Annotated in this window: 40 protein-coding genes, 1 riboswitch and 1 other annotated feature (1 of these 42 cut by a window edge); of the genes, 28 read left to right on the top strand and 12 right to left on the bottom strand. The window is 40.4% G+C overall.

Annotated elements, in window-relative coordinates; translation table 11 throughout:
* Both LY28_RS01260 and LY28_RS01255 read left to right on the top strand, forming a co-directional pair.
* Positions 1-261 carry the 3' end of a hypothetical protein gene (locus LY28_RS01260; protein WP_110460344.1) on the top strand. It extends 726 nt beyond the left edge of the window, so only the last 261 of its 987 coding nucleotides appear in the window; its start codon lies beyond the left edge, outside the window; the stop codon is at positions 259-261.
* 77 nt (positions 262-338) lie between these two features.
* Complete coding sequence (locus tag LY28_RS01255) at positions 339-4,022, top strand: hypothetical protein (protein ID WP_133250168.1); 3,684 nt, start codon at positions 339-341, stop codon at positions 4,020-4,022.
* Positions 4,023-4,297: 275 nt separating this feature from the next.
* On the opposite strand, the gene LY28_RS01250 is transcribed toward LY28_RS01255, so the two are convergent.
* The gene (locus LY28_RS01250) at positions 4,298-5,245 is read right to left on the bottom strand and encodes an expansin EXLX1 family cellulose-binding protein (RefSeq protein WP_110460342.1); all 948 of its coding nucleotides are present in this window, start codon (positions 5,243-5,245) and stop codon (positions 4,298-4,300) included.
* A 311-nt stretch (positions 5,246-5,556) separates the two neighbouring features.
* Here LY28_RS01250 and LY28_RS01245 point away from each other — a divergent pair, with 311 nt between their 5' ends.
* The 4 genes from LY28_RS01245 (at position 5,557) to LY28_RS01230 (ending at position 14,891) form a co-directional block, all read left to right on the top strand.
* Positions 5,557-6,342: a hypothetical protein gene (locus LY28_RS01245; RefSeq protein WP_110460341.1), complete on the top strand. Its 786-nt coding sequence runs from the start codon at positions 5,557-5,559 to the stop codon at positions 6,340-6,342.
* Positions 6,343-6,448: 106 nt separating this feature from the next.
* A complete protein-coding gene (locus LY28_RS01240) occupies positions 6,449-7,261 on the top strand; it encodes a hypothetical protein (RefSeq protein WP_110460340.1) in 813 nt (270 codons plus the stop codon).
* 356 nt (positions 7,262-7,617) lie between these two features.
* Positions 7,618-8,475 carry a hypothetical protein gene (locus LY28_RS01235; protein ID WP_110460339.1) on the top strand — a complete coding sequence of 286 codons (858 nt, stop codon included), beginning with the start codon at positions 7,618-7,620 and terminating at the stop codon, positions 8,473-8,475.
* A gap of 71 nt (positions 8,476-8,546) precedes the next feature.
* Positions 8,547-14,891 carry a type I polyketide synthase gene (locus LY28_RS01230; RefSeq protein WP_110460338.1) on the top strand — a complete coding sequence of 2,115 codons (6,345 nt, stop codon included), beginning with the start codon at positions 8,547-8,549 and terminating at the stop codon, positions 14,889-14,891.
* 290 nt (positions 14,892-15,181) lie between these two features.
* On the opposite strand, the gene LY28_RS01220 is transcribed toward LY28_RS01230, so the two are convergent.
* A complete protein-coding gene (locus LY28_RS01220) occupies positions 15,182-17,371 on the bottom strand; it encodes a glycoside hydrolase family 3 N-terminal domain-containing protein (RefSeq protein WP_165835458.1) in 2,190 nt (729 codons plus the stop codon).
* A 373-nt stretch (positions 17,372-17,744) separates the two neighbouring features.
* On the opposite strand from LY28_RS01220, the gene LY28_RS01215 reads away from it, so the two are divergent.
* From LY28_RS01215 to glf, 3 genes are all read left to right on the top strand, one after another.
* On the top strand, positions 17,745-18,086 hold the full coding sequence (locus LY28_RS01215; RefSeq protein WP_110460336.1) for a hypothetical protein: 342 nt from the start codon (positions 17,745-17,747) through the stop codon (positions 18,084-18,086).
* Between the two features lie 256 nt (positions 18,087-18,342).
* Positions 18,343-19,080, top strand: coding sequence for a hypothetical protein (locus LY28_RS01210; RefSeq protein WP_110460335.1), 738 nt, complete (start codon positions 18,343-18,345; stop codon positions 19,078-19,080).
* 315 nt (positions 19,081-19,395) lie between these two features.
* Complete coding sequence (gene glf, locus LY28_RS01205; protein ID WP_110460334.1) at positions 19,396-20,526, top strand: UDP-galactopyranose mutase; 1,131 nt, start codon at positions 19,396-19,398, stop codon at positions 20,524-20,526.
* 170 nt (positions 20,527-20,696) lie between these two features.
* Here the strand turns inward: glf and LY28_RS01200 are convergent, their stop codons facing one another.
* From LY28_RS01200 to LY28_RS01190, 3 genes are all read right to left on the bottom strand, one after another.
* Positions 20,697-21,713 (bottom strand): glycosyltransferase family 2 protein, encoded by a 1,017-nt coding sequence (locus LY28_RS01200; protein ID WP_110460333.1) that lies wholly within the window; start codon positions 21,711-21,713, stop codon positions 20,697-20,699.
* The gene (locus LY28_RS01195) at positions 21,710-22,375 is read right to left on the bottom strand and encodes a phosphatase PAP2 family protein (protein WP_110460332.1); all 666 of its coding nucleotides are present in this window, start codon (positions 22,373-22,375) and stop codon (positions 21,710-21,712) included. Before LY28_RS01195 ends, LY28_RS01200 begins: the two co-directional genes overlap by 4 nt.
* A gap of 227 nt (positions 22,376-22,602) precedes the next feature.
* Positions 22,603-23,565, bottom strand: a complete 963-nt coding sequence (locus LY28_RS01190; RefSeq protein ID WP_110460331.1) for a tRNA-dihydrouridine synthase family protein — start codon at positions 23,563-23,565, stop codon at positions 22,603-22,605.
* A gap of 384 nt (positions 23,566-23,949) precedes the next feature.
* Between LY28_RS01190 and LY28_RS01185 the strand changes: the two genes are divergently transcribed.
* The 3 genes from LY28_RS01185 (at position 23,950) to serS (ending at position 27,916) form a co-directional block, all read left to right on the top strand.
* Positions 23,950-25,323, top strand: coding sequence for an aldehyde dehydrogenase (locus LY28_RS01185; protein WP_110460330.1), 1,374 nt, complete (start codon positions 23,950-23,952; stop codon positions 25,321-25,323).
* Between the two features lie 241 nt (positions 25,324-25,564).
* Positions 25,565-26,266, top strand: a complete 702-nt coding sequence (gene mnmC2 / locus LY28_RS01180) for a tRNA (5-methylaminomethyl-2-thiouridine)(34)-methyltransferase MnmC2 (protein WP_110460394.1) — start codon at positions 25,565-25,567, stop codon at positions 26,264-26,266.
* Between the two features lie 64 nt (positions 26,267-26,330).
* Positions 26,331-26,538, top strand: a binding site (T-box leader).
* Between the two features lie 100 nt (positions 26,539-26,638).
* Positions 26,639-27,916 carry a serine--tRNA ligase gene (serS, locus tag LY28_RS01170; protein ID WP_110460328.1) on the top strand — a complete coding sequence of 426 codons (1,278 nt, stop codon included), beginning with the start codon at positions 26,639-26,641 and terminating at the stop codon, positions 27,914-27,916.
* A 245-nt stretch (positions 27,917-28,161) separates the two neighbouring features.
* Here serS and LY28_RS01165 read toward each other — a convergent pair whose 3' ends face one another.
* Positions 28,162-29,160, bottom strand: coding sequence for an Ig-like domain-containing protein (locus LY28_RS01165; protein ID WP_110460327.1), 999 nt, complete (start codon positions 29,158-29,160; stop codon positions 28,162-28,164).
* 192 nt (positions 29,161-29,352) lie between these two features.
* On the opposite strand from LY28_RS01165, the gene LY28_RS01160 reads away from it, so the two are divergent.
* From LY28_RS01160 to clpB, 11 genes are all read left to right on the top strand, one after another.
* Positions 29,353-30,264, top strand: coding sequence for a DMT family transporter (locus LY28_RS01160; RefSeq protein ID WP_110460326.1), 912 nt, complete (start codon positions 29,353-29,355; stop codon positions 30,262-30,264).
* A gap of 84 nt (positions 30,265-30,348) precedes the next feature.
* Positions 30,349-30,463: riboswitch (FMN riboswitch) on the top strand.
* 183 nt (positions 30,464-30,646) lie between these two features.
* Positions 30,647-31,774, top strand: a complete 1,128-nt coding sequence (gene ribD / locus LY28_RS01155) for a bifunctional diaminohydroxyphosphoribosylaminopyrimidine deaminase/5-amino-6-(5-phosphoribosylamino)uracil reductase RibD (protein ID WP_110460325.1) — start codon at positions 30,647-30,649, stop codon at positions 31,772-31,774.
* A complete protein-coding gene (locus LY28_RS01150) occupies positions 31,756-32,418 on the top strand; it encodes a riboflavin synthase (protein WP_110460324.1) in 663 nt (220 codons plus the stop codon). Before ribD ends, LY28_RS01150 begins: the two co-directional genes overlap by 19 nt.
* A gap of 49 nt (positions 32,419-32,467) precedes the next feature.
* A complete protein-coding gene (locus LY28_RS01145) occupies positions 32,468-33,721 on the top strand; it encodes a bifunctional 3,4-dihydroxy-2-butanone-4-phosphate synthase/GTP cyclohydrolase II (RefSeq protein WP_110460323.1) in 1,254 nt (417 codons plus the stop codon).
* Complete coding sequence (gene ribH, locus LY28_RS01140; protein ID WP_110460322.1) at positions 33,711-34,178, top strand: 6,7-dimethyl-8-ribityllumazine synthase; 468 nt, start codon at positions 33,711-33,713, stop codon at positions 34,176-34,178. The genes LY28_RS01145 and ribH overlap by 11 nt, the downstream gene beginning before the upstream one ends.
* A gap of 220 nt (positions 34,179-34,398) precedes the next feature.
* On the top strand, positions 34,399-36,006 hold the full coding sequence (locus LY28_RS01135; protein ID WP_110460321.1) for a non-reducing end alpha-L-arabinofuranosidase family hydrolase: 1,608 nt from the start codon (positions 34,399-34,401) through the stop codon (positions 36,004-36,006).
* Between the two features lie 319 nt (positions 36,007-36,325).
* On the top strand, positions 36,326-37,453 hold the full coding sequence (locus LY28_RS19445; RefSeq protein WP_110460320.1) for a 2-hydroxyacyl-CoA dehydratase family protein: 1,128 nt from the start codon (positions 36,326-36,328) through the stop codon (positions 37,451-37,453).
* Complete coding sequence (locus LY28_RS01125) at positions 37,450-38,208, top strand: acyl-CoA dehydratase activase (RefSeq protein ID WP_110460319.1); 759 nt, start codon at positions 37,450-37,452, stop codon at positions 38,206-38,208. The genes LY28_RS19445 and LY28_RS01125 overlap by 4 nt, the downstream gene beginning before the upstream one ends.
* A gap of 94 nt (positions 38,209-38,302) precedes the next feature.
* Positions 38,303-38,980, top strand: a complete 678-nt coding sequence (gene queC, locus LY28_RS01120) for a 7-cyano-7-deazaguanine synthase QueC (RefSeq protein WP_110460318.1) — start codon at positions 38,303-38,305, stop codon at positions 38,978-38,980.
* Between the two features lie 313 nt (positions 38,981-39,293).
* Complete coding sequence (locus LY28_RS01115; protein WP_110460317.1) at positions 39,294-40,229, top strand: DnaJ C-terminal domain-containing protein; 936 nt, start codon at positions 39,294-39,296, stop codon at positions 40,227-40,229.
* 72 nt (positions 40,230-40,301) lie between these two features.
* Entirely contained in the window at positions 40,302-42,893 is a 2,592-nt protein-coding gene (gene clpB, locus LY28_RS01110; RefSeq protein WP_110460316.1) for an ATP-dependent chaperone ClpB, read from the top strand.
* A 95-nt stretch (positions 42,894-42,988) separates the two neighbouring features.
* On the opposite strand, the gene LY28_RS01105 is transcribed toward clpB, so the two are convergent.
* Positions 42,989-45,148 carry a sensor histidine kinase gene (locus LY28_RS01105; protein ID WP_110460315.1) on the bottom strand — a complete coding sequence of 720 codons (2,160 nt, stop codon included), beginning with the start codon at positions 45,146-45,148 and terminating at the stop codon, positions 42,989-42,991.
* Between the two features lie 664 nt (positions 45,149-45,812).
* Between LY28_RS01105 and LY28_RS01100 the strand changes: the two genes are divergently transcribed.
* Positions 45,813-47,261, top strand: coding sequence for a tryptophanase (locus LY28_RS01100; RefSeq protein ID WP_110460314.1), 1,449 nt, complete (start codon positions 45,813-45,815; stop codon positions 47,259-47,261).
* Between the two features lie 56 nt (positions 47,262-47,317).
* On the opposite strand, the gene LY28_RS01095 is transcribed toward LY28_RS01100, so the two are convergent.
* The 5 genes from LY28_RS01095 to LY28_RS01070 form a co-directional block, all read right to left on the bottom strand.
* Positions 47,318-48,436 carry a GerAB/ArcD/ProY family transporter gene (locus tag LY28_RS01095; protein ID WP_110460313.1) on the bottom strand — a complete coding sequence of 373 codons (1,119 nt, stop codon included), beginning with the start codon at positions 48,434-48,436 and terminating at the stop codon, positions 47,318-47,320.
* Positions 48,437-48,469: 33 nt separating this feature from the next.
* Positions 48,470-49,567 (bottom strand): GerAB/ArcD/ProY family transporter, encoded by a 1,098-nt coding sequence (locus LY28_RS01090; RefSeq protein ID WP_110460312.1) that lies wholly within the window; start codon positions 49,565-49,567, stop codon positions 48,470-48,472.
* A 292-nt stretch (positions 49,568-49,859) separates the two neighbouring features.
* Positions 49,860-51,056 carry a Ger(x)C family spore germination protein gene (locus LY28_RS01080; protein ID WP_165835457.1) on the bottom strand — a complete coding sequence of 399 codons (1,197 nt, stop codon included), beginning with the start codon at positions 51,054-51,056 and terminating at the stop codon, positions 49,860-49,862.
* A 5-nt stretch (positions 51,057-51,061) separates the two neighbouring features.
* Positions 51,062-52,645, bottom strand: a complete 1,584-nt coding sequence (locus tag LY28_RS01075; protein WP_110460309.1) for a spore germination protein — start codon at positions 52,643-52,645, stop codon at positions 51,062-51,064.
* A gap of 299 nt (positions 52,646-52,944) precedes the next feature.
* Positions 52,945-53,754, bottom strand: a complete 810-nt coding sequence (locus tag LY28_RS01070) for an alpha/beta fold hydrolase (RefSeq protein ID WP_110460308.1) — start codon at positions 53,752-53,754, stop codon at positions 52,945-52,947.
* A gap of 260 nt (positions 53,755-54,014) precedes the next feature.
* On the opposite strand from LY28_RS01070, the gene LY28_RS01065 reads away from it, so the two are divergent.
* The 4 genes from LY28_RS01065 to LY28_RS18985 all read left to right on the top strand — a co-directional run.
* On the top strand, positions 54,015-54,257 hold the full coding sequence (locus LY28_RS01065) for a phage tail protein (protein ID WP_110460307.1): 243 nt from the start codon (positions 54,015-54,017) through the stop codon (positions 54,255-54,257).
* A 113-nt stretch (positions 54,258-54,370) separates the two neighbouring features.
* The gene (locus tag LY28_RS01060; protein WP_110460306.1) at positions 54,371-54,613 is read left to right on the top strand and encodes a phage tail protein; all 243 of its coding nucleotides are present in this window, start codon (positions 54,371-54,373) and stop codon (positions 54,611-54,613) included.
* 62 nt (positions 54,614-54,675) lie between these two features.
* Positions 54,676-55,971 (top strand): cadherin-like beta sandwich domain-containing protein, encoded by a 1,296-nt coding sequence (locus LY28_RS01055; RefSeq protein WP_110460305.1) that lies wholly within the window; start codon positions 54,676-54,678, stop codon positions 55,969-55,971.
* A 324-nt stretch (positions 55,972-56,295) separates the two neighbouring features.
* The coding region (locus LY28_RS18985; RefSeq protein WP_165835456.1) for a hypothetical protein at positions 56,296-57,671 on the top strand (1,376 nt) is incomplete at its 3' end.

Genomic DNA, 57,671 nt, shown 5'->3' with positions numbered 1-57,671 from the left:
TGTCCATATACAAATAATAATAAAAGCAATAGTGCTTTTTCTCTTTATACCTTTGCTAATGCTCTTTTTGGGGGAGATCACAGTATACGGGCCGCAATTTTGGAACTAAGCAAAAGACAGGGATGGGATTCCTCGCTGTACGAAGAAATCAGCCGTCCCATTGCGCATAAGCGCGGTTTTATAACTCATCACGGTGTATTTGGAATTGTTATGTCGTCACGAGGAAGGGCTTCGGTGACATTTGGATTAACACTGCCATGACATCAGGAAATTTTCAAGATTCAGTGGGAATACCGGAAATTAAACATTTAGCGCCGAAACTCGGCTTGGAGGTTAAAATGATTAATATAAATAAAATAGAAAATAAAGGCCAGACAGATTCGGAAACGAGTCATCAATTGCAGGTGAGTACACGTTTTATGGAAACATTTGAAATAGTTCGCCCCATAAAACCCGGTTCTGATTTCGGCTTGTTTTTAAACGACGAAGGTAATCTGGATATTTATTCGGTGGGTACTGAAAATTATGTATATAGAATTCGGCAAAACAGCAATAGCAATGCTCCGTGGACTCAAACCGAACTGGGCTTTAAAGCCGGTATGTTAAGCATATATGAAGGTAAATCCGGCAAAAATAACCCTGATGTTATGGGTGTGAATGAAGAGGGAAAGCTTACACTATCTGTGTATGACTCTGAAAATAAGACTTACCGGCAGCAGGTAAGCCAGCCTGTGCAGGCAGTAAAAAAAATTATAAGGTTTCTGGCTGCTAAAAAATATGAAAATGTGTATGCAAATGTTATTCTTGAGGATAATACAGTTTGCAGCAGCTTTATGAAGTCTGACGGAACATGGGCTTCCCGTGATTGGGTTCCTATCAAGGAAAGCTCCGGCAGCAGCGCCGATGCAAAGGCATATCAAATTGCCATGTGCCATAATAATCCTGTGCAGAATGCGCTCTATGCCATTGGCACTGATAAATCTGTTCTGTTTTCCGATTCCAGCTCCAGATTTTCATATTTTACCTGCTTAAGCGGACTAAAGGCTGTTGACATTTCGGTTATTCAGGATGTTGACAAACGTCTGAATATATTTGCTGTGTCGGACAAGGATAGAGGAGTATACGTCAAGCGTGAAAAGAAGTATTCCTCAACAGGTAAAATTGAATGGGAGCCTTGGACCTTGGTCAGCAATGTGACAAAGATAAGGAATATACGTACTGCTATAAATTCAACAGGCATAATCGAAGTGTTCGGGATACAGGACGATTCCCGGGGGACTCTTTATATATCCCGTGAAACTAAAAATGAAAAGGGTGATCGCACAGGCTGGACGGAGCTGTTTCCGCTGTCAAATCCCGTACCGAACTCACAGTTTGAGGTGGCTCAGAATGCTCAAGGATACTCTGAGGCCTACACGGTTTCCCAATATAATACCGCGCAAGGCATAAACAGTATGCATTATCCTCAGAATGCAGGTGAGGGGGAAGCCGCATATATGTACCGGTTCTGCCAGAGCCCTCAGACGACACAATGGTTCTCAATGCCTGTAATGATAGAGGAAGCTGCCAAAATGGTACCTGTTCCTACACACAGTGTTGAGCTTGCTGTGCTTTATCCTAATGGAGCGGCATATCCTTTTGCAGATGTGCGCCTTAATACATCAGTTACCTCAACTATCCGCATTAACGGACTTGCATACATTGCAAGCCCATTGCAGCAGGTTTCCGCAAAGGCTGATGCCGCAGGAATGGTTTCGTTTAATTACAGCACCACCAGCCTTGCTTCTCCCACCTTTTTTATAAATACTGCGGATATGCAGGGGGGGGAGGGTGTTACAATAGAACCAAACCTAATGCTGCAAGCAAAAATGCATAATATAACAACGGATGAAATCCTTAATGCCCGAGGTGCCGAAGGGCAGCTGCTCGTACAGGGCTCAGCTGAAGAACGGGAAAAAAATGCCGAGGCTGTTAAAAGTGTTATGCAGAACGCGGCAAGCATAGGTATGACTCAACTCAACTCATCTGATCCGAGGCTCTGCTACCTGAAAACGAACCGGAATACAAACGGGCTTCGCTACCATACCCGCGGAGCACAGGACAGCTGCTACAAGCTTGATATGAGTGATGTAAGCGAGCAGCACTGGCGTGTTATTTTTGATGATAATGGGGGTCTCCTCTTTGAAGCTTTAGATGCTGAGGGAGCCGGTATGTATATTTCAAACCTCTGCTCCGTTAATGCTTCCGGTTCATTTTTAGGCATAGAATGGGGGGATCTGTGGAATTCGATTAAACAGGGGGCAGGAGTTCTATGGGAAGGGCTTAAGCAAATTATAGTAACAACTATTATTAACCCGGTTACAAAGCTTGTTGAAACTATTAAGGTTGTTGCCGAATTTGTGATAGATGGCATTACCAAAGTGTTTGAGTCTGTGGTTAAGGCCTTCCAGCAGGCATTTGATGTAATTGAAGGGATATGGGCAAAGCTGAAAGTATTTTTTAAGGATTTATATGCATGGCTTGCTTTTTTCTTTAATCTGGAGGATATCAGCCGTACTGCCGATGCAGTAAAGCACACCATTAATGCCGCACTGGATTTCACTGTTATAGGGGTAAGGGCTGTAAAGGAGCAGGTCAGTCAGGCACTGGACGGTATCTCTGACGAACTGAAGAAGGCTGTGGATGAGTTTATAGGGAAAATGCCCGGTGAAGGAAGCATAGGAGAATACTGCGCTGCTTTTGAAGACCCCGCAGGCAAGGAAGTATATAAGGATGGCAGCTCCCATAATGTTATGCTTAATGCCTATAAGGAAAATTATATAAATGCGGAGCCTGCGCAGACAAGCTGTTTGATACAGAAAGAGGTTAATTTTTCTTCAAAGGAAAAAATTGAGGAATTGGTGGATATGCTTGTAAGTCTGGCTGATAATTTTGAATATGGTGACGGAAAACAAGCTTTTGATGAGGCAGTAGCATATTTTACAGCTATAGGACAGCATCCGGACCAAGCTCTGAATCTTGTTGTCAAGGGTGCCATAAAAATGATGGAAGCAAGTATGCTGTTTGTTCTTGATACAGCAAAGGGAATTATTCTTTCAATATTTGATATAGTTGCCGATATTGTTATTCTGGTCAGGGAGCTGCTTAATGAAGAATGGAAAATTCCGTTTGTATCAGATTTGTACGAGTTTTTCAGCGGAAAGAGTCTTACCTTCTCTGCAATGGATTTGTTATCCTATATAATTGCCATCCCGGGAACTCTGATTTTCAAAATTACCGAGAATAAGGCTCCTTTTCCGACCGATGAAGCTTTGCAGGAATTTGAAAAGGTATTTACGGCGGAGTGGCTTGCAGAGCAAAGCGGAATTGCTGCAAAAAGCAAGGTATGTGTGATGGCAAGTAATGCGGATATTACTCCTCAAGCTGTTATAGGCCCTATTTTTAAGGTTTTCGGCGGAACTATCTATTTTGTAAGGATAATTACCGAGACGATGAACATAGCGGCGACAGCTGCGGCCAAGCTCAGTGAGCAGCCGGATTTGCCGTTTTCAAGCCGTACGATTGGTGTCGCAAATCTTATTTGTGCATTCGGTTCTTCCGCATTTTCAACTCCATGGGCATTAAAGGAAAATGCCGGCGGGTTAAGCTGTGGAGATACTAACGGCTTGGGCAATATTATATGGCTGTGTAATCTCATTTGCGGTCCGGGCAGAAGCGGAGTATTGCTTGGTATAAATATTATAAGCAAAAAGGAATTGCCTACTGAGGTAGGAGACTTAACCGCAACCTTGTGGGGATGCGTACATATTGGAATGCAAATCTGGTATATCTGCCGTAAAAAAGATTTGTCAGATTCTCTTAAGGCACGTGCTATAATGTCACCCATGGGCTCCCAGCTTTTCCGGTTTGCACTGGTCGGGCCGTTGGTGGTAAGCACATATGGAATAACAGCACTTGCGCTGGAAATTCTTGTTCTTGCCACAAATACCGCGGATGGTATTATAACTCTGCAAACGGTTTGATTTTTACTGTAACTCCACCATAAGGGCTGCTGAATTTGATAATTCTATGTGTTTTATATTCTGCCTCCTGAAATTACACGTACAAGTATTAAAGCTTCAATATAATGCAGCAGCCCTTATTTTTTTTACATGTGTGCTTAGGATATAGTTAGGAAATACTTGGAGCTGCCAGCCGGATTTCTCATTTACAAGCTAGAGCAGCTAGTTTTCAATAAGAAAGGAGGGGTTGTTCCAGTTAAAAAAGGGAGAGTATGCAGCAAAAGCGGATATGCCGGCTAATGCTTTGGAAATTCGGTGATAATTCCGAGCAGGAAGCTCTTTATTAAAGAGTAGTCAATTGAATTTATTTCATTATCCCCATTGACATCACCTGCCCATAGGTCATCTGAAGCAGGAAAATCTATTATGCTTCCCAACAGATAGCTTTTCATTGCGGCATAGTCAAGTGAATTGACATGGCCGTCAGAGTTGACATCACCGATTATTCCTTTTGAATTTGAATTATAATCCGGAAATTGAACATTTCCGGAAACAATGTAAGCTGAGCTTTCCGCTTCTATAGCTCCGGGAAGGGCCGGCAGGGTATCGGTTACAGACTGGCCAAGAATATCCGTGATTCTTATCTGAAGAGGCTCTGTTCCCATTTGTTCCCCATGAAAATGGTTGTACAGCTGCTTTTCCATATTAATCCACTCTCCGTTTTTATAGTATTCCATTTTCAATACAGGATATTTGTGATTCCTCACTTGAATTTCCGCCCAATACTGGCTGCTTCCTTCCTTAATGCGGTAAGAAAGGTTTCCTGTGACAGGGGCTTTTACAATACGCCATTTTATATCAATTTTTCCAGCCAGCATATCTCCGATCTTGCCAAAGGAGATGGGACAAAGATCCAATGCGCCGTTTGCTCCTTCGGGATACCTGTCTGTTACATAAACAACTGTTTTTCCCGCCGGACCTTCCACCTCCAGATATGCCCCGGCAAGAGAGGAATTAACTCCATAGCTGTTGTAATCCTCTGTATTAAGAGCTGTAATTTCCATGTCCGGATTTATGGGGTCAAGAAGTGCATTTCCTCCCGAATAGCCTGAGCCTGTATATGTAGCATAGCCGTAATGCCAATCATCCCAAGCTGCAAAGGCTTGTACGGAAGAAAATGCCAAAGCAAAAATCAAGGAAATAATCAGAACGCTTGCTTTTTTCTTGAAATTGTATATTTTCATGTAATCACCCATATATAAAATTAGAATAAATTTAATAATATTCTACTATAATATGGAATATATCACAAGCTTTCAACATTTCAAAAGCTCCTATGACTGCTTGTGAAATACAAAAAATATTAATATTTAATATTAATGTAATATTTATATAATAATAAAAAATATTTAATATTTTGTCAAAAATAATAAATAGATGAAAAAAATATTGTAATTTATATTATGTTCTGCTAAAATTGTACATGAAATACCATTTATAAACATTTTTTAAAAATAGCAACATTATTATTGCAAGATGAAAAGGAGACAAGAAAATGACCGATTTTGACTTGAAATTAAATGCATGGCTGCAGGTAAATCATCCGGGCAGCAACATATTACTTGCAACTCCAGAAGTATGCGACGTGAATAAGCTTATGTCAAACGGCAGTAATATTGCGCCATCACAGGCGGCATTAACCGGATCAGGTGCTTCGGGTGCCTTGAGTAACACAGATTGGGCATCAAACCCTGCTTTAGGAGCTGCCAATCTGGCTAACATGGCAAGAGTTTCTGCCGGATATAATCCCACAGATTTGGATAATGCAGGTTCAACAACCACACAGTATCAGGCTTTTGTTCAAAAACTGGTTAATTGCCCTCTTTTTATAATAAAGCTGTCTGATCACCAAAGTATTACAAAGACCAGCAGCGATTGGAATACAATGATTGATTCCATTGCTGATACTTTTGAGGGTATTGCGGATAAGGATAAAAATTCAATTGTAACAGGCTTAAAGAATCTAGCGCAGGCAGCATCCTCAAAGATGAGTACCGAGGAAACGGAGTCTGTTTTTGTACAAAATGTAATTAATGTGGATAATGTTGTATCCTACTATTTATACAGCAGTAAAACATCATTTATAGAGCAAAAGGGAAAAGGCTATGATACAAAGCAGAGTTCCTTTGATATCTTGAAGCTGCGCTTGGAGTTCCAGAGTGATTTATGGCCAATGTACTGGCAGAAGGTTAAGGCAGCATTTGACGGTTCTATTGACGATTGGCTAAATGACAACAAAACTTCGACAGCCGGCACACAACCAATACCGGCATTGCAATAATCAGCAGCTTTTTAAAGGAGTATTCTTTGTTAATATATTAAGACAAGGAATACTTCCTTTTGAATATAGCCGGCGGCAATGCTGTTACTCAAATAGGAGGCATATTGTGGAACAAAAGTTAAATGAATGGTTTTGCTTTTTAAAAGATAATAATAGGTTGTCTTCTGCTAATAAGAATACAGGTACAGGCGGGAATGAATTTTTCGGGGCTGAAATACAGACATTGGGAGATACAGTATTATCTTTGGCTGAACTGGTTGGAGATAATAAAGCTCAACTGCAGCAGGCTGACAAGGAAATAAATGATTTGTTTATTGAATACGGAGCTTCTAATGCCGATTTTATTAATAAATTACAGGCTTCACCGGTCACAGGAATGGCAGCCATACTTTGTGCCTGTCAGAGAAATGCAGGCTTTTCACCTGAAAAAGGGCAAAATACATTGGCTCAATTTAATCAATTTGTTACGACACTGACAAAGTGTCCTCTGGTCAGAATAGAGGAAAATAAAGCATTTAATGCAGCAGGAACATTTACAAATAAAAAAGAGGTTATGCCGGATTCCATTACGCAGAACTTTATTTTTGAGGATAGCTGCATAAATAACGAAAACCTTACCGGGCAAATTCAAAAATGTCTGGATGAAATGGGAAACAATACTTATAAGCTGGTTGTTTATAATATGCAAACAGGCGGAGACCTCGATGCTTATCTGGAAATACACGCGGGAACTATTGAAGTCACCTGTACGGCAGGTATATTGAAAAGCTACAAGTTCTCGGCATTGGCCAAGGGCTTTTCTGCCAGAATTATAATGGAGGGTGCTAACTGGAGGAATAATGCCTCTCATATCATCAATAGTGCAGGCTTTGCTCCTATAAGCCAATGGATTCAGACTGATAATGTTCTCAGCCTGTAAAGGCAGGCAAATAATTTTTAATGTGCAATATTAATATTTTAGTATAAGAGTTGATTATTCTGATTAAAAACAGCCTTAAAAATTAATCTGTTCAGCAGGTCGGCGTTGAGTTCTGCATATATTGATGTGCATGTACGATATACGCCGATTTGTTTGTGAATGAATATATAAATTCAAGCGATTATTTTGGTAATAAGCCGGTTATAAGCTTGCGCACCGTTAACTTTTTATGTTAAAAAGCCGGGTGATAAATTTATATAATAAGTTTCAACAAAATATTTAAGCCCCTATGTAATATTTATATCAGCAGGATTGTTTTTTGACAAAAGTCCTTTTATTTTAACGGAGGTATTCCTATGACTAATAAATTTATTGAATGGGTTGGTAATCTAGGCAAACCTGAATTTAGCAAAATAAATAAGGCAATAGAATTGCAGCCGCAGAATTTTATGACGGCGGCAGATAACAGTACACCTTGTCCTGTAGTATGCAATACCCGTTTGGTTGGTTCAAATGCAGGTGATGCATTAAATGCGGACAGCAGGTATATAAACTACAAGGTAACGGGGCAGACAGCACAGGCACAGGAACTTCTTGCACAGAGCCCGGCAACTGTTTTGGCTATGATTTTAGCGCTAACTCAGCAGAAAACAGGCTTTAATCCCTCTGATCCGGCTCAGGCAGGAAATATGAATGATTATTTAAGATATGTAAAGGAACTGTTTCAATGCCCGGTGCTGGCCAATGAAGTAAATGATCAGATAAACTGTTCATATGGCTCTGACTGGGCTTCTACCATCAATATAATACTTGGATATTACAAGGGAATACAGCCTGCCGATTTAAACACCTTGAGTGACAGCCTTTGGGCTATAGCCAGAGCGGCATCCAGCTGCCCGAATACAAGTGAAACGATGAATCTGTTTGTTCAGAATGCACTGAACGTAGAAGACGGTTGTAAAATATATATGTATAAAACATTTGTGGAAATGGTAGAGGAAAAGCATAAAGGAAGCGGTAAAAATGCACCTGTATACACCTCTGACTGTACAAATTTCCAGCTGTATAGAAGCGTTTTTCATCTGGATTATAAGGAAATGGCCTCTTATTCCGCCTATCTTATGGGGCAGACGGATGCAAATCTGCACAGCTGGTTGAATGACAATTCTGCTCCGATGGGGACACAAGCCGTTAATTGGACATGCAATTTGTAGGAAGCTTTTATACGTACTCACAGGCTTTATAAAGAGTACGCAAAAAATAGGAGAACACAAAGGAAAAGAAAATGAATTCATATAAAAATACATACAACTCAAATAAGCTGAATAACTGCGAGGAAACACGCATTGCTATTATCGGAATGGCATGCCGCTTTCCGGGAGGCGCTTCAAATCCTGAGGCCTACTGGAATCTGTTAAAAAATAAAAGGGATGCTTCCTGTGAAATTCCAGAAAACAGATGGGATATCAAAAAGTTTTATAGTCCGGATTCGGAAGTGCCGGGTAAAGCTTATGTCAAGCGGGGCTCATTTTTACAGGAAGGAATTGACCAGTTTGATTCGGGGTTTTTTGGTATTTCCACCCGTGAGGCTACTCCTCTCGATCCGCAGCAGCGCCTGCTCTTGGAGCTCACATGGGAAGCCTTTGAGGATGCAGGTGTGGTTGCGGGCAATCTGTCAGGCACTAAAAGCGGAGTTTATATAGGAGGCTTTACATTAGATAATCAGATTCATTTGCTGAATGTATATAACAGAGAGGCTATTACAACGCATACAGCTATAAGCTCTACCGTTGGTATGCTGTCCAACAGAATTTCATACACCTTCAATTTGAGAGGCCCCAGTTTGACTGTAGATACAGCCTGCTCTTCTTCTGCGGTTGCCATACATCTGGCTTGCAGGGACTTGCTGAGTGGCGGCTGCAATCTTGCCGTGACAGGGGGAGTAAATGTAATGATACGTCCCGAGTATATGATTTCCATGTGCAAGGGAGGCTTTCTTGCTGCTGACGGACGGTGCAAAACCTTTGACAAAAGCGCAGACGGCTATGGCAGGGGTGAGGGAGCGGGAATTTTGATTTTAAAACGCCTGACCGACGCTATACAGGACGGAGATCCAATCCATGCGGTTATTGTGGACTCTGCCGTTAATCAGGATGGGCACAGCGATGGCATCACCGCACCCAATGCAGATTCGCAAATCAAACTTCTGGAGGAGCTGTATCAGCATGCAGGTGTTTTTCCGGAGGATGTTCAATATATTGAAGCTCATGGAACAGGCACAAAGGCAGGTGATAAGGCTGAAACAACTTCGATCGGCACGGCTGTGGCAACCCAGCGTTCCGGCAGCTCCAGCCTTATTATCGGTTCGTGCAAAACCAATATAGGACATCTTGAAGCGGCAGCGGCTGTGGCGGCTGTGATAAAAACTGTTTTATGCCTGAAGAACAAGGTTATTACACCTAATCTTCATTTCAAGGAGCCTAATCCTGAAATTGATTTTGATAAATTGAGGCTGAAGGTGCCTGTGGAGCTTACTCCATGGCCCAAGCACAAGGGAGCTGCACGGGCAGGTGTTAATTCCTTCGGTTTTGGAGGCACTAATGCACATATAATTCTGGAGGAGGCTCCCAAAATCAAGCATATCCGGACTCAGAGGCAGCAAAGGCCGATGATTTTTCCGGTTACGGCTGCAGCTTCCAATTCACTTTTGCAGAGAATCAGAAGAATTTCTGCCACACTTGAAAAAAGCTTTGATGTTGATATTGAGGATATCGGATACACTCTTGGAGTTCGGCAAAGCCATTTAAAACACAGATATGCGGCTGTTGCTTCCAATATGGAAGAATTGCGTGAAAGTCTGTATATATTTAATTCTAAAGCAAAGACATACGGAAGTGTTATTACCGGTCCAAGAAAAAAGGTAAATGAGGCTAAATGTGCCTTTGTTTTTACCGGTATGGGGCCTCAATATTGGGGAATGGGAATGGAACTGCTTGAAAAGGATGAAAATGCCCGAAGAATTTTGGCTAGGTGCGACGAAGTATGGAAGCCATTAGCAGGATGGTCCTTGCAGGAGTTGTTTTCAGATGGCTCGGGATTGCCGATGAATGAACCGTGGCAGGCACAGCCCGGTAATTTTGTGCTTCAGGTTATGCTGGCTGAAATAGCAAAAACATATGGGTTAACCCCTTCAGGTATTATAGGCCACAGTGTAGGAGAAATTGCTGCCGCATATATTGCCGGAGCTCTTACCTTGAGAGAAGCTTTAACCGTTACTTACAACAGAAGCCGTCTGCAGCAGCAGAAGGCGGGTGCAGGAAGGATGCTGGCAGTGCAGCTGTCCCAAACGGAAATTGTACCTTATTTGGAGGGGATGGATGAATTTGTTTCTATAGCAGCTATAAACAGCTTTAATTCCATTACCTTATCCGGCAGCCCCGAGGCTCTTCAGGCAGTATCTGAAAAACTGTCTGCCGAAGGGCATTTTAATCGTCTGCTTGCGGTGGAGGTTGCATATCACAGCTATCAGATGGAATCCCTAAATGAAGAATTTCTTCAAGACTTGCAAAAGCTGTCTCCGCAGGCACCTGAGATTCCTCTGTATTCAAGTGTGACAGGAGAGCAGGTGCAGGAAGCTGCACATAATGCCGGCTATTGGTGGAAAAATTTAAGGAATACGGTTTGTTTCTCAGCTGCAATTTCACAGATGATAAAAGACGGATATAATACTTTTATAGAAATAGGTCCTCATCCGGTGCTTGCTTCTGCAATAAAAGACGGGTTACAGGGAACGGAGGGAGAAACCTTTGCTTCACAGAATCGTAAAGAACCTCAGTTTAAGACCTTATGTGTTTCAATAGCAGCTCTGTTTGCGCGCGGAGTTCATATTGACTGGGGAAAGCTGTATCCCTCGGGAAATTTGGTCCGATTTGGCTCATATCCCTGGGACAAGGAAACCGTATGGTATGAAACTGAGCTGTCTAAGGCAGACAGATTAGGTATACCGGGGCATCCTCTGCTGAGAGCAAAAAAGGATGAGCCTTTGCCTGTATGGGAAGGCGAGTTGTCGCTTGTCAGACAAGGATATTTGAATGACCACCGTATTCAGCAGGAGGTTATATTTCCCGGTGCAGGCTATGTTGAGATGGCATTGGCTGCAAATTTAAAAAAGGGCAGTCAGATTTTACTGGAGAATTTTAAGTTCCACCAGACCTTGGAGGTGTTGAGCTCTCCTGTCCTGAGGCTGGTGAAGGATTCTGACGGGGAGGCCTTCAGTATTTACAGCCGCTCCCTGAAAGCTGATTCTGCATGGGTTAAAAATGCAAGCGGGAAAATGTTCACCTTGACCCTTCCGGAAGGTCTGCCTTCTTTGGAACGTGAGCAATTATCGGCTAAGAATACTAAACCTCTGATGATTGATGCTTTCTATCAGCTGCTTAAGGAACTGGGTCTTGAATTTGGTTCCGGTTTTAAAACCTTGAAGCAGGGCTTTGCTGATAAGGATGAAATATTGACGGAAGTTGAGGTCAACAAGGATTATAAAGATGAGGTGAAGGAGTATTTTATTCATCCCACTCTTTTAGACGGGGCATTCCAATCACTTCTGGCGTTGGCGGCTGATGAGCTTCGACGGGAAGACAGGCTGTATATTCCTTTTTCTATCGGAAGCATATATTTCTGCAAAAAACCCGGCAGCAGCGCATGGTGTCATGGAAGGATAACTGCAAGGAATTATCAGGAGATTCATGGCGACATAGCCATATATGACAGCGAAAATAATCTTTGTGTCCAGCTGAAGGATGTGGCAGTGAGAGGCCTTGCGGCTGATAAAAAAGCTATAGGCAGCGAGCTGCCCGCTCAATATATCAATAAATGGGTGCAGGTATCAAAGCCGGCTGCAGCCGGAGAAATTTTATATAAGCCTCAGACATGGCTTGTTTTTACAGATCAAAAGGGGATTGGTGCGCAGTTGCTCCGCGAAGCTGTAAGCCGCAGGATTTCATGTGTAGAAGTGTCGGAAGGACGGCAATTTGAACGCTGGGGAGCTGATAAATTTAAGGTAAGGCGCAATTCCTCTGAGGATATTGAACAGCTGTTCAGATATATTTCAGACAGGGACATTGGTGCCGTTGTATATTTATGGGGACTGGATATTCAGGATAAAGGAGATACGGATTACTCCCTGTATGCCGCAGGAACGGTTGATGTGACAGATTTAACTCATATAGTACAGTCTATGGGAAAAGCCATATCAAATCAGAATTGTAAATTCTGTATTGGCCTTTGCCGTGCCCAAGCGGTAGGAAAGGATATTCTTTGCAGGAATCCCGGACAAAATGCTCTGATAGGCTTTGCCAGAGTGCTTGGACTTGAATATGCGGATTATCAGGTCAGGGTTGTTGATTTGAACAGCCTTATTCCGGGTACCGGTGCGGCTGATTTGTTAAGTGAAATTATGGCGGCTGACAAGGAAACAGAAATTGCTTATCGTAATAATATCCGTTATGCAGCCAGATTGGAAAGATATGAATTAAAAGATCAAAAAAGTTTGGCAGAAAAAGCTGCAAGCTTTATGTATCAATCTGATTCGGGGCATTTTGCGGAAACAGCCCGAAGGGCACCGGCAAAGGATGAAATTGAAATAGCAGTACATACGTGCTATCCTGTAAATCTTTCTGCTGTTGTCAGGAATCCGTCAGGAGAAAGAATACTTTCATATTGCTGCGGAGCTGTAACACGTGTAGGAGATGCTGTGTCAGAGCTGTCGGAAAATCAGAGAGTTGTTGTGTTAAGTCCTCAGGAAAATATAAGGTCGTTTGCAACCTTGCCTGCAGGTGCCGTAATCAAGGCACCTGAGGGAATGTCTTTCCATGAAGCGGTTACATTGCCGGAATGGATTATTGCCTATGAGGTGCTTTTCAATAAAGGTAATCTGCATGAAGGAGAAACTGTATTAGTTCATCAGGTGATTGGAAGAATACAGCTTGCAGTTGTCTTACTGGCAAAGTGGAAGGGTGCCGAGGTTTTTGCAACTCATGACGGGCAGCATGGAAGAGAGCAGCTTGCAGAAATAGGAGCGGATTATGTTTTGGACTCAAGCAATTTCGGATTTATAGACAAAGTACGGCAGGTAACCTGTGGGAAGGGAATAAATATTATTGTAAGCTCTGCCGGACTTTTGATGCAAAAGAGTATCGAGCTTTCTTCAAACGGAGGGAAATATATATGCTTTGATGACGGCTCCGATGAATCCGAGAAAATACCTGTGCGTGTATTTGCAAAAGGGATTCAGTTCCATATTATGAATACAAAGGCGTTATGCTTTGACAGCTCTGAAAGGCTAGGGAGCATTTTAGGGCAATTAAAAGAGCTTGGTTCAATTATGAATAAGTTTGAGGTAAAGCCGTTAAGCATAACAAGAATAGAGGAGCTGCTGAAAATCCGTGCAAAAGGTGAAATAACATGGGCTGCGGTGCTGGAGGTATACGGTGAGCCTGTACCGTTGAGCACCCGGCTTTCATACAGCTTTATAAAGGAGGACGCTGCCTACGTAGTCACAGGAGGCTGGGGAGGCATGGGGCTGGAAACTTTGAGATGGCTGGCTGAACATGATGCCCGTAATATTATTGTGCTGAGCAGAAGCGGAGGTAACACTCCGGAAGCCCAGAAGACTGTGTCTGAGCTTCAAATAAAGGGTGTACGTATTTTAGATGAAAGAGTGGATATTTCAGACGGTCTGGCTCTGGCTCAGGCTATTGACAGGTGTAAAGCCGCCTTCCCGGAGATTAGAGGTGTTATTCATACGGCGGGAATAATTGACGATGCCGCACTGGACTCGCTGACTGACGTACAGATTCAGGCTGTTATGAAGGGAAAGGCACTGGGGGCTTGGAATCTTCATCATGCCTTGAGGGATAATGTACTTGACTTCTTTATTTGCTATTCATCTGTGGCCTCAATGACGGGCAATAGCTCTCAGGCAAACTATGCTGCCGCCAATGCTTTTCTTGACGGCTTGATGCAGTACAGAAGAGGCTTGGGACAAAAGGGTCTGAGCATCAATTGGGGAGTCATTGAGGATGTAGGTATGGCTGCCGGAAATGAGAGGCTGAAAGCTCACCTTGAACGGATAGGAATAAAGGGCATTACATCGCGTCAGGGCTTAAGGTGTATTTTACCTGCATTATTCGGGGAATGTACGCAGATAGGTATTTTTAATATGGATTGGAAAAAGTGGGCTTCTGACATTTCAATGCCTGCAGGCCGTATTGCGGAACTTGTGAAGGAAGAAGCTGAAGCTTCCGTTGATGATGAGCTTGATGCATTCAGAAGAAGGATTATAAGGGAAGACTCCTCCCAGCGTATATTTGCGGTAACAGGCCACATTGTCAATATGGCTGCGGCAATCCTTAAAATTGAGAGCAGCCGGATTGAAAGCAATTCAGACCTTGTGGAATTGGGAATCGATTCACTGATGGCGCAGGAACTGGCTGCAGAGATACTTAAAAAGACAGGCGTGCGCTTCAGGGCATTGTATTTATTGCGCGGTGCTACAATTTCTGAAATTTCAGAGGTAGTTCTGAATGAAATATTAGAAGGAAATAAAGATAATTTTGTTGCTGTGAGATAGGAATATTTAACCTTAATACATTATTTTTTATAATAATGAAGAAGCTATTAATTGTAAATGCAAAAATACAGTTAAGAGCTTCTTTTTTTTGTATTATTATTTAATACAGATGCACCAAGGAGACCGGGAGATCCCGGCACACTTGTGGCATCAGCAGAAAAAGCAATTAATCTGTTAGGCTGGAAACCAAAGTACGATGATTTGAGCAAAATAATAGAAACAGCATGGAATTGACATTCTGCACATCCAAACGGGTACAGCAGCCAGCGCTGACAACGGCTCCTTTATTATCAACATACTGTCAGGGTTTTCTTCAACAGGCTTGAAGCTTTTGAGTCAGGACCGACCATAATTTCAAATTCGCCGGGCTCAACCACATATCTTTCATCAGGGGTAACAATTGCCAGGGCCGATATCTGAAGGCTCATAGTTACGGTTTTTGTTTCTCCTGCTTTAAGAGATACTCTTTCAAAGCCTTTTAATTCCTTTTCAGGTGTCATTACAGAGCTGACCTTATCGTTTATATAAAGCTGAACAATTTCGGTACCAGCGTATTCTCCTGTATTTGTAATATCAACCTGCACCGCAACAGTATCTTCTTTGCCGCATACAGCGGAAGACAGCACGAGATTTGAGTATTGATATTTTGTGTAGGACAGCCCGAAGCCAAAGGGATAAAGTGCATTTCTTTCGGCAAGATCCATATATTTCGGACTGTGCCAGCCACTTAGCTGATTATAGTAAACAGGAATTTGACCGCTGTGATAAGGAAAGGAAACAGTAAGCTTTCCGCTGGGGACAAAATCACCGTAAAGAAGCTCTGCAACTGCTTTGCCGCCCAATATACCGGAATTGAAGCTTTCGACAACGGCATCGGCATTTTTTTGAAGCCACGGAACACATAGAGGCTTTCCGTTTACCAATACAGCAATCAGCGGCTTGCCAAGAGCCTTCAAAGCTTTAAGCAGCTTCTGCTGTGCCCCTGATAAATCCAGATTGGCTCTGTCCTTGAATTCCCCGTTTTGCTCCACACAATCCCCTATAACCGCTATAATGGCATCACAAGCTGCTGCTGCTGAAACTGCGTCTTCAATATTCTGATTCTCATCATCAAGGATATCGCAGCCTTTATGATATACCGTTTCAATCCCTTTTAAACGGGAACGCTCAGAAATGCCTCTAAGCATGGTATAATACTCAAAAGCGGGAACCGCCTCGGGATTTGGATCGGGATGAGTAAAAAAGGTCCAGTCCCCCAGCTGTGCTTTTAAGTTATCGGCATTTGGCCCAATTACCGCCAGCTTTTTAATGTTTGTGCTTTTGTTCAGCGGGAGAATATTTTTATCATTTTTAAGTAATACGATTGATTGTCTTGTCAGCTCCATATTAACCTGCAGGTGCTCCTTACAGGAGATAACGCTTCTGCTGGCATAGCCGCTTTTCTTTTTGACATCGAAAAGACCTGAGGAAAATTTGATTGATAATATTCTTCCAGCAGCTTCATCTATCAAGGATTCGGAAAGCAGGCCCGACTTAACAAGCCGGATTGCCGACTCGTAAAAATCATTTGTGGCCATAATCATATCATTACCTGCTTCAACAGTCTTTTTTGAAGCATCATCGAGATCAGGAGAAACCATCTGCAGGGTTACAAGACTTCCAGTGTTATTGTAGTCTGTTACTACAAAGCCTTTAAAGCCAAGCTCCTGCTTCAGTATGTCATACAGCAGCTTTTTATTTATTGCCATCGGAGTGCCGTCAATAGACTGATAACCTGTCATAAAGGTTGCACAGCCTGCCTCGATGGCTTTTTTGAAAGGCGGAAGAAATACCTCCCGGATTTTTCTGCAGGTCACTTCTGTATCATAGGCATCTTTTCCGCCTGTGCTTTCTCCATATCCGAGATAATGCTTTGCACAGGCAAGAATACTGTCGGCGTCAGACAGGCTTTTGCCCTGATAACCCTTTATAATGGCAGAGGCCAGCACACCTATCAGATATGAATCTTCTCCGAAGGTTTCATTTATGCGTCCCCAGCGCAAATCCCTGCCAATGCAAAGAACCGGTGAAAAGGTCCAATGTATGCCGTCTGCCGCAGCTTCCCTGGCGGTTACCCTGCCTGCTTTTTCAAGCAGCTCGGGATTCCAGCTGCAGGACATTCCAAGCTGGGACGGGAAAATAGTTGAGCCGTTCATAAGCCCATGGCCATGTATTGCATCAATTCCGAATATTATAGGAATGCCAAGGCGTGTTGATAATGCCAGTTCCTGAAGGTGTTCCGCCTTCTTGCCCAGAACGTGCAGGAAGGAGCCTGCCTTTTTATTACTTGCCCAATCCTCTGCCTCTTCAGCACTTAATGTATTATAGCTTATTTGCATCATTTGTCCGACTTTTTCTTCTAATGTCATGAGCGAAAGTAAGTTGTTTGTTCGTTCCTGCGGTGAAAGTGCGGGATTCTGATATATAAATTCCATTAACATAGCCATGCCCTGTATTCTGATATAAAAATCCATTTTGTAACGGCATGGACTCTTCACCTCCTGTCCAGATATTTTTACAATTTTATAAATTATGGCATAGGGCTGGTTTGAGCAGTTTAATCAGGCTGAAATACAGGGATAGTCTATTGCCTTTCAGCTAAAGCATGCTTTTAACCAGCTTCTTTATACATATTACATTGAAGATAATATTTTTTCAACCGGAAGCAGTTTGAACGATATAATTGCCAAAGGATAATGACCACAGACAGGTTGTTAATTTCCATTATAAATTACTTAATATATAGTTGAAAATTTAAAAAATCTTATTCCGGAATTTTTATAGGAATGTCCTGAAAGAAGGAGAGGAACAAATATGGCGGAATTTCTGGAAAGCTATTGGAGGGTAATTTTAGTTGTAATAGGAGCTTTGGCTTACATTATTTATTTAATTATAAATAAGAAATGGAATAAGCTCAGAAGGATTGCCAATAAATTAATGCTTCAGGCAGAACAGACTATTGTAGGATCCCAAAAAGGTCAGGAAAGATTTGAACAGGTATTGACACAGGTCTATTTGCTAATTCCTGCTTGGATCAGATTTTTTATTCCTGAAAGTCTGTTTGAGAAAACGCTGCAGAAATGGTTTGAGCTGATAAAGGACGGTCTTGATGACGGAAAGCTAAATAATTCTGCCGGAAAGGATAATAACTTGTAATATCTGCCTTATAGAGCAATTGAGGCTAACACATATCAGTTTTTATACAAAAGTTCTCCCATTAAATTTATGAGAGGACTTTTGTATTAACAAAATAAATAAAAATATTATATAATTTTATTGCATTTATATACATAAATTTATAATAAATACAGTATACCTGCTTGTTTTTGTAAAAAAATCTAAAATTATAAAGGAATTTACCTGTTCGATAATGAATAAAATACAAAACAACCAACTTTAAGGAGGATATCAGATGTTTAAAAAAATTAGCAGTACGGTAAGGGTACATATTCATAAAAGTTATTTCCCAATGCTGTTCCTTTGTATGCTGATAGTACAGTTCTTATTACCTCTTGATAGCTATGCGGATTCACCTGTCCGAACAATTTCAGGAACAATAACATATTCCAATGGCTTTGCACCTGAGGGCGGAATATGGATTACTATGTACGCCATGGGTGAAAACGGGGGCAGTTTTACAACAGATGCTTTAATTCGTGAGGGTGATAATACGGCTTACTATGAAATACCGATCAATTTGAATAATACTAATGGAAGCAGTGCTTTTACAATAAAATGTGAACCACAGAAAATGTCAAGCTATTCTGCAAGTATCTACAGCTTATTAATAGATATAGCGAAAGCTGATGTGCCGGATATAGACTTCACCACAGATTGGTTGTCTGAGCGCACAATTTCAGGAACTATAAAATATGATTGCGGCTTGGCTCCCGAAGGCGGAATAAAAATAATAGTTTCTGCAAGGGGAGAGGCTGATTTCCAGACAGAGGTAACAATTCCGGAGGGAAGCAATGAGGTTGATTACACAATACCGGTTGATTTGTATTATACAGCAGGAAAAACAACCTTTAAAGTTCAATGTATACCCGAAAACGAAGAACAATATTCAGGAATGAGTTATAATAAGGAATTGGATTTGAATGATTCCAATTTATTTAATATAAATCTTAATATTTCAGAGATTCCTTGAATGAAGAAAAACCACAAGACGGATGAACGGCAGTAATTGACTTTTCGAAAGCATGGGAAATCAGCTTTACAGGGTTTTTCTTTAAATGCGGGGACTGGAATAGTTCTAATAATTGAGTATAAAATTAACTGGTATAAAGGGCTGTTTCAAGTTAAGATACCGATAAATTAAAGCTATTGTTGCAGCATGGCTTACGGAGGTGTATAATTCTATAGCAAAATGATTTTTATTTGAACGGGGAATTAAAACAGAGTATCAATGCAATATTATATATGCGTTGAGTTTCTTTTTATTGTATTACAAGGAGGACTGCAAATGTATGATTATCTTATTGTAGGATCTGGTCTTTTTGGATCAATATTCGCATATGAGGCTAATAAGAGAGGTAAAAAATGTCTTGTAATAGACAAACGCGCGCATATAGGCGGGAATATTTATACAGTGCAAATTGAAGGAATTCATGTGCATCAGTATGGTGCTCATATTTTTCATACAAGCAATAAAACGGTCTGGGAATATGTTAATCAATTTGCTGAGTTTAACAGATATACAAATTCCCCTGTTGCAAGATACAAATCTGAGCTGTATAATATGCCCTTTAATATGAATACCTTTAATAAAATGTGGGGTGTTATTACGCCATCTGAGGCAAAACTCAAAATTCAGCAGCAAATTAATGAGGCAGGAATAAAGGAACCCAGGAATCTTGAGGAACAGGCTTTAAGCTTGGTAGGAAGGGATATTTACCAAAAATTAATCAAAGGCTATACAGAAAAGCAATGGGGACGCAGAGCAGCCGAGCTCCCAAGCTTTATTATCAAGAGGCTGCCTGTTCGCTTCACATATGACAATAATTACTTTGATGATAAATATCAAGGAATACCTGTGGGCGGATATACGCAAATTATCGAAAAAATGCTCAGAGGCATTGAAGTACGCTTGAGTACGGATTTTTTTAAGCAGCGGAATGAATTGACAGCCCTTGCCGATAAGATTGTTTTTACTGGAATGCTTGACGAGTACTATGACTATTGCTATGGAGAGCTTGAATATCGTTCACTGCGTTTTGAGACGGAAGTTCTGGCTTGTGAAAATTATCAGGGAAATGCGGTTGTAAATTATACGGAATATGAGGTGCCGTATACTCGAATAATAGAGCATAAGCATTTTGAACTGGGCTGCCAAAAAGGTGACTGCCAGTCCGGCAGTGTAAAGGCTGGTACTACGGTAATCACAAAAGAGTATCCGGCGGCATGGCAGCGTGGTAATGAACCGTATTATCCTATGAATGATGACAGGAATAATGAGCTGTTTGCAAAATATAAGGCTATTGCGGATACCGAGGAAAAGGTTATATTCGGAGGACGGCTTGGCATGTACAAATATTTTGATATGCATAATGTGGTGGCGGAGGCATTAAAACTTGCAGAAAAGGAAATGGGATAAAATATCCGTATTGCTAAATTTAATAGACTTTAGCAGATAGTACTTGATTTTGCTTCTCCCCGGACTAATTGCTCGAAATAATGACGGTCTAGCTTGTAATTTATGCCGTAGAAGTGGCCTTTTGTCACTTCTACGGCATAAATTTATAAGCGTCTGTATTAAGCAAGTCCTTAATTAAATCCGAATATCTTCCTTGAAAGGGAGTAGCACAGCAATATGATTTTCCTGCCCAAATAGCCTTTAAATTGAACTATAGAGCCTAGTAAGGAATTGTCTACCTCGTCATAAAGCGCTTGGTCTTTAAACCTTAAATATTGCCAAAGCTCTTTCTTTTTGTTGAGGCTTTGTTCCGTATTATCCTTCAGTAACAGTACGGTACTTACTGTCATCATCATAACCAGATACTTAATCATATATTTCCGCAGCTTTTTACACTCAATGTGTATAGGATTGTAGCAGTCTATCATTAGTTTTGTAACTCTGATCTGCTGATCAATACGCTGAATCATTATTTTTTCGTTAACTGATTGATCTGTTCTTCCTATAAAATATCTGTAAAGATCTAAATTTGCATAATACATTGTGTTTACATAAGGCAGCGGCATATATACAAAAATATTATCAACGTAAAAGGTATGCTTAGGAAGCTCTAACCCGCAGCTTTTAAGCACCTCTGTGCGATAGATAACAGAATGCATCAGTATATTCTGGCTGCTTTTCAAATAACCCAAATCATTCCATGTGAATATTTTTTCTTCAGGCATAGCATTTTTGTAATTAATGCTTCTTGATTTGCCGATGCTCATATTTTCGTATACATAATTAGTAATAAGCATATCTAAGACAGTAGAATTACCAAGCATGGCCTTTAAAATATCAAGCACCTTTTTCAGGCTGTCTTTATCAAACCAGTCGTCACTGTCCAAAACCTTAAAATATATTCCTTCTGCATATTTCAGACCTGTGTTTATGACATCCCCATGTCCGCCGTTTTTTTTATGAATGGCACGTATTATATTCGGATATTTTTTTTCGTATTCATCAGCAATTACCGCAGTATTGTCACTGGAACCATCATCAATAATTAAAATATCCAATTCATCACTTCCGACAAGCAATGATTCTACCGCCCTTTCCATATAGGCAGCTGAATTGTAACAAGGTATCACTATTGTAAGTACTTTCATTTTGATATCTCCTGATTATTAATTTTTAATGATTTGCTTAGCTGTACGCGTGACGTAATCTGCCACGTCAATTCAGCCAATAAAATTCCTCCAAAAACATCTAATAAAACATGCTGTCTTGTAGTTAATGTTGAAACACATATCAATATTGCCATAAATAATGAAAAATATCGATACCATGAGGGAATATTTTTACAACTTCTTAATCCGGCAAAGCAATACCAGCTGACTAAGCAATGAATTGACGGAAACAGGTTATTTGCCGGATCTATATTATATAAAAATTGAAGCATGTCCCAGAAAACACCTGAAGAAGTAATTTCCGGCCTGATATTGGTTGTCGGGAAAGATACATACGTTATAAAGCATACCAATTTTCCCAATAAATCGGCGCCTATAAACCGATAACAATGTTCCTTGCTTGCTCTGCATATCAGAATGTAATTTGCAATCCAAAAAAAATAGCTTCCGAAATAAATTAAAACAGTAGCAGGAATTACGGGGAAAATATCGTCAAAGCCAGAGGTCAAATCGTAAAAAAATCTGTCCTTATAAAACAAACGAACTCCTGAATATACTGAAAAGTTAAAAATTACACATATAATCAATGGTATAACAGCATACTTTGGTACAAGAGAACGTATTTTTTCAAAAATTTTCATATTCATCTCCCATTTTCTTGTTGAAAAAAATAAATATAATTTAGATAATTTTCTATGTATAAACAATCATTTTATCAATTGGGAAATTGTTTTACTGTTGTTTTTATATCTTAAATAGAATTAATACCTTAGTAAAGTATAATATTTATTCTGATATTAAGTCAATACACTATTGGTTATTTACAAAAATATATACATAGAGGCATCTGTTTCCAGAAGGCTTGCTTTTATCTGACAGGTGAATCACTCCACATGGAAGAGGAACAAAGTATCTGGTTTGCCGCCGCCAGATAATCCGCGGAGCTATAGCACTTTTTAATTTTCTTCAGCAGCTTGCCCTCCTTGTCTGTGTGAAAGGACAGCTGTCTCCAGAACTCCTTCATCTTATCGCACAGATGCTTTTCCCCTGAAAGCACACTCCTGTAATAACTGAAAAGCTCATCGTGAAATTCTTTAAGCAGGCTCATTTTACTGCCCTCAGGTACAATATGCCCCTTTATTAAGGAGGGAAGGAATGGATCGCCTAGAGCTCCTCTGCCAAGCATAAAGTTACTTATATGCGGAAAGCGGGAGCTGATGCGGATTAAGTCATTGTGTGTGAATATGTCTCCGTTATAGGTGGTTTCGTGCTTGCAGGCAGAAGACAGAGCTTCGAAGGAATCCAAGTCAACATTGCCGGCATACATCTGCTTGCCGGTACGGGCGTGTATAATTACGCCGCCCAGAGGGTATTCATTTAATATTTCAATTACGCGCAAGCCCTCTTCCGGACTGTCGAGGCCAAGCCTCATTTTTACGGTGACAGTATATGAGCCGGAACAGGCGGTATCAAGAACATTTTTTATCATTTCCGGATAGGGCAGTATACCGGACCCTCTTTTCTTTCTGGTTACCATAGGAAAGGGGCAGCCTATATTCCAGTTGATTTCATTGTATCCCATATCAGCTATTGCATCTGAAAAGAGCTTGAATTCAGTTCCGCTGCTGCTGAGAATTTGAGGAATAACCTTAACCTCAGGCTTGTTATTTTCAGCTGCAATATCCTTTAATAATACAGGATTTACTTTATCCATATCGGCGGTTGATATAAACGGCGCATAGTATACATCAATTCCGCCAAAAAATTTTGAAAATAAGTTTCTGTAGCAAGCGACAGTCATTCCCTGTATTGGAGCTAAAAAAAGGTTCATATATTATCATCCTTAGTTAAATCTTGTTTATATTTAGTATACGCAGTTTTCCATTGAAAGTTTTAGCATTTGAGATTTTTTTGCTGGAAAAGTTGAATTAATATATCCTAAATACTATATATAGTTATTGACATAAAAGCAATAGTCAATTTCGTAATAAAACAAAATGGCTTAGTGCTTGACTAAAATAAATTATGGCTATAGTATATTAAGAAAGAGCTTGAATTGAAAAAATAAACATGAATTACTTTATATGTAAATAATTAGAACTCTTACCGAGGGTTAATATTATTTCTTTGAGAGCATTTACTATCGTCCTGAGGGCTTGAACCGTAAGTGACTTGGGTATATTGAATAATATATTTTAAAAGGGAGGAATGCTTTATCATTAAAATCGCAGAAATTCAGAGGAACTTTTTCAAAAAAGGCTTAACAAGGGAAGTTGATGAAAGGCTTCTCCAATTACAGAGGTTAAAGGGCGCAATACTTGAAAATGAAGCCGGTATTTATAATGCATTGGAGAAGGATTTAGGCAAGTGCAGGCTTGAAGGGTTTATGACCGAGGTGGGCTTCACCCTGAATGAAATTGACTTCATGATTAAAAATATAAGAAGGCTTGCTAAATACAGAAGAGTAAAAACACCGCTTATGCTTGCAGGCGGTTCAAGCCATATAGCTCCTGAGCCCTATGGAACGGTACTCATAATCGGCCCGTGGAATTATCCCTTTCAGCTGGTAATGCTTCCGCTTGCCGGAGCAATTGCGGCAGGCAACTGCGCGGTTGTCAAGCCTTCAGAACTATCTCCGAATGTCGCTGGAATTATAACTAAAATTATTAATAAAAATTTTGATAATGAATACATATTTTCTGCAGAAGGCGGAATTGAAATGTCCGAACAGCTGCTGGCACAGAAATTTGATTATATATTCTACACGGGAAGCACAACAGTAGGCAGAATAGTTATGGAGGCAGCTGCAAAAAATCTGACTCCTGTGACCTTGGAGCTGGGAGGGAAAAGTCCCTGTATAGTTGACAAGGATACCAATCTGGATAATGCAGCAAGACGAATTGCATGGGGAAAGCTTTTGAACTGCGGACAGACCTGTGTTGCCCCCGATTATTTATTTGTGCATAAAGAAATAAGAGATGAATTCATAAAGAAGCTGATTAATACCTCTGAAGCCTTTTATGGGAGTAATCCGATAAAAAATGAGCAATATTCCAAAATAATAAATGAAAGACATTTTAACCGGCTTTTATCATTAATTGACAAACAAAATATTATATATGGCGGGAATTATGATAAGGAAAGGCTGAAGATTTCTCCCACGGTAATTTACCCTGTAACCAAAGACAGCAAAATAATGCAGGATGAAATATTCGGACCGGTAATGCCAATTATGGAATATGAAAATATCGATGAAGTGATAGGCTATATAAATGACAGACCGAAACCGCTGGCCTTGTATTTCTTTTCAAAGGATAAGGGCAGGATAAGGAGGGTATTGAAGGAAACCTCGTCAGGGGGAGTGTGTATAAATGACACCGTTAACCACATAGCATCTGCGGGCCTGCCTTTCGGCGGTGTCGGAGACAGCGGAATGGGCAGCTATCACGGCAGGGCGACCTTTGACACCTTTTCGCATAAAAAAAGCATATTAAAAAGTCAGCTGATATTTGACCTGGAAATGAAATATCCGCCTTATGACGTTTCAGAAGGCTTCATTAAGAAGGTATTTAAATACTTGCTTCATTAACCAAGCTCAAATACGGTTGAAAGTTTTTGCGAGTATAGAATATCGGGGGCGATGTTTGTATCGGGAAGATATAAACATCGTTTTTTCAAGGTGACAGTAACTTATATATTAATTTATAAAAGTGATAAAATATATGGCAATTAAAAAAATAACTTTTATATAAACCGGTATTTTGTTAAAATTATATTTTGCGGATGCCGGTATTTTAAGGCTTAATTATATAAGAAAAGGAAAAAAGAATATGCAGATACCTGATTATCTTGTAAATGAACAATTCGATGACAGATACTTTGATGTGGTTAATGCAATGGACGAAGCACAGCAAATATATTTTACAAATAATAACCTCATTGAGCGCATTACTGAAACAATTAAGGAAAAGGACACGTTTGTTATAGGTGAAACGGGCTTCGGAGCGGGACGGGTGGTAGTTTCACTGATGGAGTTTGCTGAGAACAGCGGTTTAAAGAATGCATGCATAGAATATAATTCTGTTGAATTGTATCCGATGAGTGCTGAGAGAATGCTTTTTATTCTGGAGGGCTTCAGAGAGCGGGCAGGCGACAAGATTGATGCTCTTGCAGAGGCTTACGGAGGTATCAATACCAGAATTTCCGGCTGGCATTCGGCAGAAATTTCAAGACCCTTCGGAAGGCTCAGGCTGAATCTATGGATAGGAGAAGCCCTCGAAATGGTGAAGGCTTTGGAAAAGCCTTGCGATGTATGGTTTCTGGATGGGCACAGTCCTAAAAAAAATCCTTCAATATGGCGTCCTGAGCTGATGAACGAAATCGGGAAAAAAACAAAAGCAGGAGGCACCTGTGCCACCTTCACTGTAGCCGGTGCAGTAAAAAGAGCCCTGTCGGAGGCAGGCTTTACAATTAAAAAATATCCCGGATGCGGCGGCAAAAATGAAGTGCTGCAGGGAGTAAGGGAAATATAAATTTTGTCAATCTGTACTTGAAAAGTGGCACATATACAGATATAATTATACTACTGATTTATATAAAATAGCTGGGAAAAAGCCAAGATTTAATAAATTTCTTTAGAGAGCCGGTGTCTGGTGAAAACCGGTGAAAGATTAAATCAATCCACTTTTGAGCTGTCGGTGAAGAATCGAAAGGCTGGTAGCCTTTATCCTACCGAAAAGAGGCTGGTTATTTTTATAATAACCGGCAATTTGAGTGGCAACGCGGAATACCTTCCGTCTCATTATTTATGGGATGGAAGGTTTTTATGCTATTGGGAAGAATAAAATCAGAAATTAAAAGAATTAAAAAATAATACAAAAACAAAAGTATTGAGGGAGGAATATATGTTAGATTTAAAATTTTTAAGGGAGAAGCCTGAGGTTGTAAAGCAAAATATTAAAAACAAGTTTCAGGACAGCAAGCTGGGCTTGGTAGATGAAGTTATAGCTCTGGACGGCGAGCTCAGAAATACAAAGGCGGAAGCTGAAAATTTAAGGGCAAACAGGAATAAAATCTCTAAAAGCATAGGTGCCTTAATGGCTCAGGGCAAAAAGGACGAGGCAGAGGAAATGAAAAAGCAGGTTACTGCAAACTCAGACCGTCTTGCCGAACTAAAAATAAAGGAGGATGAGCTGGAAGAAAAGGTTAAGAATATTATGATGGTTATTCCGAATATAATTGACCCAAGTGTTCCTATTGGCAGGGATGATAGTGAAAATGTTGAAATTCAGGTTTATGGCGAGCCCTTTGTGCCGGCCTTTGAAATACCGTATCACACTGATATAATGGAGAAATTAAGCGGTATTGATTTGGAAAGCGCAAGAAAGGTTGCCGGGAATGGTTTCTATTATCTGATGGGAAATGTTGCCAGACTTCATTCGGCGGTTATTTCATATGCAAGGGATTTTATGATAAACAGGGGATTTACTTACTGCATACCGCCTTTCATGATTCGCAGCGAGGTTGTTACAGGTGTAATGAGCTTTGCGGAAATGGAAGCAATGATGTATAAAATAGAAGGTGAGGATTTGTTTTTAATCGGTACCAGCGAGCATTCAATGATAGGTAAATTTATTGATACCATTTTAACAGAGGATGCATTGCCTCAGACGCTTACAAGCTATTCGCCATGCTTCAGAAAGGAAAAGGGCGCTCATGGGCTTGAGGAAAGAGGCGTATATAGGATACATCAGTTTGAAAAGCAGGAAATGATAGTGGTGTGTAAACCGGAAGAAAGTATGGCGTGGTTTGACAGAATGTGGCAGAATACGGTGGATTTATTCCGCTCACTGGATATTACGGTCAGGACTTTAGAATGCTGCTCAGGTGATTTGGCAGATTTGAAGGTAAAATCCATAGATGTGGAGGCATGGTCACCGAGACAGAAGAAGTATTTTGAAGTGGGCAGCTGTTCAAATCTCGGAGATGCACAGGCAAGACGCTTAAAGATACGTGTTGACGGCAAGGACGGCAAGTACTATGCCCATACTCTTAATAATACGGTTGTTGCTCCGCCAAGAATGCTTATTGCATTTTTGGAGAATAACCTCAATGCCGACGGTTCTGTCAATATTCCTGCTGCGTTGCAGCCGTATATGGGAGGTATGGCTGTTATAAGGTAAAAGCTTAATATACAGTGCTTTGCTGTATCAGGAGATAAAGGCGTATCAGGTGTTCTCATGAGATTCCCTGATATGCTTTTTTCAGTATACAAAATTAAAATTGGACAAGGAAAACAAGTCCTGCTTAAAGTTTGCTGCATTTATCCCTCACATAAAATTAAAATGATAAATTAATATTTTTAATTGCAAAGTTAATTGCGGTTGAAAACCTTTGCGACCGGTAATTTACTTGCGGTTATACGCGGCTATCCGGTGACATGAACCGCACACCTTGTTCTTGCTCCGTCTTCAGAAGCGTAAATATAGGCTGTGCCGGCTTTTACTGCGGTAATTTTTCCTTGTGAATCTATTTTTGCAATATTGGAGTTGCTGGATGTCCATACAGGAGATATGCCTGAGGAGACAGCAGCGGTTATTACAGCGGCGGTTCCTGCTTTCAGACTGAGCTCGGACGAGCTCAGAGTTATAACGGGCTTTTCTACCAAAACAGTGCAGCTTTTTGATACTCCGTCGACAGTGGCGGTAATGGTAGCTGTGCCATGCTTGATTGCCGTGACTGTTCCGGAGGAATCAACGGTAGCTACACTTTTCTTGTTTGTTCTCCATGAGGGAATGATTCCCGATGACACATCTGCCTTCAGCTTGATTTTCTGACACCGGAACAATTTAACGCTGGTTTGGCTTAAGGATATTACCGGAGCTTTCACCTTGACTTTACAGGTTGAGCTGCTTCCGTCGGCAGTGGCGGTTATCGTGCTTTCTCCGGGCTTAATGCCTGTTATTATGCCATTTTCGTCAATGGCAGCAATACTTTTCCTGCTGCTTTTCCAGGTTACCTTGGAGTTATTGGAGGTTGCCGCCGACAGCCGTATACTCTGACCATTTTCAATGGATAATACGGTACTGCTGATAGTAATTTTGGTCTTATTTACGGTAACCTTACAAGAGGCTTCTGCATTTTTTATTTTAGCAGTAATAGTAGCTGTTCCGGATTTCTTTGCGGTTACCTTTCCGTAGGTATTTACAGAAGCCACTTTTGAATTGCTGCTTTTCCAGGTTGGAATTTTACCTGTGGAAGCCAGTGCCAATATGTAAAACTCATCACCTATATTGACGGCTGCAGAATATTTGGAAATTATAATGAAAGAAAGTGAAGAACCGGCATACATGGTTTGAAGCGATAAGGAAAAAACGGTTGATAAGCACAATATTATTGACAATAAGGTTTTTTTAGCTTGTGACATTAGAATCCTCCATTCATAGAATGTGAGGAATAAATGATTTAATTATGACAACAGCAAACTTGAATTTATTTTAGCATATATGTATAAATATGTAAACATTTTATTGACTCAATCCTGTATAAAAGAACAATGGACATTCTCTTATGCAGGTAGTATAATGCAAAATAATACAGTGAAAGGGAGCTTGTTATTTTGCAGCATAAAGAAATATTCACAAACGGAAAGTTCATAGCCGCAATTGCAACGCTGTGCTGTTTATTATGGGGTAGCGCGTATCCCGGAGTAAAAAGCGGATATATTTTATTTAATATAGATGATATTCCGTCTAAGCTGGTGTTCGCCGGTCTCAGATTTACTGCGGCAGGACTCATATTGCTTGTAATTTCAATGCTTAACAGGAAGAGTATATTCAGGCTTTCCAAGAAGAGGTCTATAAGTATATTTTTCCTTGCACTTATTCAGACAACCTCACAGTATGTGTTCTTTTATATAGGTCTTGCTAATACTACAGGGGTTAAAAGCTCTATTATGAACTCTGCCGGAACCTTTTTCAGTGTTTTCCTAGCGCATTTTATTTATAAGAATGACAGGCTGAATATTAATAAGGCAATAGGGTGTGCCCTTGGATTTGTGGGTGTCATGGCTGTAAATTTCAGCACCGGTCTTTTAGAATTTTCTTTCAGCTTTACAGGAGAGGGGTTCATAATAATATCTGCATTAATGTTTTCAGTTGCTACTGTTTATGCAAAAAGAATCACCAGAGATATGGAGGTGATGGTTGTTACAGGATACAGCCTTTTTGTGGGAGGAATATTGCTTATGCTGTCGGGAAAAATTTCGGGAGGCAATATTTCAAATTTTACAGCGGCATCGGCAGCTTTATTAATTTATCTGGCTGTATTGTCTGCCGCAGCATTTTCCTTGTGGAATTTACTTATAAAATATAATAAGGTTGGAACAGTGTCAGTTTATAATTTCCTTACTCCGGTATTTGGAGCTATCCTTTCGGCAATCTTTTTAAATGAAAATATATTAAGCCTGAAAAACCTTATTGCCCTTGTTCTTGTATGCTTTGGAATCTGGATGGTTAACAAGGTGCGGTAATTATTAGTATTAAAAGCTCTTGACTAAGCAATGGCAAAATGATAAATTAAAAGAAAGAAATATGTACATTTTAAAAACTGAATATATATTCTTCAGGGATAGGTGAAATTCCTTATCGGCGGTAAAGCCCGCGAGCCATAATGGCTGATCTGGTTAAATTCCGGAGCCGACAGTATAGTCTGGATGAGAGAAGAATTTTTTATTTATAGATGCTTTTTAAGTTTCTGTTCATTAATTCAACCCTGAGGTTCTTTTACTTCAGGGTTTTTTATATTGGTATGGTTCATGCCGGAGGCTGAATGAGGGGTTTTGACATAAGATTTTTAAAATAAATTTGAAAGGGGGCTTGAGTCCGGGTCATGGATGCGGACGAGGATGTATTATGAACAGGCATGAAGTCTATATGAAAAGAGCTATAGAACTTGCAAAAGGGGGATGGGGAAAAACCAATCCAAATCCTTTGGTAGGAGCGGTAATAGTAAAGGACGGAGAAATTATTGCGGAAGGATTTCACAAGGAATTAGGAGGTGACCACGCAGAAGCGGCAGCACTTATTAACAGCAGGCAAAGTGTGGAAGGCGGTACGCTTTATGTTAATCTGGAACCTTGCTCACATCATGGGAGAACTCCTCCCTGTGCTGTGAAAATTATAGAATCGAAAATTAAAAGAGTTGTGGTAGCTATGGAAGACCCCAACCCATTGGTGGCAGGAAGCGGCATCAGGATGCTGAGAGAGGCTGGAATTGAAGTGGTTATGGGAGTACTTGAAAAGGAAGCCGGCGTACTAAATGAGATATTTATAAAATATATTAGTCATAAAATGCCTTTCGTAATTATGAAAGCTGCAATGACATTAGACGGCAAAATTGCTTCGGTTACCGGTGATTCCAAATGGATATCAGGAGAAAGCTCCAGACAGCAGGTACACATTATACGTGACAGAGTATCGGCTGTTATGGTGGGTGTGAATACAGTACTGACCGACAATCCGGAACTTACCACGCGGCTTGGTTCGGGAGAGGGCAGGGATCCGGTAAGAATAGTCGTGGACAGCAGGGGGATTATACCGGCAGACAGTAAGGCAGTAACCATACAATCTCCGGCATGTGCAGTTCTTGCCACAACTTCATTAATAGAAAAAGACAAGGAAAAGCTTTTTAAGAGCAAGGGAGTTAAGGTTTTAAAGCTTGACGGTCCAAATTCAGGCGGTCATGTGGATTTGAAATTATTAATGCAGGAGTTATATAAGCTTGAAATTGACAGTGTACTTTTAGAGGGAGGCGGTAATTTAAATGCAGCGGCACTTAAGGCGGGAATAGTGGATAAAGTAATGTTCTTCATTTCTCCCAGGATTATAGGAGGGCAAGAAGCGAAGACTCCCGTTGAGGGTGATGGAATAAGGCTTATGAGCAATGCCGTAAATTTAAGGGATATAAATATAAGGAGATTTGGCAGGGATATTCTTGTAGAAGGATATGTGAGAGGAGAAGCATGTTTACAGGAATTGTAGAGGAAATCGGAAGTGTCAGGAAAATAGTGCGGGGAAGGTTATCTGTGAGGCTTACAATAGGCTGTTCAAAAATTCTGGAGGATGTAAAAACAGGGGACAGCATAGCTGTAAACGGGATATGCCTCACAGTTGTTGATTCGGCAGCCTCATGGTTTACAGCTGATGTTATGCCTGAAACTATGAGAAGAACCGCTTTATATGAGCTGTCAGTAGCCGGCAGGGTGAATTTGGAGAGGGCGATGAAGCTGTCGGACAGACTTGGAGGACATATAGTGCCCGGACATATAGACGGGATTGGAATTATTAAAAGCATAGAGGAGGAGGATAATGCGGTATGGCTTGCTGTTGAGGCTGATGAAAACATACTGAAATATATTGTGCATAAAGGTTCCGTTGCCTTGGACGGAACCAGCCTTACCGTTGCTGATCTGGATGAGAAGGGTTTCAGGGTTTCCCTTATACCGCATACTGCAAAAAGTACAATTCTGGGATTTGCAAAAACAGGTGACAAAATAAATATAGAGTGCGATATAGTGGGGAAATATGTGGAAAGGCTTCAGAACTGCAATGTACCGAATTTACATGATTTTAAGAAAGATAAAGATTTTTCGTTAGATTTTTTGAAGAGTAACGGCTTTGCATAGCCAAAGGCTTAAAGCCGAAGAAGAGCTTGGTCATATGGGAGGTAAGAGCATGAATTTTAATACTATCGAAGAGGCTGTGGAAGATATCAGTCAGGGTAAAATGGTGCTGGTTTTAGATGATGAAGACAGAGAAAATGAAGGAGATATTCTGATGGCAGCCGAAAAGGTGACACATGAGCATATAACCTTTATGGCAACCTATGGAAGAGGCTTGATATGTGTACCTGTAACCGGGGAGCATGCCCGTATTTTAAAGCTTAACCCGATGGTAGAGGCAAATACGGAAAGCATGAAGACGTCATTTACAGTTTCTGTGGACTATAGAGAAGCAACAACCGGGATATCGGCTTATGAAAGGGCAAGAACCATAAAGGCGTTATCAAATCCCAAAGCAGTAAAAGAAGACTTTTTAAGACCTGGACATATTTTCCCTTTAATTGCAAGGGACGGAGGCGTGCTGAAACGCTCAGGGCATACAGAGGCGGCAGTGGATTTGGCAAGGCTGGCAGGCCTTTTTCCCGCAGGAGTAATCTGTGAGGTTATGAATGATGACGGAACTATGGCGAGATTGCCTCAGCTGATGGAGTTTGCAGGCAGGCACAGGCTTAAAATAATTACGGTGGCCGATTTAATAAAATACAGAAGGAATAAAGAAAAGGTTATTAAGTCTGCCGCTGTTGCAAAGCTTCCAACCAGATACGGTGAATTTAAAATTGCGGCATATGAAAATATTATTAACGGCGAGCATCATGTCGCATTGATAAAAGGAGAAATTGAAAGCTCTGAAGAGCCTGTATTGGTGCGGGTACATTCCGAATGCCTGACGGGCGATGCCTTTCATTCGGAGAGATGCGATTGCGGAGAGCAGCTTGATGCGGCTATTAAGCAGATCAGCGAAGAGGGAAGAGGTGTTCTTCTTTATATGCGTCAGGAAGGCAGAGGAATAGGACTTGTAAATAAAATACGTGCCTATGAGCTTCAGGATAAGGGTAAGGATACGGTTGAGGCAAATGTATTGCTGGGCTTTGCTCCTGATCTGAGAGAATATGGTACAGGCGCCCAAATCCTATATGATTTGGGTGTCAGAAAAATCAGGCTTCTGACCAATAACCCCAAGAAAATTGTAGGGTTAAGCGGATATGGACTTGAAATTGTGGAAAGAGTTCCGATACAGCTGGCTGCAAATAAATCAAATGAATTTTATATGAAGACCAAAAAAGAAAAAATGGGGCATATGCTTAATGGTTTTGATAAAGGCCTTAATTCAATAATAAATCAGGAGGACGAAGTAAATGTCAATTAAAACCTATGAAGGGAAATTAGTGGCAGATAGATTAAAGTTCGGAGTTGTTACGGGACGTTTTAATGAATTTATTAGCAGTAAGCTATATGGCGGGGTGATAGACGGACTTGTAAGGCATGGAGCCAATGAAGAGGATATTGAAGCGGTATGGGTTCCGGGTGCCTTTGAAATTCCGCTGGCTGCGCAGAAGCTTGCAGCCTCCGGAAAATATGATGCGGTAATATGTCTGGGAGCAGTTATCAGAGGTTCCACACCTCATTTTGATTTTGTCGCAGGCGAGGTATCCAAGGGTATTGCAAAGGTTTCACTGGATACAGGAGTTCCTGTGATTTTCGGAGTCCTGACAACGGATACCCTTGAGCAGGCAATAGAAAGAGCAGGAACAAAATCGGGGAATAAGGGTTATGATGCGGCGGTTACGGCTATTGAGATGGCTAATTTGTTAAGACAGGTTTAGCAGACAGGGTATAAAAGCTTGGAATTCTTGGCATACAAGAAATCTAGGCTTTTTTGCTTTTAGCCTTGTATTTATAAAAAGGTTTTAAAAAATATGCAGTTTTGATAAAATATAAATGTAAGCTATTGAAAATCATGTATATTAAGGAGGGATTTGGCGAAATAAAAAATTAAACATGTACAAAGGCAAATAAAACTTATTTGAAAGGATGGAAAAGAAAATGAAACATTTAAGTAAAAAGGTTTTTTCATTTGTTATATGTCTGGCACTGTTGCTGACATTGCTTGGCTCCTCAGTCAATGCTGCGGCAAACCCTAATCCGTCATGGAATGTAGATGAAAGAATTATTCTTCATGGGCAATGCAATCCCTATGACTACTATGCGGCTAAAGATCCGACTATTGTTTACTATAATGGTAAATACCTTGTATACTATACCGGTGCAAATAAAAGCGGAGGCTGGCAGATGTGCTTTACATCCGCAAGTACAATCGCAGGGCTGAAAACTGCTCCGCGTACATATATGAGCAAAATAGGAGAGAGTTATTTCTGTGCGCCTGAATTGTTCTATTTTGAGCCGCAAAAATTATGGTATCTTGTTTATCAGGACGGAACTTATGGGGCAGCCTATGCCACATCAACTGATCCCGCTGACCCAAATTCATGGTCAGGTCCTAAATCCTTTGGAATATCAGGAAATATGGGATGGGATTATTATGTAATATGTGATGACCAGTATGCGTATATGTACAACACACCAAGTGACGGTTCCAGCAAGCTGTATATGCGCAAGACTAAATTGGCAGACTTCCCCGGAAAGGGCTGGAGTACCCCCACTGTTGCCTGCACCAATGTATTTGAAGCTGCGGAGGTATACAAATCTCTGGCTGACGGTCAATACTACCTGCTTGTGGAAGCCATGATAGATGGCAGAAGCTATGAGCTGTTTACATCCTCAAGTGCAGGAGGGCCGTGGACTCTGGTTAACAGTAAATGGGCGACCAAGAGCAATCTTACCAAATACAATGCGGACAAGTGGACAACAAATGTATCCCACGGAGAGCTCCTCCGGTCAGGATATAATCAAAAACTGGAGATTAATGACATAAACAAGGTGGATTTTCTTATACAAGGGACTACAGACATATCCGGTGAATACCAACAAATTACATGGGACTTGGGATTTATCAGAAATTATACCGGCAGTCCGGATACGCCTGCTACCCCAAGAACAGCCTTTGAAAAAATAGAAGCCGAGAGCTTTGATGATCAATCGGGAATCCAGAATGTAACCTGTGATGAGGGAACAGAGGCTGTGGGCTACACCGAAAACGGTGATTATGCAGTATACAAGAGTATTGATTTCGGCAGCGGAGCTGCAAGCTTTCAGGCGAGAGTATCAAGTGCCACCTCAGGAGGAAATATTGAGATCAGGCTGGACAGTGCCGGCGGCACATTAATCGGAACCTGTCCTGTTGCCGGAACCGGGGCGTGGCAGACTTTCAGTGATGTACAGTGCAATGTCAGCGGAGTTTCCGGGCAGCATGACTTGTATTTGAAATTTACAGGGACAAGCGGGTATTTAATCAACCTTAACTGGTTTAAATTCAGTACTCAGGGTATCGTAAGGCTTGGGGATATAAATTCCGACGGGCAGGTAGATGCAATAGATTTACAGTTGCTGAAAAAATACCTTTTGGAACCGGGAACAATTGAGAACATAAAATCGGCTGATGTAGATGCAAACGGCGAAGTCAATGCAATTGATTTCTCGCTGATGAAACAGTATCTGCTTGGGACAATAGCTGTTTTCCCGGGACAAGGCTAGGGTGAAATTTTATATTTAAGCCTTCAGAAGGAATTTGCTGTTCTTTTTGAAGGCTTGGCTTTTAAGCTGTTATGTTTTTAATGCTATTGACTTAGGCTTTAAAAAAGTGCTATATTGTATACTATAATTAAAAAACAGACAGTTCGTAACCATCCTGTCTATAAATAAAACTACGGATCTGCTATCGGTAGGATAGCTTATTTTTTGCATAAGCAATGCAGGCTTTTGGTAAGGCGGAAGGCCGTACTGGAACTGGGTTTTGTTATGTAAACAGGGGCGTAGTGCCCTTTTTTTATTGCTTTTTTCAGGGAGGCGGCAAATGAAGAACATAGGAATTACAACGACGGTGCCTGTTGAAGTTCTGCTGGCGGCAGGCTATAACGTAATAGATATTAATAATGCTTTTATATCGGGGGAGCTGTATGCACTCGATATTGAAAGGGCCGAAAGAGACGGATTTCCCAAAAGCTCCTGTGCATGGATAAAAGGAATATACGGGGCATGTATACGATGCGGAATAAGTGAAATAGTGGGAGTTGCCGAAGGTGACTGCTCAAATACAAAGGCGCTGCTGGAGGTTTTAAGGAGAAAGGGAATTAAGGTGTACAGCTTTTCTTATCCGGCGGAGCATACCTTAAAAAATGTGACTGCGGAAATAAATAAATTTTTGAAGACCTTTAATGTTTCTGTCGAGCAGGCCGAGGCTGTAAGAAAAGAGTTGAATGAGGTAAGGAACTATGCAAGGGTTATCGATGAGCTGACATATATTGATAACAAGGCAACGGGATTTGAAAATCATATATCTCAAGTTTCCCTGAGTGATTTTGTTATATCAGGGGATACTGCTCCGTCGATTGATATAACAGGTGGCACAGGCCCTTCAAAGGCTTCTGAACAAATATACGGCTGCGGCTATGAATATAACAATATGAATATATTCAAAAGCAGTCCGGCAAAATGCAGGGACAGACTTTTGGGGAAAATATATGAAATAAGACACCGGACTTCTGAAAATACAGGGCTTCGTATTGGTTATACAGGAGTTCCGCCTATGACCTGCGATATATATCCCTATGTGGAAGGAATGGGTGCAAGGATTGTGTACAATGAGGTTCAGCGGGAATTTGCGTTTCCTAGAGTGCTTGAGGCAAAAAGCATATATGAGCAGTATTATGATTATACCTATCCTTATGATTTGTCCTTCAGATTGAAGGAAATAAAAAAACAGATTGAGCTGAGAAGGCTGGACGGCATATTACATTATACACAGGCTTTCTGTCATAGGGCAATAGAGGATATTGTCATTAAAGAGGCTTTGAATATTCCGGTACTGACAATTGAAGGTGATAAAGCCAACCGGCTTGATTCCAGAACAAAGCTTAGGATTGAAGCGTTTCTGGACATGCTTAGGGATTTGAAGCTGAATAGGGGAGGTAAGGACAAATGAAGGTATTGGGAATAGATTTGGGAAGCAGAGAGGTTAAGATTGCTCTTATGGACAAGGGGAGGATTGTACAAAAAAAGAAAATCAGTACAATGTCCTTTTATAAAAGCTGCTGTACGTATAAGGGTAAGCTTGAGGCAGATATATCCAGACTTGGCATTTATGAGCCTGTCAAGGCTGTTTCCACAGGCTATGGCAGAAACAATACGGATATTGGAATGTTCAAGCCGATAACAGAAATTAAGGCTCATGTTTATGGTGTGCTGTATCAAACGGGATTAAAGGATTTTATTCTTCTGGACATAGGAGGGCAGGATGTAAAGGCGGTAAGGGTTGAAAAGGGGCTTGTGACCGATTTGGAGCTGAATGACAAATGCGCCGCATCCTGCGGAAGATATCTGGAGAATATGGCGGCAGTATTGGAAATTTCCCTTGAGGAGATGACAAAATATTGTGAGAACCCGATTGAGCTTAACTCAACCTGCTCTGTTTTTTCAGAATCGGAATTGATAGGAAAGATTGCAGAAGGAATCAGCTCAGACAGGCTTTGCGCGGGAGTAAATTATTCTTTGTACGCAAGGCTAAGACCTCTGCTTGCAAAATTTAAAGGAAAAAGGCTTGTTATGACCGGCGGCGTTGCCAGTAGTCCTGCTTTGACGCAATATCTGAAAAATGATTTTGATGAGATAATACATGTTGAAGAACCTCAGTTTAACGGAGCCATAGGCTGCTGCAGCTACGGGGCAGGGTTATTCTGAACGGCAGTTGTACAGTGCGGTATCAGTTTAAAGGGACTGCCGGATACAGGCAAGCTTATAGAATTAAAATATCAGATGAAGGGATGTATTTAAAATGGGGAAAGCGGTTGTTTTATTATCAGGAGGGCTGGATTCGGCTACTGCCTTGTATTTGGCGAAAGCCGAAGGCTATGAGGTGTATGCGTTGTCCTTTGAATATGGTCAGAGGCATAAGAAGGAAATTTCCTGTGCTGAAAAATTAGCTCAAAAAGCAGGAGTTAAGGAGCATATTGTAGTAAATACAAATATGGACGCATGGGGAGGCTCAGCTTTGACAGACAGCAGTATAGCGGTTCCGGAAGCCGATTTGGACACAGGCCTGATACCTGCGACCTATGTGCCTGCAAGAAACATGATATTTCTGTCTTATGCCGCATCCTATGCAGAGGCAAAAGGAGCACAGAATATTTTTATAGGTGTGAGTGAGGTTGATTACTCCGGTTATGTGGACTGCCGAAAAGAGTTTATTGATGCAATGGAAAATGCCGTCAATATGGGAACGGTCTGCTCGGTGGAGTACGGCAAAAGAATTAAAATACATGCACCGTTTATAAGCATGAAAAAGGCCGAGGAGATAAAATTGGGAATATCCTTAGGGGTGGATTACAGCAGTACATGGACATGCTACAACGGAGAAGAACGGGCATGCGGAGTATGCGACAGCTGCAGGTTGAGGCTGAGGGCATTTGAGGAGGCAGGGGCTAAGGACCCTGTACAGTATAGGCAATTGTGAAAGCAGAATAACGGGCTGTTTTTTATTTTGACAGTAATTACATGAAAATATAAGCAAGCATGAGAAAAACCAAGAAAATAAAAAATAATTTAAAAGCATTGGCTTCCTTTGACATTTGAGTTATTTAATAAGGAGTTGCTTTTATATACATATTTTAGTATTATTAATTTAAGGTCAAAGAAAGTCAAAGTTAAATTAGTTGAAATTTATTATGATTGCTTATATATATAATATTATGGGTGAAGTTGTTAAACATAAGGTTCCTGCAAATAAGGAATGACTGTAAACGGCAGCGGAAAGGAGGTGCACTTTTATGCAGTATAATGACTATTATAGCGCTCTTGGCCTTGAAAGGGATGCGGCACAGGAGGATATAAAAAAAGCGTACAGAAGGCTTGCAAAGAAATATCATCCTGATGTAAATCCCGGAAATAAGCAGGCAGAAGAAAAATTCAAGCAAGTGAGCGAAGCCTATGAGGTACTCGGTGACCCGGAAAAGAGAAAGAAGTATGACAGCTTCGGGAGTGCAACAAACTTTGAAAACGGATATGATTTTGATCCTTCTCAATTCGGCAAAAATGTAAGCTATGAATACAGAGCGGGAAATACCGGCAATCACAGTGATTTCTTCAATATGATTTTCGGAGAAAACGGCTTCGATTTAAATTTTGAAAATATTTTCAGTAATTCAGGAGTAAATAGAAGCGTAAACTACTGCAATAACGGGGAAGATATCGAGACGGAAATAGAGTTGACTGCTGAGGATGGGTTTAGGGGTGTAGAAAAAAGAATTAATTTAAGGAGTCAGGGAGGAGAAAAAAGTCTGACCTTCAAGGTTCCTAAGGGTGTCAGAAACGGTGAGAAAATCAGGCTTCACGGCCAGGGTGAGCTTGGAAGTAACGGAGGGAAAAACGGGGATTTATATTTAACAGTCAAGTTAAAACCAAGCGCAAGATTTACAATAGACGGCAGCAATCTGAGCACCGGGCTGGATATTATGCCTTGGGATGCAGCTCTGGGAGGAGAAATGACAGTTGAAACTCTTGACGGCAAAATACTGGTAAAGGTGCCTCCGGGTGTGCAGACCGGCAGCAGGATACGTGCAGCCGGAAAAGGATATATTGACAGAAACGGAACAAGAGGTGATCTTTATATCAGAGTGAGGATTGTAAACCCTGTTAATATTACCCGTGAAATGAAAGAGCTTTATGAGAAGCTGAGGAAGGCATCTGACAAAAGAGGCAGATAATTAGCACGGGGCTATCGTTGAAAGCCTTTGCACGATAAAATACCGGCACAATAGGAAGGGAGGAATATAAAAATGAATATAGACAGATTTACCGAGAAAGCACAAAATGCAGTTTCCGAATCACAGGATATAGCTTTAAAAATGGGACATCAGCAGGTGGATGGAGAGCATTTGCATCTTGCCCTGCTGACTCAGGAGGATGGACTTATTCCAAAGCTCATAGGGTATATGGGGCAGGATGTGCAGCTTTTTACAAAGGATATCGGGTCTGAGCTTAACAAGCTTCCCAAGGTATATGGCAGCGGTGCCTCAGAAATGTATGCCACAAGAAGGTTCAATGAGATACTGGTTCATGCGGAGGACGAGGCAAAACGGTTTAAAGACGAGTATACCAGTGTGGAGCATATTTATATGGCCTTGCTTAAGGAGAAAAATTCGCCGTCACAGTCTGTTTTTAAGCGCTTCGGAATTACACTTGAAAAGTTTATGGCGGCACTGGGCAAGGTGCGCAGCAATCAGAGAATTACCTCAAAAAATCCAGAGGAAACCTATGATGCTTTAAAGAAGTACGGAAGGGATCTGGTGGAATATGCAAGAAGCGGAAAGCTTGACCCGGTAATAGGAAGAGATTCGGAAATCAGGAGGGCTATACGTATTCTATCCAGAAGAACTAAGAACAATCCGGTGCTGATAGGTGAACCGGGTGTCGGTAAAACCGCGGTTGTTGAAGGTCTTGCCCAAAGGATATTAAAAGGAGATGTTCCGGAAGGGCTGAAGGACAAAACTATTTTTGCTCTGGATATGGGCTCGCTGATAGCAGGAGCCAAGTACAGAGGAGAATTTGAAGAAAGGCTCAAGGCAGTTTTAAATGATGTAAACAAGTCAAATGGCAGAGTTATTCTATTTATTGATGAGCTGCACAATATAGTGGGTGCCGGAAAGGCAGAAGGCGCCATGGATGCAGGCAATATTCTGAAGCCTATGCTGGCAAGAGGAGAGCTGCATTGCATAGGGGCAACGACTCTTGATGAATACAGGAAATATATAGAGAAGGATGCGGCGCTTGAAAGAAGGTTCCAGCCGATAGTAGTTGAGCAGCCTACGGTTGAGGATACTATATCCATATTGAGAGGCTTGAAGGAGCGCTTTGAAATACATCACGGGGTAAGAATTACCGACAGTGCAATTATTGCATGTGCAGTGCTTTCAAACAGGTATATCAGCGACAGGTTTCTTCCTGATAAAGCCATAGACCTTATGGATGAGGCTGCTGCAATGATAAGAACCGAGATTGACAGTATGCCGGCAGAGCTTGATGAGATATCCAGACGTATTATGCAGCTTGAAATTGAGCGCCATGCGCTCAAAAAAGAGGAGGATGCCGTTTCAATGGAAAGACTTGCCGCCCTTGAAAGGGAAATATCCTCAATAAAAGAAAAGGCTGACGGAATGAAAGCTCAATGGGAGCTGGAAAAGGAAAATATTAAAAGAGAAAAGGATATCAAGCAGCAAATCGAGGAGGTCAAGAGGCAGATTGAGGATGCGGAAAGGAGCTATGACCTGAACGAGCTGGCGGTACTGAAGCATGGCAAGCTGCCTGAGCTGCAAAGACAGCTTGAGGAGGAAAAACAGCGCAAGAAGTCAAACAATGCCTTGCTGTTAAAGGAAGAGGTCACCGAAGAGCAGATTTCCCAGATAGTTTCCATGTGGACGGGAATACCTGTTACAAGGCTTGTGGAAAATGAAAAGGAAAAGCTGCTTAATCTGGAGGCAATTCTTCATAAACGGGTTGTGGGTCAGGAAGAGGTTGTCACTGAGGTCTCTAATGCAGTTATCCGTGCCAGATCGGGACTGAAGGATCCAAGAAGGCCAATAGGTTCATTTATTTTTCTCGGGCCCACCGGTGTGGGAAAGACTGAGCTGGCAAAGGCTTTATCAGAAGCTCTTTTTGACAGTGACGACAATGTGGTGCGCATAGACATGTCAGAGTACATGGAAAAGCATTCGGTGGCAAGACTGATTGGCGCACCTCCCGGATATGTAGGCTATGATGAGGGGGGACAGCTTACGGAGGCAGTCAGGAGAAAGCCCTATTGCGTAATTCTGTTTGATGAAATTGAAAAGGCTCATCCGGAGGTATTTAATGTACTCCTGCAGCTTTTGGATGATGGCAGGCTCACAGACAGTCAGGGAAGGACTGTCGATTTTAAAAATACGGTCGTAATAATGACTTCAAACATAGGAAGCCAATACCTTCTGAATGGCATAAGGCAAGACGGTGGTTTAGAGGAGTCTGCGAGAGAGGCCGTACTGGGAGAGCTGAACAGAGGCTTTAAGCCTGAATTTCTGAACCGTATTGATGAAATTGTCCTCTTCAAGCCGCTGAGAAAGGAAGAAATTATCAAGATAATTGATTTGTCATTGAAGGATATCCAGAAAAGGCTTGAGGACAGAAGATTGGTTTTGAGGGTATCGGACCCGGCAAAGCGATATATGGCAGAGAATGCATATAATCCTGCGTTTGGTGCAAGACCGGTCAAACGGTATATGCAGAAGTTTATAGAGACAGAAATCGGTAAAATGATTATCAAGGGAAATGTAACGGAGGGTAAGATTATTAATATTGATTTTTCTGATAATGAATTGAAAATCAGTGTTCTGTAGTTGAGGCTTATAAATTTATGCCGGAAAAGCAACAGCGAGCTGAGTGCTTGGCAACGGCATAAATTTATAAGCTGACCCGTTTTTTAAAATTTTCACTATATGTATATATCGGAAAATTCTACTGCTGTGGCTTGTATCAACCGATTATCAAGTACTCCGCATTTTATGTTTTCGGAATTGGTTTTTCTGATTTTTTTTGCGGGGAACAGAAGGCTAAAAGAGCTTCCGCAGCCTTCCTTGCTTTCAAGGGTAATTATTCCTTTTTGAGATTCAACAAGCATTTTGACAAGTGACAGTCCTATACCTGTTCCTTCGGCTTGTCTGGTCAGAGAATTGTCAACCTGCCCGAATCTTTCAAATATTACATTCACCTTGTCGCTGGGTATGCCTATTCCGTTGTCTTTAACCTGAATACATATCATACGCTTTTGGTTTACAATTTTTTGAGATACTCTTACATTGATGGATTTACCTTTAGGTGTAAATTTAATTGCATTTGACAGCAGATTTAAAAGTATTCTTTCATATTTTTCCTCATCAATTCCTATTTCCTTTTGTTTAAGAGTAGAGGAAAATTTTAATTTTATACCGCTTTGCTGTGCATACAGCTGAACAGAATCTGTAATGGATTTGGTCAGAAAGACAATATCTTCATTTGATTGGTTGAGTTTCATCTGGCCGGAGTTAAAACGTGTTATATCCAGAAGATTGTTAACCAACCGTAATTGTCTGTAGGAATTCTGACGTATTTTGCTTATGAAGCTTCTTGCTTTAGGTGATAATTCTTCCCTGCACAGAAGCTCCATTGCCTGGATTGCCGAATTTATGACAGTCAGCGGTGTTTTAAACTCATGGGATATAAGAGCGAGAAATTCATCCTTCATTTCAATGGATTTTTGCAGAGCTTCATTTTTTTCACGCTCTGACTCAATTAAAAGCTCTTTATTCATTTCATATTGCAAATGCTCTATTATATCCAGACTTAATCTGGCAAGCATATCCAGCAGCGAGTTCTCCCATTCCTCCAGATGGTGGTGAGGTCTATACTGAGTTGACAGTATTCCGAGTAATTGACCAGAGCGGCTGATAAGAGGAGTAAACTGGATGGTTCTGTTGCTTAGCATAGAAATATTAGGTATATCATTTTTAAATATAAACATATTGCTTTGGGAGATATCCTCAATTATTATCCGTTCCTTGATTTTAAGAATCTGCTCATATAGCTTGTGAAAATTGTGAGCCTTTGAAAAGAATTTTAAAGATGCTTCATCCAGCCCGTAATGTGCCATAACACTGATTTTTTTTGCCTGGTCGTCCAACAGATGAATACAGCAGGCCGCAGCATTTGTAAACTCAATGACGGTTTCAATTATTTCATCAAGTACCTCTTTTATGCTGCCTTTTCTGGTAGACTGCTCACTGACTGCATGCAAACGGTTTTTTAAGGCTAATTCCTGAGTTAATCGCTCTTTTACCGAATTGGATATTTTCTCAGCCTGCTTGCGGGCGGTGATATCATGTCCCACAACGACATAGCCCAGAACATGGCCATATTTGTCATAATAGGCTCTTGATGTGGTCTCAACCCAGAAGGAAGAGCCGTCCTTACGGTGATGAATGTATTCGGTTCTCATTGTATCAGACAAGCTTGATTTGGATTGCAGCTTGAACTTATCATCTTCACTGAAAACCAGCTGTAAAATTTCTAATGATGTCTTATCAATGGCTTCGGCTGCAGTCCAGCCATACATCAGCTCGGCGGCAGGATTCATATACGTCAGCTTGTGATTAGAGTCAAAAGCCACAATTGCATCATTGGCAATTTCAAGAATATTGACCGGATACACGAGCTTTTTATTGTTTTTAACCTGCCCTGTGACATTCAAGGAACAGCTTATTCCCATTAATTGTTTTCCTTCTGAATCATATACAGGAGACCCCTTCAGATTAAAATAAAAGGTTCCAAGATCTGAAGTGTATACAAGCCTTTCCTGTATCGTTTTTTCGCCGTTAAGTACCTGAACGATGGGAAGCATTTTTGACGGTAATTCATTACCGCTTTTATCATAATATGTACCCTCCCGATATGTACATCCTGCTTTTTCTAAAGAATCAGTGGGCGAAAAATAATCTTTTGCCTTATTGCCAATAATTGCATAGGCACCGTCTTTGTCCAGAGCAGATATAATATCAGACACATCTTTTGGCAATGTTTCTGATATATTTTCATATAGCATTGAACCGGATTTTTTCATAACAGATTCCCCTTAAAAGTGGATAAATTTATATAAAAAATATTTATTAAGTTTTATATACCATTTTTAATGTTACATTATAGTACTATATTATAAAAAATGGAAACAAATGTCAATTAAATTTTATATAAATATGTATACATAAATTTCATTTGCTGTAAAATTATGAGCACAGTTTGGGTTTGCTTGTGTTTGTTTAAGATAAATTAATAATTAAAAGCTGAAATTTGTTATAAATATATTGAAAAATGCGGTATGATGGATTAACATATTATGTAGTAGCATGGTATTATGGTAGAAAAGTATAAATATTAAGATATGTTCTTAGTGTAGACAGATTAACATTCCTTGGCTGATGTGTGATGCGGCATGTTTTTTTTATGTTAATCAAATACTTTAAACTGATACCCTGTAAAGGGTATTTTTTGCATTTTAGAATGATTTTAATATATAACCTTGTTACTGGAAGCCAATTATGGTTAAAAACTACCGTGACAGCATAACAGGATTAAGCTGCAAAATTTGCTGACATGGATTTTTCGGTTTTATGTCCGTAATTTTGCCGGTAATTGGCTATTTGAACATTTAAAGGATATACAGCAGATTTTTCTGCATATATCAGGAGAGAAAAATCAAATATAAGTTTAAGTAGGAGGGTTATGTTATGTCAAAAGTCAAATTTTATCATGGAGGGAATATTCCTCTGGAAATGCACAAGGTGCGAATTGTACAAAAGTTAAATCTGCCGCCTGTGGAACGCAGGGTGGAAGCTATAAAGGAAGCAGGAAACAATACCTTTCTTTTGAAAAACAGTGATATTTTTATGGATATGCTCACCGACAGCGGTGTAAATGCGATGAGTGACAATCAGCTGGCAGCTATGATGCAGGCTGATGACAGCTACGCAGGATCTGAAACCTTTACAAGGCTGGAAAATAAAATTCGAGAAATCTTTGATAAAAGGTTCTTTCTTCCGGCTCATCAGGGCAGAGCTTGTGAAAATATACTTGCTCAGGGCTTGGTCAAGCCGGGGGCGATTGTTGCAACAAATTATCATTTTACAACTACAAAGGCCCATATAACCCTACAGTCAGGCTCTGTTGAGGAGTTAGTTATAGATGAGGGCCTGAATGTTAATAGTAATCATCCCTTTAAAGGAAATATGGATATCGAAAAGCTCAACGTGCTGATTGAAAAGCATGGGGCAGAAAATATAGCTTTTGTTCGTTTGGAGGCAGGAACGAATCTTATCGGCGGTCAGCCCTTTTCACTTCAAAATATGAGAGAGGTCCAAAAGGTTTGTAAAGATTTTGGAATTATACTGATTTTAGATGCAAGTCTTCTGGCAGATAATCTGTATTTCATCAAAGAAAGGGAAGAAGCCTGTAAGGACATGAGCATCAGAAAAATTACACGTATAATGTCGGAGCTTTCAGATGTTATTTATTTTTCTGCGCGTAAGCTCGGATGTGCCCGCGGCGGTGGATTATGCACAAACAGCGAGGAAATATATCTGAAGCTTCGTGAGTATATAACTCTTTACGAGGGCTTCCTTACATACGGAGGAATGTCTGTGCGTGAGATGGAGGCTATAACTGTCGGCTTGGAGGAAACCATGGATGAGGATATGATTAATCAGGGACCTCGGTTTATAGCATATATGGTTGAAAAGCTTCAGGAAAAGGGAGTGCCTGTAGTAACGCCTGCAGGAGGCTTGGGCTGTCATATAGATGCAATGAGCTTTGTTGATCATATTCCTCAAAGCCAATATCCGGCAGGTGCCCTTGCGGCAGCTCTTTATATTGCCGGCGGAGTCAGGGGCATGGAAAGAGGAACTATATCTGAGCAGAGGGATGAGCAAGGAAACGAAGTATTTGCAAATGTGGAGCTCCTTCGCTTGGCAATGCCGAGACGTGTGTTTACACTTTCTCAGGTTGAGTATGCCATTGACAGGGTAGTATGGCTCTATGAAAACAGAAAGCTTATTGAGGGCTTAACCTTTGTTGAGGAACCGAAGGTACTGAGGTTTTTCTTTGGTAAGTTAACTGCTGTGTCAGACTGGCAGACCAGATTGGCGGCAAAGTTCAGGGAAGACTTCGGGGACAGCCTGTAATAAGCCTTTCAAATTCAAGAATATATCGGAAAATACAAGACCTGCATACAACTACCTTATGGTGTTTGTGCAGGTTTTGCTTTTTTCACCGCCTGATTTTTTATCAGCGAAAGGATTAATAACAGCACAGGTAAAATAAAGCCGGAAATAAAAATGTAGGGAGGCCATACGGTGGAAGTCCAGTTAATCTGATAGGGCTCATTAGCGTTTACAAAGCCTGAGACAACTCCGATGATCAAGCCTAGGGGCAGGACAATATTTTTGTAATTCTTGAGCTTTATAAGCTGGGACAACCCTGCAACTCCGCTGTAAAAAGCAATATAGGTACTTCCGAAGATAGTAATCAGCCAGTCGATTATTGTAATAGCCTCAAGTCTTGAAAAAAAGACACCTATATCTATTACCTTTGATCTCAAAAAAACAGGCATACGGGTATTTGCAGTAACTGTGCTTCCAAGAACTAAAATACATGAGATGATGGAAATAAACAAAATTAGCATTGCAAGAAAATATCCTGCTAGCATGGCTTTCTTGGCCTTTTTTATGTTTTTTATGTGGGAAGGGTAAATCATGTTTAAAAATATTAACGGCAGTATCGAATATCCCAATAGTGGAAAGGAACCTTTCATAACCGGCAATATTCCCTGTTCCATAACCGGCAATAAATTATTTATATCCATATTTGGTGTGACTAGGGCTATGGAGAGTGTAAACGTAATTATTGAAACATAGAAAAAAATAATCAGTGCCCGGGCCACGGCTTCAAAGCTGTAAAGAAGTGCAATTACAATCACAGCCAGAAATAATATATTTACAGTGTAAGCAGATAAGTCAGGAATGTATGTTTTTGTAAAAAAGTCACCTATATACCATATATACCGTGTAGCCAGCAATAATGCCATAAAAATAAAATTGGCGGAGAACAAGCCTCCGATCCACCTTCCCAGCAGAAGCTGAATAATTTCAATAAATGTTTTATCAGGATACAGTCCCCCCAGATAGGTGTTAATCCATAATACGGGCAAACCTGCAAATGCTGCAAAAATTACAGACAGCCATGCATCCTGATGAGCGTGTTCGGTAACACTTGAAGAAAAACTGATGGTAGTGGGGCCTATTACAGAGCCTGTAGTAATAATAAATAATTGAAAATTTGATATTTTTATTTTATCCATTTTATTAGAATCCTTCAATTTGATAATCCTGATTTATATTTTGCCGGCAGCTTTTTTACAAATAGAGGCGATAATCATTACAACAGGCAAGACAACACCGAAGGTAAAAGCTACCGGAGGCCATACATATGTGTCCCACTCAATCTGGAAGGGTACATTTTTATAAATAGACTGGGAATAAGCGGCAAGTATTAATCCGAGGGGCAGCACTATTTTCTTATGGTCTGATAGCTTGAATATCTGGGATAAGCCTTTGGCTGCCGCATAAAAGAAAAAAAAGGCACTTATAAAAATATTGTTCAGCCATACAGCTACCGAAACTGCTTCAAATCTTGTGAGTATAGTGCCTACATTGACCTCCTGAGTCAAAATAAAAAGAGGAAAGCGTGAGGCGGCAGTGAAGGTGTCTCCCAATACCAGAATGCACATAAGCACACCTGAAAAGGCTACGAACATTCCCAGCAAATAGCCATAAAGCATTGAAGGCTTAGCCTTGGAAAGGTCTTTTATATTAGAGGGATAAATCATATTCAGGACTATAAGAGGCCACACGCAAAGGCTGAGCAGAGGGACAGTCCCCTTTATTACAGGCGTTATACCGTATTCAAGAACCGGCAGAACATTTGTTATATTTATATTTGGGAATAGCATTATCAGTGTAATGAAATAAAAGGGAAACAGTATGGAAAAAAAGATTGTCACCGCCCTGCACATTGCTTCGAGGCCATAGAGCATAGCAATTATCAAAGCAGCCGTAAATAAAATGTCAATCGGGTAGGCAGATACCTCCGGCATATAGGTTGTTGTCAAGAAGTCTCCGACATACCAGATTATTTGGGCAGTAGTCTCAAATATTATAAAAATGAAAAGTATGGATACTATATTTCCAAGCCATTTTCCAAGTGACAGGCAAATGGTTTCAATCAAGGTTTTATCCGGATATAATTTCCCCAGATACATATTGATATAGACTGTAGAAAGCCCTAAGACAGCCGCCAGAATTGCAGAAATCCATGCATCTCTTCCCGATATGCTGGCAATGCTTGAGGAAATAAAAAGCGGTGCGACACCAAAGGTATATGCTGAAATTGTTAACGCAAATTGCAGGTTTGAAATCTTTATTTTGCTCATTTTACACCTTTCGTATTAATTCCTGAGCCGGGTACCGGCACAAGAAATTTTATTGCATCAGATAATTTTTCAACATATCAGAAACGGGAGAAAATACCCATGCAACCCAGTCAGAAGGGTTTGGCAGAGGTAAGTCCAGACATTTAAAAATAGTAATGGCTATGCCTAGGGCAAGTAAAATGCAAAATGCCCATAAATCCCGATACATGCTGCCTCGCACCATTTTAGGTATTTCATAGAAGCATAATGCGGAGCAGGATATTAATACTACTATAATTATAATGATGTGCATTTAACCACTGCTTTCCTTTGAGAAAATTGACTTGGTGTTTTCTCCCAAGCCGTTTACTTTAGCATTGATAACAACATTAACCGGAAGCTTGATAAAGCTGGTATTCCAATCGTTCTTAAGCTTTGCCCATAGTTTGGGATATGTCCTGTGTATTTCTTCACCGAACCCGAAGATATCAGACTTGTATTCAGTTTGCGCTTTTTTTATTGTAGAAATACATAATTCTTTCAGATTTTCTTCTACAAGCCTGCGTATTTTATCTGAATTGGCTTCGGTTGACACATCAAAGGTACCGGTCTGTGCCGCTATATTGTACAAGACATTAATTTCGACATTTATAGACGGCTTATCATCCGACATAAAGGCTTTAAATTTTGATTTAACCTTAATAACCTCAAAGGTTATATTGTCAGTATTGTCAACATTCACATAACCCACTGTGTCAGTAATATTTCCGGTAATATAGTTATAGCCTTTGCTTTCCTCATCGGACAGCCAGCCCTGAAGCCTGTCCTTTTTAAATATACCCAAGCCCGCAAGCTTTATTTTGCTTGGGTCTGTTTCCTTTAATGCATCAATAGAGGTTGATTTGTCCTGCAATTTTTTTATTTCAACTCCTGCAAGAACAGGGTTTTTACCGTCGGATAAAAGAGTATTGACAAGACTTAAAATTTTTACACTCTTTGTAGGAGCATAGTTTTTTTCGGCAGCTTCAATTGAATCAAATAATTCCAAGCCGGAAACGGATTCCAAAGGGGTAATTGTCTTCAGAATCTCATTTGCGGTAGTTCCCTTTGCCACACAAAAGTAATAATCTGTCCGGAACTCATGATCCCGGACAAAGAAATCCAGTACCTTTTGTACTCCTTCTTTTGCAAAAGCCTCGCCGAAAATAATTGTTCTCAGGTGTGCATTGTAGAGCTTCCGCGGAGAATAGGTTACGGCTGACCTTATTGTTTCAAATAAATCCGTTCCTGTTTTTGTGTTGATAATGACAGGAGATTCGCTTGCGCCGCTTTTTGACGCGACTGCTTTAGGGTTAAGTATCTGGTTTGTAATAAGATAACCTTCCTCTGACTTGTCAATGCCTATGGAAATATTTATCGCGATATCGTTGACTTCCCGGCTTCCAAGGCATCCATTCAAAAACAGGGCTGATATCATAATAAATAGCAGTAATAATTTTTTTAGCTTCATATATATCACCTGAATTCCGGCTTTCTTTTTTGCTTGGCTGTTACAGCCTTGTTTTTACCTGCTCTGGGTGTTTTATTATCACTGATTCCGGCAGGCCTGTATTTATTATTCCATAGGGGGAATCTGAAAATGGTATCCTTAATTCCAGTTTTAATTAGCGGGGCAATAGGTGCCATATAAGGAACACCGATAGATTTCAGGCTGCACAGGTGGAGAGTTAAAACCATCAGTCCCATGAAGACTCCATATAAGCCGAATATGGCGGCCAGTATCATCAAGGTAAACCGTATTACCCTTATAGTATTGGACATAGTATAGTTTGGAATGGCAAAGCTTGATATAGCTGTAATTGAAACTATAATAACAACAACGGCTGATATTATACCGGCCTCCACCGCTGCCTGACCTAAAACCAATGCACCTACTATGGAAATTGCCGGGCCTATGACTCTGGGCATCCTCACACCTGCCTCTCTTAATATTTCAAAGATGCCTTCCATAAGCAAGGCCTCTACAAAAGCCGGAAAGGGGACTCCTTCACGCTGGGAGGCAATGCTTATCAGTAATGGTGTGGGTATCATTTCCTGGTGAAAGGTGGTTAATGCAATATATCCTGCGGGAACGATAAGCGTAAGGAACAAGGCTATATACCTTAAAAGACGTATTATGGAGGCCACCAAATACGGGTAATAATAATCTTCACTTGATTGCAGAAATTCAACAAAAACAGCGGGTGCAGTCAGCACATATGAGGTGCCGTCCACCAATATGGCTATTTTCCCTTCGAGAATATCGGCGGCGACTGTATCGGGTTTTTCAGAGCTTAAAAATGTAGGGAAAATAGAATGCTTGTCATCCTTTATTAATTCCTCAATATAGCTGCTGTCAAAAATGCAGTCTATATTAATTGTATTAAGCCTTCTCTTCAGCTCGTCAAGAATATCCTTTTTTGCAATTTTATCAATGTATATCAGTGATATTTTAGTCTTTGTTATGTTGCCGATAAATAAATTCTCAACCCTCAAGGATTTGTTTTTGACTGTTTTTCTGATCAGGGAAGTATTTATGCTTATCTTTTCAACAAAGCTTTCCTTAGGCCCTCTTATGACATTCTGGGTGGTAGGCTCCGAAATTGCCCTGCCCTCAACGGAAAAGGTATCTATGGACAAAAATTTATGGTATTTGTCAACTAAAAATAAGGTTTTCCCGGATAGCAAGTCATTAATTAAATCATTTAAATTTGTGCCTTCTCTGAATTTCCTAAACCCTGTAAGAGAATTTTTAAATAAATTGAAGTATTCCTCAGGTGTCCGGGCTCCAGAATTGTTTTTGGCTTTCATTACTTCGGCTATTTCCTCTGACAGGCTGTTTATGGTGTTTTTGTCTGTAAGATTGTCAATATAAATGCTTGCATAGCATAAGCTGCTTTGAATATTGACTGTGGAAACACCTATTGAAAGATCACTGGAAAACCCGAATTCACTTTTTATTTTTTCTAAGTTTTTATCTAAATCCTTGCTTATGTTTTCAGACGAGGAGAGGTTATCTGTTTTCATATTATTCTTGAAAATTCTTTTAAATGGCGTCATATATAACCTCCGTATGTTTTCAGGCTTATTAAAGGGCAAGCCTTGTGACAATATTTTTAGGGGCTTCCGCCTCAAAACCAGACAATTGTCCGATATTACCGATTCTTTAGCCGATAGCAATTAACCTTTAGTCAAATTAAAATCTCTTTTATGTATTTTTACACTTGCTTAGGAATTTATTCGAATAAAAAATTGGAAGTTATTCATTGTAAAGGACAGATAAGAAAAACCGGTAAATAATATATTACCGGTTTTTCTGCAATTAACGAAAGGCAATTAAGGCAATTGCGGTTAAGCCTTTAACCTACAAATTGTTCCAATTCCATATTGAATTTATCCTGCTCTTCAAAAAACAGTGAATGACCGCTGTTTTCAAAAGGTATCAAAATAGAGTTTTTAATCTCTGCTTTCATTGCTTCTGCCAGAGGGAAGAGACATACCCTGTCGTGGATACCGTGCAAAATTAATGTCGGGACTTGTATTTTTGCAAGATCAGAGAATAAGGCTTCATCCCTGAAGGTTTTTGCACATTCGGCGGTTGCCCACCCGGAAGCTTCGAAACCCAACTGGAAGAACCAATCTGACAAGGCCTGTGTAATCGGTTTGTAGAAAAACATGGGAGCGACATCCTTGAGCATTTGAGGACGGTTATTATAGGTTGCCTGAATAATTTCTGTCACATCCTCTTTAGGCAATCCGTATGGGAAATCGGGTCTTTTAGTCAGGCTTGGGGCTGCCGCTCCAAAAAGTGCAAGCTTTGCGACACCGTATCCGCTGTAGCGGGACATATATCGTATAGCCGTGGCACCTCCCATGGAGTGACCTGCCAGTGTGAAATTTTTCAGGTTAAGGGCATCAACTATATACCGTACATCATCAGCCAGTTGATTGTAATCATAGCCTGAATAAGGCTTGCTGGAATTACCGAAGCCTCTGGTATCAACTCCGATGCAGCGGTATCCCCTCGCAGGGAGTTTATTGAACTGATACTCATATGCCCTGTGGCTCAAGGGCCAACCATGTATAAACAGTATAGTTTTCCTGCCGAGAGGATTTATTTCATTTATATAGATATTTACACCGGGTTTGATTTTTATAAAATAATCCAACTTTTAATACCTCCAAACGTCTTGTTAAATAATAACTATATTATTAATTAACAGGGGATTGTGTGAACATATAAATAAAAACTATGTATTTATATGTATGCAAGAAACCTGTAAAAATTTACAATTAATATAAAAAATTAAAAAATAACTGCGATAAAATATATTGAAAAAAATTACATAATATTATATAATTTTGGCAGTAAGTGTATGTTTTACATATAAAAAGTTTATACATTTGTAAGAATTAGGAGGTGCTTGTAATGGAATATCTGCTGGGAGGGATTGCACTTTTTCCTTATGGTTTTGTACCAATGTACTGGATGGCTTGCGAGGGCCAAACACTTCAAGTTTCACAAAATCAAGCCCTGTTTTCAATAATAGGAAATACATATGGCGGCAATGGAAGTACAACCTTTGCTTTGCCGGATCTCAGGAATGCCTCGCCGTTAACCGGTATGAGATATTGTATTGCAACTTCGGGAATTTATCCGCAAAGAAGTTAGTTGCATAGGAGGCAGGATGCTCAAGCTTGTTCATAAGCAATTATTCTTAATACGAAGTTAATTATTTAAGTAACAAGATTAAATAAAAAATATAAATATCAGGAGGTAGGATTATGGATTATTTATTAGGCGGAATTGCACTGTTTCCCTATTCCTTTGTGCCAATGGACTGGATGGCATGTGAAGGGCAGCAGCTTAATATTTCACAGTATAATACTCTGTATGCATTGCTTGGAACTACATATGGCGGTGACGGAAGAACTACTTTTGCTTTACCGAATTTGAAGGGTGCGGAGCCCTTGCCGGGCATGAAGTATTGCATTGCTATAGTTGGTGTTTTTCCTCAGAGGCAGTAGCTGCCGTACTGAATAAATTATCAGAATACTAAAGTATTTTGACATGGAAAGGATGAAAGAATATGGCAGATACTAATATTGCTTTAAACAGAACTACCAGTGCAAGCAGCTATGTGATGCCTTATGCATCCTCAAGAGCTGTTAACGGAAATTTGCAGCCCACAAGCAGATGGCTTTGCAATACCGTACCGGCTAATATGACTGTTGATTTGGGTGCTACATATGTTATTTCGGCATGGACTGTAAGACACATGGGTGCGGCAGGCTGGAGAGCTCCTGACTATAATATGTGCGATTACATGCTTCAGGGAAGCAATAATAATTCAAGCTGGGTAACAATAGACTCTGTTGTAAACAATTTGGAAACTATAGCCTCAAGAAGCGTAACATGTGCCTATAGATATGTAAAGTTAAATGTAACTAAAGGGCTGAGGACGAATCCTCAGTATGCCTCTCTTATGGAGCTCGAAATCTATGGGCATGCACCTGATGCAAGCTTGTCGGCATTATCCATAAGCAGCGGTGCGCTTACACCGGCATTTGCACCTGCTACATTGGAATATACCGCTCCAAAGGTTCCATATGGAACAACAAGCGTTGTTGTTTATGCTGCAGCGGCAGATCCTACTTCAGCCATAAAGGTGAACGATGCTGAAATGACAGGCGGACAGAGTACAGTCAACCTGAAAGCTGGCATCAATACCATAAACGTGCTGGTAACGGCATTAGATGGTGTGACTGCAAAGACGTACACTATTACGGTTGAAAGAGAGCAGGGAGCTGTTCTGAGCAACCTGACAATAAGCAGCGGAACGCTTAATCCAACCTTCTCAAGCAGTAATTTAAATTATACTACTCAGAGTGTTGGCTACGATACCACCAGTGTTACAGTTACACCTACGACAAACATTTCTGGCTGTACAATAACTGTGAGCGGAAATACTGCAACCAGCGGTCAGCCTTCAACAGTAAAGCTAGATAATGTAGGCAGTAATACCATAAATATTGTTGTTACAAACGGAGCAGCTTCACAGACATATACAATAGCGGTAGTAAGGGCAAGCAGTCCTTATCTGCAGAGTGTTACAGGATTCCAGAATCTGGATCCTGCATTTACTCAGACTAATCTGGGGGTATATACTGCGACTGTTTCAAATAACACAACAAGCACTAAAATAACACCTATGGCTGTAGATTCAAATGCACAAATAACCGTAAACGGAACTGTGGTAGTATCTGGGCAAAAGTCCCAAAACATACCGATCGTTGTTGGTAATAATTCAGTACAAATAATAGTTACGTCAGCAAGTGGAGGAGATCAAAGGATATATAACTTTATTATAGTAAGGACATCATAGAAATACAATATATAACGTTGAATGCTTTATTTTTATTGAAATAAATATTATGTCCTGAGTCAGAATAGTATTATAAATTTTGATTCGGGACAATTTTATAGTTTATGGCATCAGTGCTTTAAGATTATAATGATAGGATTAATGATTGCATTAAGGTATTGAATTACTTTGATATAAAAGAAATTGTTTTAAACTACTAGTTTATGAAGAAAGGCTGACTTTATATAATAGTGATATGAGGATATATACTATATTGCCCTAATGTGCTTAATTATATATAATTGATATGTGATATATAGGGTAGATTTAAAAAGGAGGACATTAATGTTAAAAAAAAGTAAATCTATATTATTTATTATTCTAATTACAATTGCTTTAATTCCATCTATAACCTTTGTTCAGGCGGTAGAGCCTATTCAAGGAGGAACAAGTATTAACAATGCAGCACTTATTTCTAAAACAGATTCACTTATAAGTATTACTGGTGATAGTATAAACCCTGTAAATGCTTACTTTAAATTTGTTGCAGCAACAACGGGTAACTTCACTATAACAACCAGTCCTGTTTCTGCAGATACAGAAGCTATGATTTACTATGATACAAGTGAAACATCAGGTTTGCAGGCAATAGGGGATAATACAGACTGTGAATTCTTATTACAGGACAATCTTAATGAAGGGCAAATATATTACTTGAAAATATGGGAATATGCCAACGGTAATGCAGAAGTTACAATTAATATAACTGGTGGGTTATTGATGGCAGAACCCGAAATCACAATAACCAACTCGGCAGCGAACTTGAGCTATATGGGTGGACAGAAAATAAGTATTTCAGGTACGGTATTTGATGCCGAGGGATATGATGTTACGGTATCTGCCACGATTGATGGGCATTTGGTATCTAAAACTGTTTCAGGAGGAGCTGGAGCATGGACTCTTGAGTGGGATATTGATAGCATGAATATTTCTGATAATAAGTATCAAAATATTGAGTTTATTGTGGATGACGGGACACCTGTCGGACCGGTTTCAGCAATACATACAGGTGATATTGTTGTTGACAAGACACCACCACCGGCACCGACAGCAGTTACTGTAACGCCTGTAGGCGGGATGGTTATTGCAAACAGCCTGAATAAATCAAATACAAACATGACAGCAACTGCTACAATTACTGCGGCTGAGGCAGCGGGAGGAAAAGCCGAGCTTTATCTGGATGGAGTACTGCTTGCAACTGATAATTCAATAGCATCAGAAGATACACAGGTAACATTTGATTTGGGGAAAAGTACTAACGCTGAGCTGCAAGCGGCAGTTGTATCAAGCGGGACTGTAAGTGTAAAGCTCTATGATGCGGCGGGAAACAGTTCAACAAGTTCTGTAAACAATCCTGTTCTAGCTGTTGACTATAATATATCTGAGCAGGTACCTCCCACAGCAACAGTGTATACGATTGGAGGAACTTTAAGGGTTGGAGGAACACTGACAGGATCCTATACCTACTATGATGCAAACGGAGACTCGGAAGGAATAAGTACCTTTAAGTGGTATACGGCAGATGATTCATCAGGGACTAACAAAACTGAGATAGCAGGAGCAAATGCTGAAAGCTATGTGCTTACCAGTGCGGATATAGGCAAATACATAAGCTTTGAGGTAAAGCCGGTAGCTCTGACCGGAACGACACAGGGAACAGC

The sequence above is a fragment of the Ruminiclostridium sufflavum DSM 19573 genome (genome assembly GCF_003208175.1).
Classification (GTDB): Bacteria; Bacillota; Clostridia; order Acetivibrionales; family DSM-1351; genus Ruminiclostridium; species Ruminiclostridium sufflavum.
Note: the sequence above shows the minus strand (reverse complement) of the source record. Positions and strands in the feature narration are given on the sequence as shown.

Bases quoted from the DNA above. Each gene is read 5' to 3' on its own strand.
- LY28_RS01255 (WP_133250168.1), top strand. From the start codon at position 339: ATGATTAATATAAATAAAATAGAAAATAAAGGCCAGACAGATTCGGAA.
- LY28_RS01250 (WP_110460342.1), bottom strand. From the start codon at position 5,245: ATGAAAATATACAATTTCAAGAAAAAAGCAAGCGTTCTGATTATTTCC.
- LY28_RS01245 (WP_110460341.1), top strand. From the start codon at position 5,557: ATGACCGATTTTGACTTGAAATTAAATGCATGGCTGCAGGTAAATCAT.
- LY28_RS01235 (WP_110460339.1), top strand. From the start codon at position 7,618: ATGACTAATAAATTTATTGAATGGGTTGGTAATCTAGGCAAACCTGAA.
- LY28_RS01230 (WP_110460338.1), top strand. From the start codon at position 8,547: ATGAATTCATATAAAAATACATACAACTCAAATAAGCTGAATAACTGC.
- LY28_RS01220 (WP_165835458.1), bottom strand. From the start codon at position 17,371: ATGTTAATGGAATTTATATATCAGAATCCCGCACTTTCACCGCAGGAA.
- LY28_RS01215 (WP_110460336.1), top strand. From the start codon at position 17,745: ATGGCGGAATTTCTGGAAAGCTATTGGAGGGTAATTTTAGTTGTAATA.
- LY28_RS01210 (WP_110460335.1), top strand. From the start codon at position 18,343: ATGTTTAAAAAAATTAGCAGTACGGTAAGGGTACATATTCATAAAAGT.
- glf (WP_110460334.1), top strand. From the start codon at position 19,396: ATGTATGATTATCTTATTGTAGGATCTGGTCTTTTTGGATCAATATTC.
- LY28_RS01200 (WP_110460333.1), bottom strand. From the start codon at position 21,713: ATGAAAGTACTTACAATAGTGATACCTTGTTACAATTCAGCTGCCTAT.
- LY28_RS01195 (WP_110460332.1), bottom strand. From the start codon at position 22,375: ATGAAAATTTTTGAAAAAATACGTTCTCTTGTACCAAAGTATGCTGTT.
- LY28_RS01190 (WP_110460331.1), bottom strand. From the start codon at position 23,565: ATGAACCTTTTTTTAGCTCCAATACAGGGAATGACTGTCGCTTGCTAC.
- mnmC2 (WP_110460394.1), top strand. From the start codon at position 25,565: ATGCAGATACCTGATTATCTTGTAAATGAACAATTCGATGACAGATAC.
- serS (WP_110460328.1), top strand. From the start codon at position 26,639: ATGTTAGATTTAAAATTTTTAAGGGAGAAGCCTGAGGTTGTAAAGCAA.
- LY28_RS01165 (WP_110460327.1), bottom strand. From the start codon at position 29,160: ATGTCACAAGCTAAAAAAACCTTATTGTCAATAATATTGTGCTTATCA.
- ribD (WP_110460325.1), top strand. From the start codon at position 30,647: ATGAACAGGCATGAAGTCTATATGAAAAGAGCTATAGAACTTGCAAAA.
- LY28_RS01150 (WP_110460324.1), top strand. From the start codon at position 31,756: ATGTTTACAGGAATTGTAGAGGAAATCGGAAGTGTCAGGAAAATAGTG.
- LY28_RS01145 (WP_110460323.1), top strand. From the start codon at position 32,468: ATGAATTTTAATACTATCGAAGAGGCTGTGGAAGATATCAGTCAGGGT.
- ribH (WP_110460322.1), top strand. From the start codon at position 33,711: ATGTCAATTAAAACCTATGAAGGGAAATTAGTGGCAGATAGATTAAAG.
- LY28_RS01135 (WP_110460321.1), top strand. From the start codon at position 34,399: ATGAAACATTTAAGTAAAAAGGTTTTTTCATTTGTTATATGTCTGGCA.
- LY28_RS19445 (WP_110460320.1), top strand. From the start codon at position 36,326: ATGAAGAACATAGGAATTACAACGACGGTGCCTGTTGAAGTTCTGCTG.
- LY28_RS01125 (WP_110460319.1), top strand. From the start codon at position 37,450: ATGAAGGTATTGGGAATAGATTTGGGAAGCAGAGAGGTTAAGATTGCT.
- queC (WP_110460318.1), top strand. From the start codon at position 38,303: ATGGGGAAAGCGGTTGTTTTATTATCAGGAGGGCTGGATTCGGCTACT.
- LY28_RS01115 (WP_110460317.1), top strand. From the start codon at position 39,294: ATGCAGTATAATGACTATTATAGCGCTCTTGGCCTTGAAAGGGATGCG.
- clpB (WP_110460316.1), top strand. From the start codon at position 40,302: ATGAATATAGACAGATTTACCGAGAAAGCACAAAATGCAGTTTCCGAA.
- LY28_RS01105 (WP_110460315.1), bottom strand. From the start codon at position 45,148: ATGAAAAAATCCGGTTCAATGCTATATGAAAATATATCAGAAACATTG.
- LY28_RS01100 (WP_110460314.1), top strand. From the start codon at position 45,813: ATGTCAAAAGTCAAATTTTATCATGGAGGGAATATTCCTCTGGAAATG.
- LY28_RS01095 (WP_110460313.1), bottom strand. From the start codon at position 48,436: ATGGATAAAATAAAAATATCAAATTTTCAATTATTTATTATTACTACA.
- LY28_RS01090 (WP_110460312.1), bottom strand. From the start codon at position 49,567: ATGAGCAAAATAAAGATTTCAAACCTGCAATTTGCGTTAACAATTTCA.
- LY28_RS01080 (WP_165835457.1), bottom strand. From the start codon at position 51,056: ATGAAGCTAAAAAAATTATTACTGCTATTTATTATGATATCAGCCCTG.
- LY28_RS01075 (WP_110460309.1), bottom strand. From the start codon at position 52,645: ATGACGCCATTTAAAAGAATTTTCAAGAATAATATGAAAACAGATAAC.
- LY28_RS01065 (WP_110460307.1), top strand. From the start codon at position 54,015: ATGGAATATCTGCTGGGAGGGATTGCACTTTTTCCTTATGGTTTTGTA.
- LY28_RS01060 (WP_110460306.1), top strand. From the start codon at position 54,371: ATGGATTATTTATTAGGCGGAATTGCACTGTTTCCCTATTCCTTTGTG.
- LY28_RS01055 (WP_110460305.1), top strand. From the start codon at position 54,676: ATGGCAGATACTAATATTGCTTTAAACAGAACTACCAGTGCAAGCAGC.